The sequence below is a fragment of the Geodermatophilus sp. SYSU D01036 genome, from assembly GCF_054050435.1.
On sequence record NZ_JBJGZJ010000013.1, the window covers coordinates 55902 to 111516 of the forward strand.

The following is a 55615-nucleotide window of genomic DNA, read 5'->3' on the forward strand; positions in this document are numbered from 1 at the left end:
CTGGTCGGCGACCTCGGCGTCGACCGGCGCTCGGTGGCCTTCATGGGCTACTGGCGCGAGGGCCGCGCCGAGAACTGAGGAAGGACCACCCTTCCCCCCACGCCTCGCAGGCCCGGCGCGGGTCCCTGGAGGGTGGCCGTTCCATCAGCTCACCGGGGGAGGCGGCGGACCGGGACGACCATCGGGGTGCCGGCCACCGGGTCGGGCACCACGCGGGCCTCGAGGTCGAAGACGTCGGCGAGCAGCTGCTCGGTGAGCACCTCGTGCGGCGTGCCGGAGGCGACCAGGACGCCGTCGCGCATGGCCACCAGCCGCTGCGCGTAGCGGGCGGCGAGGTTGAGGTCGTGCAGCACGACGACGACCGTGCGGCCCCGCTCGGCGTGCAGCCGCGACACGAGCTCCAGGACGTCGATCTGGTGCGACAGGTCCAGGTACGTCGTCGGCTCGTCGAGCAGGATCAGGTCGGTGCCCTGCGCCAGTGCCATGGAGATCCACGCCCGCTGCCGCTGGCCGCCGGAGAGCTCGTCCACCGGGCGGTCGGCGAGGTCGCTCATGTCGGTCCACGTGAGCGCCTCGGCGACGACCGCCTCGTCCTCGGTCGACCACTGCCGCAGCCAGCTCTGGTGCGGGTGGCGGCCGCGGGCCACCAGGTCGGCGACGGTGAGCCCGGACGGCGCGACCGGCGTCTTCGCGATCGCCCGCCCGTCGAGCAGCACCTGTCCGGCCGCCGGGCGCAGCAGCCGGCCCAGCGCCCGCAGCAGGGTGGACTTGCCGCAGCCGTTGGGGCCGACGACCGCGGTGAACGAGCCGTCGGTGAGCGCGAGGTCCAGCCCGTCGACGACGACTCGGTCGTCGTAGGCCAGGCGCAGCCCCTCGGCCGCCAGGCGCACCCGCCCCTCGCCCGCGGGCACGGACAGCGGGGGCGCGTCGGTGGTGGGAGTCGTCATGCGATGGTCCGCCTCCCGCGGACGAGCAGCCAGAGCAGGTACGGGGCGCCGACGACGGCGGTGAGGATGCCCACCGGCAGGGCCTCGGGCAGGACGGTGCGCGTGAGCAGGTCGGCCAGCACCACCAGCGCCGCGCCGAGCAGGCCCGACGCCAGCACCGGCGGGCGCGAGCCGCCGGTCAGCCGCACGGCGATCTGCGGGACGACCAGCGCGACGAACGTGACCGGCCCGGCGGCCGAGACCGACGCGGCGACCAGCACGACGGCGATGAGCACCACGGCGGCCTGCGCCGCGGGCAGCCGCACGCCCAGCCCGCGCGCGGTGTCGTCGCCGAACTGCAGCACGCCGAGCACCCGCCCCGCCGCGAGGGCCAGCGGCAGCAGGACCGCGAGGGCGAGGGCCAGCGGCACGGCCTGGTCCCAGGTGCGGGCGTTGAGCGAGCCGACGATCCACACGTAGGCGGCCGCGGCGTCGTAGATGGCCGCCCGGGTGAGCAGCCAGTCGACCACCGCCAGCGAGATCGAGGACACCGCGACGCCGACGAGGACCAGCCGGTAGCCGTCGACGCCGGACCGGTACGCCAGCAGGAACAGCAGCAACCCGGCTCCCAGCGCCCCGGCGAGGGCCGCGAGCGGGACGCCGACGCCGCCGAGGACCGCGCCGGCCGACGAGGTCCCGGTGGCGACGATCGCCACCACGGCGCCCACCGAGGCGCCCGAGGTGATCCCGAGGATGTCCGGGGAGGCCAGGGGGTTGCGCGCGAAGGTCTGGAACAGGGCGCCGGCCACGCCGAGCGCCAGCCCGACCAGCGCGCCGACGGCGACCCGCGGCGCGCGCAGCTCCAGCACGACGAACCGCTGGCCCTGCTCGCCGGCGCCGGCCAGCGTGCGCAGCACGTCGGTGACCGCGATCGGGTAGTCGCCGCGGCCCAGCGCGACCGCCCCGAGCAGCACGACGACGGCCAGCGCGGCCAGCGGCACGACGACCGACCGCCAGCGGAACCGCACCGACACCGGCCCGTACCGCAGGACGACCGCACGGCCGCCCGCGCGCCCGCCGGGGTCGGGCGGGGTCGTCTCGCGGATGGTGTCGACGGTGGCGGTCACGCGGCGGCCCTCACAGCGTCGCGCTCCGGCGCCGGCGCACCAGCGCGACGAAGAACGGCCCGCCCAGCAGGGCGAGCACGATGCCGACCTGCACCTCGCCGGGCCGCGCGATCACCCGGCCGACGACGTCGGCGGTCAGCAGCAGGAACGCCCCGGCCAGCGCCGAGCAGGGGACCAGCCACCGGTGCGCCGGCCCGGTGAACACCCGGACGGCGTGCGGGACCACCAGCCCGACGAACGCGATCGGCCCGCAGGCCGCCGTCGCGGCGCCGGCGAGCAGCGTGATGGCCACCAGGCCGACGGCGCGGGCCGGCCACACCCGCTGGCCGAGGCCGCGGGCCACGTCCTCGCCCATGCCGAGCAGGTCCAGGGCGGGCGCGTTGAGCAGGGCGAGCACCAGGCCGGCGACGATGAACGGCAGCACCTGCCAGGCGATGTCGGCGCCGCGGCCGGCCAGCGCGCCGACCACCCAGAAGCGGAAGGCGTCCAGCGAGTCGGAGTCGCTGACCAGCACGGCGCGCACCAGGGCGTAGAGCAGCGCGGACAGCGTGGAGCCGGCCAGGGCGAGGGTGACCGGGGTGGCCCCGCCGTGGCCGGCCGCGCCCAGGACGTACACGGCGACCGTCCCCGCCAGCGCTCCCGCGAAGGCGAACCACACGTACCCCGACGGCGTGCTGACCCCCAGCAGCGCGATGGCGAGGACCACGGCGAAGGAGGCGCCGGCGGTGACGCCGAGCAGGCCGGGGTCGCCGAGCGGGTTGCGGGTGTGCCCCTGCATCAGGGCGCCGGCGACGCCGAGCGATGCCCCGACCATCAGGCCGAGCGCGGTGCGCGGGACCCGCAGGTCCCAGACGATGACCGCCTCCTCGGTCCGCAGCGAGCGGTCGGTGAGGGCCTCCCACACGGTGCCCAGCCCGAGCGGGCGGGTGCCGATCGCGATGCTGGCCGCGCAGGCGGCGACCACGAGGACGAGGAGCCCGGCCAGACCGAGCACGCGGCGCCGCGTCCGGGCGGCCCCCGCCGGGCGCGGCGGGGTCGCCCCGGTCGCCGCGGGAGCGCGGGTGACACTGGGGACGGGCACCGGGCAGCTCCGGACGGTCGAGATCAGGCAAGGCTCACCTTAGTACCCGCTCCGGTGCGGGTCACGCTCACCGCTTCGTGCGGCGGCTCCCGCCGTGCCAGTCCTCCTGTACCCCGGTCTCCCCGGGCGCCACGCCGAACGACGCCAGCTGGGGCCGCTCGCGCAGGCTGCGCTTGAGCTCCGCGAACCCGGGGAAGCGGGCCAGCCGGACGACGGCGTCCCACAGCTCGACCGCGTCGTCGTCGGCGGGCAGCCGGCTGACGACCGGGCCGAAGAAGGCGACGCCGCCGGGCGGCTCGAAGTGCAGGATCGGCGTCCCGACGTCCTTGCCGGTGAGCGCCAGCGCCTCGTCGGTCTCGGCCCGGATCGTGGCGTCCCAGCCGTCGTCGTCGAGGGCGTCGGCGAGGCCCGCCGGCAGCCCGGCGCGCTCCAGCACCGGCTCGAGGTAGGCCCGCGTGCCGCGCTCGCCGGCCGTGCCGGGCCGGTCGGGCTCGGTCTCGAAGACCCGCCGGCCGAGGGCCTCGTAGAGCGTGCCCACCGCTGCGCGGCCGTGCTCCTCGCGGGTGCGGGCGGCCACGCGCAGCAGCCGCAGCCCCGCGGTGTGGCCGGCCTCGTACTCGGGCGGGAAGTGGGCGTCGTAGTCGACGTGCGCGTTGAGCAGGCGCAGCGAGATGAACCGCCAGTCGACGTCGTACTCCCGCCGGGCCGCGACGGTGCGCACCCACCGGCTGGTCAGCCAGGCGAACGGGCACACCGGGTCGAAGTAGAAGTGCAGGTCGGCCATGGCCCGATGCTGCCCCGCCCGCGCGGGAGCCGCTCCTGGGGTGCTGTTCGTACGCCCCGGGCCTTGCAGCACCCCGGGCGGAGGAGGAACACCCCAGGAGGGCGCGGGTCAGCCGGCGAGCAGCGCCTCGATCGCCGTCCGGACCTCCGGCGCGCCGGGCTCGGTCATCGGGCGGAACCGCGCGACGACCGCGCCGTCGCCGTCGACCAGGAACTTCTCGAAGTTCCACTGGACCGGGCCGGCCTCGCCCGCGGCGTCGGGAGCCTCGGTGAGCCGCTGGTAGACCGGGTGCGCGCCCTCGCCGTCGACGTCGACCTTCCCCGTCATCGGGAAGGTGACGCCGTAGGTGGCCGAGCAGAAGGACCCGATCTCCTCGGCGGTGCCGGGCTCCTGCCCGGCGAACTGGTTGCACGGCACGCCGACGACGGTGAACCCGCGCGGGCCGTACTCCCGCTGCAGCTCCTCGAGCCCGGTGTACTGCGGGGTCAGGCCGCAGCGGCTGGCCACGTTGACCACCAGGGCCGGGCGGCGGCCGGTGAGCGCGCCGAGCGTGGTGTCCTCGCCCTGGAGGGTCGAGACGGGCAGGTCGAGCAGGTTGGTCACGGGCACTCCTCGCGGGCCGGACGGGTCGACGGCACCAGCGCGCGGGACGCCGGGCTCATTCCAGGTCGCTGATGTCGTCGGGGACGTCGACCGCGTGCTGCCGCAGCGCGGCCAGCGGCACGACCTCCAGCGACCGCGCGTTCGTGGCCGCGAGGACCACGCCGGCCGCGGCGCCGGCGCGGTAGGCCTGCAGCCAGCGGGCGGCGACGACGCACCAGCGGTCGCCGGGCCGCAGCCCGGGGAACCCGAACTCCGGCCGCGGGGTCGTGAGGTCGTTGCCGAGCTCGCGCTGCAGGGCGAGGAACTCGCGGGAGACGACGGCGCACACCGTGTGGCTGCCCAGGTCGTCCGGGCCGGTGCGGCACGCCCCGTCGCGGTAGAAGCCGGTCACCGGCTCGGTGCCGCAGGGCTCCAGGGGACCGCCCAGCACGTTGCGCTCGGTCCCCGGCTCCGGCTCGGTCACGACGGGATCGTGGCAGAGGTGCTCCCGGACGCGCCCGTCCGCGGACCCGGGCGGCGACGCTGCCGGCCGGGCCCGCGGAGCGGTCAGGCGGCGCCGGTCAGACGGCGTCCTCGCGACGGCGCCGGCCGGCGAGGGTCAGGCCGGTCCCCAGCGCGAGGGCCAGCAGGGCCGCGCCGAGGGCGGTCGCCGTCTCGGTGCCGGTGTAGGCCAGCTCCCCGGTGTCCGCGGAGCGGTCGGACGCCGTCCGGGAACCGGCCGACCAGGAGCCCGCCGCCCAGGAGCCGGCCGCCGAGGCCGCGCGGGTGGTCCCGGAGGCCCAGCCGGTCGCCGGGCCGTGACCGCGGTCGTGACCGGCGTGGTGACCCGAGCCGTGGCCCGGGCAGTCCTCGGGCGAGCCCGGGTGCTGCGGGTCGGTCGGGTCGGTCGGCGGCGCGCAGTCGCCGAGGGCGTCACCGAGCAGGCCGAGGCCCAGGCCGCAGACGGTCACCGGCACGTCGACGTCGATGCCGCCGTCGGAGCCGTCGCCCCCGGAGCCGGGACCACCGGGACCCTCCGTGCCCTCGGGGGAGCACCCGCCGAGCGCGTTCCCCAGCAGACCGATGCCGTTGCCGCAGACGGTGACGGGCAGGTCGACGTCGACGCCCTCGCCGGTCCCGGAGCCGTCAGTCGACCCGTCGCCCGAGCCGTCGCCGGGGGCCGCCGGCGAGCAGTCGCCGGCCGAGTCGCCCAGCAGCCCGAGGCCGTTGCCGCAGACGGTGACGGGCAGGTCGACGTCCAGCAGGCCGCCGTCGGCGTCGCCGGAGCCGCCCCCGGACGTGGCCGGCGTGCACTCGCCGGCGGCGTCGCCGAGAGCGCCCAGGCCGTTGCCGCAGACGGTGACCGGCAGGTCGACGTCGAGCGGGGAACCGTCGGACCCGGCGCCGGGCTCCCCGGTCGGGATCGCCGGGGTGCAGTCCCCGGCGGCGTCGCCGAGCACGCCGACGCCGTTGCCGCACGCGGTGACCGGGGCGTCGACGTCGAGCAGGTCGCCGAGCGGGCCGCCGTCGGCGGGGGCGGGGGCCGGCTCGGGGGCGGCGGTGCAGCCCCCGAGCGCGTCGCCCAGCAGGCCGACGCCGTTGCCGCAGACGGTGACCGGCACGGTCACCGCGCCCTCGGGGGTGGACGGGGCGGTGCCGCCGGCCGCGGCGTCGCCGAGCGCGCCGATCCCGTTGCCGACGACGGTCACCGGCACGACGACGTCGGCCGGGTCGTTGCTGCCCGGGGCCGGCGCGGCGGGCTCCTGGGTGGCGGTGCCCCCGGCGACCGAGGCGTCGTTGCCGCCGATCGTCACGGGCACCGAGACGTCGACCGGGCCCAGGTCGAGGGAGAGGTCCTGCGAGACGGCGGGCAGCTCGAGCCCGCCGACCGGGGTGCCGGTGTCGAGGACACCGAGCGCGTTGTCGGTGACGGTGACCGGCACCGTCACGTCGAGGTCGTCGGACGCGGCGGCGACACCGGTGCCGGTGGCCAGCAGGCCGCCGGTCATCAGTGCCACGCGCAGGGCGCGGGTGGCCCAGGGGTGCATGGAGGACTCCTGACTGAGGACGGGACCGCGTCCCGGACGGGACGGCGGGGACTGCGCTCGACCGGCTCGGGGGCCGGGAGGCGCGTCCTCAGTCGGGGGAGGTGGCGGGGTCGACCGGGTCGCCGGCGGCGGCGTCCCGGGCCTCGGCGGCGGCGGCCACGGCGGCCGCCCGCGGTGCGACGGGGACGGTCGCGCCGCGGTCGGAGGTGGGCTGGTCCGCACCGGCAGCGCCGGAGGCGGTGCCCGCGGGCGCCGGCACGGCCGGCGCGACGGGGACGGCAGGCGCGAGCGGCGGGACCGGCACGTCCGGCGACGGGACGGCGGCCGGTGCCGCGGCGGGCGCGGGACCGGTGACGTCCGCGGGCCGCTCGGCCGCGGCGGGGACCCGCGGGCCCGCGACGTCGGCACCGGGCCCGGCGGCCGGGGCGGCCACGACCGGCGCACCGGCGACGGCCGCGGGAGCGCCGGCCGGGGCGCCGGCCACGTCGGCGACAGGGGGTGCGGGGACGTCCACCAGGGGCGGCACGTGCGTCGGCGGGAGCGCACCGGCCACCGGCGCGAGGGCCTCGGTGACCGGGGACACCGCCTCGGTGACCGGCGCCAGGACCGGCCGCAGCGCCCCGGTGACCGGGGACAGCGCCTGCGTCACCGGCGCGACGACGTCGGTCACCGGCTCGAGGGCGCGGCCGACGGGCGCGACGACGTCCCGCAGCGGCACGGGGACCGGGGCGACCGCCTCGGCGACCGGCGCCAGGACGGGCGCGACCGCGTCCGCGACGGGCGCGACGACGGGCTGGGCGACGGACTCGACCACCTGGCCCACCGGCGCGGTGACCGCGCCCAGCAGGCCGCCGGGCGGCGGCTCCTCGGCCGAGGCGCCGGACGCGCCGGCCAGCCAGATCCCGGCGGCGGTCCCGGCGAGGACCGCCAGGCGGCCGCCCCACCGGCGCAGGCGGGTGCGACGGCACGGCAGCAGGGAACGCTCGTCCATCGCACCTCCCCCCGGTGTCGTCCGACACAGTGCTCACTCATTGGAACCGGTCCGTCACAGGAGTCGCCACGCGAGGACCGTCCCCTGATGGGGTGAAAACGAGACGGAACGGTCACGTCCAGTGAGGTCGACCCACCCGCCCCGGGGACACGGGAGGAGTGGCAGGGTGCCGCTGTGACCGCTGACGCCTCTCCCGCACCGGTGCTCTGGCAGCCCACCCGGGAGGTCCGGGAGGCGACGCGGCTGGCGGCCTTCGCCCGCGAGGTGGCCGCCCGCCGCGGGCTGGACCTGGACCCCACCGACTACGACGCGATCTGGCGCTGGTCGGTCGAGCACCTCGACCAGTTCTGGGCCGACGTCGCCGCGTGGTCCGGCGTGCTGCCCGGCGTCCCCGACGACCGGGTGCTCACCCGGCGGGAGATGCCCGGCGGCGAGTGGTTCCCGGACGCCACGGTGAACTACGCGGAGCAGGCGCTGCGGCACGCCACCGACGAGCACCCCGCGCTCATCGCCGTCGCGGAGGACGCCGAGCCGGTCGAGGTGTCCTGGGCCGACCTGCGCGCGCAGGTGGGCGCGTTCGCCGCGACCCTGCGCCGGCTGGGCGTGCGCCGCGGCGACCGGGTCGCCGGGTACCTGCCCAACGTCCCCGAGGCGGTCGTCGCGTTCCTCGGCGCGGCGTCGATCGGGGCGGTGTGGTCCTCCTGCGCGCCGGACTTCGGCACCCGCGCCGTGCTCGACCGGTTCGCCCAGATCGAGCCGACCGTGCTGGTCGCCGTCGACGGGTACCGCTTCAACGGGAGGCCCTACGACCGGCGCGGCGTCGTCGCCGAGCTCCGGGCCGCCCTGCCGACCGTGACGACGACGATCGCCGTCCCCCGGCTGTTCCCCGGCGAGCTGCCCGACGGCGCGCTGGCCTGGGCCGACGCCGTCGCCGACCGGCAGGAGCCCGGGTTCGAGGCGCTGCCGTTCGACCACCCGCTGTGGATCGTCTACTCGTCGGGCACCACCGGGCTGCCCAAGGGGATCGTGCACGGGCACGGCGGCGTGGTCCTCGAGGAGCACAAGCAGCTGGGCCTGCACGGCGACGTCGGCCCCGGCGACCGCTTCTACTGGTACGCCTCCACCGCCTGGATCATGTGGAACATCGCCACCTCGGCGCTGCTGCGCGGCGCCACCGTGGTCGTCCACGACGGCGCCCCGGCGTACCCCTCGGTCGACGCGCAGTTCGCCCTCGCCGCCCGGACCCGCCTCACCTACCTGGGCACCAGCGCCGGCTACCTCGTCGCCTGCGAGAAGGCCGGGATCCGGCCGGGGGAGACCCACGACCTGTCGGCGCTGCGGACGATCGGCTCCACCGGCTCGCCGCTGCCGGCCTCGGCGTTCGAGTGGGTCTACGACGCGGTCGGCCGCGACGTCTTCCTCGCCTCGGTCTCCGGCGGCACCGACGTCGCCACCGGCTTCATCGGCAGCACGCTGCTGCTCCCGGTGACCGCCGGCGAGCTGCAGCGTCCGATGCTCGGCGTCGCCGCCGCGGCGTGGGGCGAGGACGGCGAGCCGGTCACCGGGGAGCTCGGCGAGCTGGTCATCACCGAGCCGATGCCCTCGATGCCGCTGTACTTCTGGAACGACCCGGACGGCGCCCGCTACCGCGAGTCCTACTTCGAGCCGTGGCCGGGCGTGTGGCGGCACGGCGACTGGATGGAGGTCACCGAGCGGGGCACCTGCGTCATCACCGGCCGCTCGGACTCCACCCTCAACCGCGGCGGCGTGCGCATGGGCACCGCCGACATCTACGCCGCCGTCGAGAGCTTCCCGGAGGTCGCCGACTGCGTCGTCCTCGGCGTCGAGCAGCGCGACGGCGGCTACTGGATGCCGCTGTTCGTGCAGATGGCACCCGGCGCCGAGCTCACCGACGAGCTCGCCGGCCGCATCCGGGCCGCCATCCGCAGCTCGGCCAGCCCCCGGCACGTGCCCGACGAGATCCTCGTCGTCCCCGGCGTGCCGCACACCCGGACCGGCAAGCGGCTGGAGGTGCCGCTCAAGCGGCTGTTCCAGGGCGTGCCGCCGGAGAAGGCGGTCAACACCGGGGCCGTGGACGACGCGTCACTGGTCGAGCACTACGTCGCCCTCGCCCGGGAGCGCGGCGCCCGCTGAGAACGGCCCGTGCAGCGCCGCCCACTGCAGCAGCAGGACGGTCTTGGCGTCGGCGATCCGGCCGTCGCCGGCCATGGCCAGCGCGTCGTCGAACGGCAGCTCGAGCACCTCGATGTCCTCGCCCTCCTCGGCGAGCCCGCCCCCGGCCGACACCCGGTCGGCCGGGGTGCAGGGCCCGGCGAAGAAGGCCAGCCGCTCGGTCACCGAGCCCGGGCTCATGAACAGGTCGGGCAGCCGGGTGAGCGCCCCGACGGCGACGCCCAGCTCCTCCTCCGCCTCGCGCCGGACCGCGGCCTCGGCGTCCTGCTCGTCCAGGAGCCCGGCGGCGGTCTCGACGAGCATCCCGTCGGGCGAGCCGTTGACGTAGGCGGGGAAGCGGAACTGCCGGGTGAGCAGCACGGTGCGCCGGGCGGCGTCGTACAGCAGCACCGTGGCCCCGTTGCCGCGGTCGTGGGTCTCCCGCTGCTCGGTGCGCCAGGCGCCGTCGCGGCCGCGGCGGGCGAACGTCGTCCGCCGGTTGACGTACCAGGCACTGGAGAGCACCTCGACGTCCCGGACGACGACGTCGGGGTTGCCGGTGAGGTCTCGCCCCACCCGGTCCAGCCCGGTCCGGCCGCGCGCGTCGGGCACGTCGACGCCGGGGACACCGAGCACGCCGGTCACCGGGCCACCGCCGGCACCTCGTCGACGCTGGTGTAGACCGCCGCGCCGCGGGCGCGGGCCAGCTCCACCATCTCGTCGGACCCGGCCGAGGCGCCGGGCAGCCGCAGCACGGCGTCGACGCGGGCGACCAGCCGGCGGCCCATCGGGTGGAACACCTCGTCGAAGGCGGCGTCGCCCACCCGCGTCGACCCGGCGAGCCCGGCCAGCGGCAGGGCCAGGTCCTCCCCGTTGACGGCGAGGTGGCCGGCGCGGAACAGCTCCAGGCAGGCCCGCTGGATGGCCCGGTGGTTGGCCGCGATCTTCTCCGGGTCGTCGCCGGTGCCCCCGCGGTAGGGGCCGGCGACCAGGACGAACAGGGGCTGGCTCACGTGTAGTCGACCTCCACGCCGACGTCGTCGAGCGCGGCGAGGGTCTCCTGCGCCGCGGGGGTGAGCTGGGGGTCGCGGGCGCTGGCGTCCGTGACCAGGCGGCCGACCGCGTCCAGCGGGGCCACCGAGGCGAAGGCGCGGACGCCGAGCTTCGAGGCGTCGGCGACGACGAGGGAGCCGCGGGCCTGCTGCAGCCCGACCTGCTTGACCGCGGCGTCCTCGAGCGTGAACTCCGACCAGCCCGCCGCGGCGCTCACCGCCCCGATCGACATGACGAACAGGTCGAAGGTGAGCTGCCGCAGGACCGCGGCGGTCAGCGGGCCGGCCAGGCTCCGCTCGCCCGGCCGCGACTCCCCGCCGACGACGAGCAGGCGGATCCCCGGGCGGTCGGCCAGCGCGTCGGCGACCGGCAGGCTCACGACGGCGGTCGTGAACGGGCCCTCGCCCGCGGCCGCCCGGTCGGCCAGCGCGCGGGCCACGTGCACCGTCGTCGTCCCGGCGTCGAGCAGCACGGTCGCGCCCGGCTCGACGAGGGCGGCGGCCCGGCGGCCGATCCGGTCCTTGAGGCCGGCCTGCCAGCCGGCCCGCGCGGCGAAGCCCGCGGAGCTCTCCGCCCCGGCGACGGCGACCGCGCCGCCCCGGACCCGCTCGACCAGCCCGCGGGCCTGCAGCGCGTCGAGGTCGCGCCGCACGGTCATCTCGGAGACGCCCAGGCGGGCGGCGAGGTCGGCGAGCGAGGCCCGGCCGGCGTTGCGCACCAGCCGCAGCGTCACGTCGAGTCGGTCGGGGAGGGCCACGGCGGTAGTCCTACCAGCAGTGTGTGAGATCTGTGAAGTGCTTGTGCGATGCGGCTGGTGGGCGTGTGCTCGGTCACGCTCCCGCGGACGCGCCGTGCAGGTCAGGAGCCGGGCGCGCATGGTGAGCAGGGACCTGGACCGCGACCCCTGACCGCGACGGAGAGAGGCCCACGACGATGACGTCGACCCAGGAGCGCCCCGCCGACCTGCTCGAGCCGCAGCCGCCCGCGCTGCTGCCGCCGTGGCACACCCCCGAGCGCGAGGCGCTGCAGGAGCAGGCCCGCCGGTTCGCCCACGACGAGGTGCTGCCGGTCGCCGACGAGCTCGACCCGCAGAAGGGGCTGCTGCCGGAGGCGCTGCTGGCCCGGATGGCCGAGCTCGGCTACTTCGGCATCACGGTGCCGGCCGAGCACGGCGGCCTGGGCCTCGGCGTCTTCGAGTACTGCATGGTCTCCGAGGAGCTGGCCCGCGCCTGGATGAGCAGCGCGAGCATCCTCGCCCGCTCCCAGGGCCTGGGGACGGCGGTGGCCGACCCCGCGCGGCGCGGGGAGCTGCTGCGCCGCAGCGCGAAGGGCGAGTGGATCGGCGCCATCGCGCTGTCCGAGCCCGACGCCGGCTCCGACCTCGCCGGCGTCTCCACCCGGGCGGTCCTCGACGGTGACGAGTGGGTGGTCACCGGGCACAAGCGCTGGTGCGGCAACGCGGAGGCCGCGGACTTCATCCAGGTCCTCGTCCGCGAGCGCGACCCCGCGCCGGGGGAGTCCCGCTCCGCCGGGCTGGTCAACCTGCTGCTGGAGAAGGAGCGCGGCGCGTTCCCGCCCGGGCTCACCGGCACCCCGATCGACAAGATCGGCTACCACGGCTTCCTCACCTGGGACCTGGTCTTCGACGGCGTGCGCATCCCGCGGGAGAACGTGGTCGACCAGGCGGCCGCCAGCGACGAGCAGGGCGAGGCCGCCCGGCGGGCCGGGTTCGCCGAGGCGCAGAAGTTCCTGAACACCGCGCGGGTGCACACCGCCGCCCGCGCCGTCGGCCTGGCCCGCGCCGCGCTCGAGGACTCGATCGTCTACCTGCAGGAGCGCGAGCAGTTCGGCCACCCGATCGGCGACTTCCAGGCGCTGCGCTTCGCCGTCGCGGAGATGGCCGCCCAGATCGAGCAGGCGCGCGCCTTCTACCGCCAGGTCGCCCACCTCATCGACCTCGGGACGCGGTGCGAGAAGGAGGCCTCGATGGTCAAGCTCGAGGCCACCGAGATGGCGGTGCGGGTGACCAACCAGGCCATGCAGCTGCACGGCGGCAACGGCTACACCACCGAGCGGCAGGTCGAGCGGCACTGGCGCGACGCCCGGCTGACCACGATCTTCGAGGGCACCAGCGAGATCCAGAAGCGGATCATCAGCGACCGCCTGCTGCCCCGCTCACCGCTCACGTGACGAAGGACCCCCTCGCCCCCCGCCGCTCGCACGCTCGCGGCGGGCCCCTGCGAGGGGGCCGGAGGTCCCGCGCGAGGAGGGGCTGACGGGACGGCGTCCCTCCTCTACGGTCCCGCGCGGCCCGCAGCCGGACCGCCCGCCGGGCGGCCCCCGCGGGCCGGTCCCGGTCGTCCGCCCGGGGCCCGACGACGCCCGAGGAGAACCGTGTCCCGCACCCGTCCGACCGCCCGCCGTGCCCTCGCCGGGGCGCTGCTCGGCTCCGCCCTGCTGCTGTCCGCCTGCGGTGGCGGGGAGCTCGACGACCTCGCCGCCGCGGCCGAGGACGCCGGTGCGGCCGGGGACGCCGGCGCCGCGCCCGACGTGCCGGAGGAGTGCCTGGCGGCGTTCCCGCTGGCCGTCGCCGGCGGGGCGGACATCGCCGACGTCGAGTCCGTCCCGGCCGGCTTCCCGGAGCCGCCGGATGGGTCGACCCTGTGCGAGACCGGCGGCACGGCCGACGGCAGCCAGGAGTACGCGAACTACGCCTCCGACCTCGCCGCCGAGCACGTCCTGGCGCACTACGCGTCGGCCGCCCCCGCCGCCGAGCCGACCGAGACCGGCCTGGGCGAGCCCGCGGTGGCGGGTACCTCCGGGGACGTCTTCTGGCAGGTGGAGCCGGTCGACGGCGGCTTCCGGATCGTCTTCGCGCCCGGGGCCTGATGCCACGACGCTCGTGCCCTGCACACCGGTGGGTGCAGGGCACGAGCGTCACCCGGCCGCGGGAACCGCGGCGTCGGCGTGCGCGACGTGGGCCAGCTCGCGCCAGATCAGCGCCAGCAGCACCGCCGACCCGGCGAACGCGAACCAGAACGGGCCGGTCACCCCCCAGGCCCGGGCGACGACCCCGCCGACGGCCTGACCGGCCAGGATGCCGCCGAAGACGCCCATCGCGTAGAGGCTCCCGACCCGGCCCTGCAGCCCGGCCGGCACCGCACGCATCCGGACCGTGCGCGACGTCGTCCCCCAGATGAACGCGTGCGCGCCGAAGACGAACAGCACCGGGGCGGCCACCCACGGCGTGGTGGCCAGCGCCAGGACCAGGTGGGTGAGCGTCTCGAGTAGCAGACCGACCCGCATGAGCGCGGCGATGCCGACGCGCCGCTCCAGCCAGTCGTAGGACGCGGTCCCCACCATGCCGCCCAGCGCGCCGACCGTGGTGAGCAGGCCGTAGCCGGCCGCGCCCAGGCCCAGCCGCTGGTCGGCGTAGAGGACGAGCACCGACCAGGCGGCGCCGTAGGTGACGTTGAACAGGACGATCGTGACGGTCAGCGTCCGCACCGCGGGGTGGCCCCAGGTCCAGCGCAGCCCCTCGGCGACGTCCCGGCCGACCCGCCCCCGCCGCGCCGGCCGCTCAGGTGCCGGGACCCGCATCCGCGCGACGAGCACCGCGCCCAGCGCCACGAGCACCCCCTGGGCGAGGAACGGCCACGCGGCGCCGGCCACGAACAGCAGGCCCCCGACGGCCGGCCCGGCGAGCTGGTTCATCGTCAGCGTGCCCGCGGTCAGGCGCGCGTTGCCGATGCCCAGGTCGGCCCGGTCGACGACCATCGGGAGCAGGGTGCCGGCGGCGGTGTCGGCGAAGACCTCGGCGGTGCCCAGCACGAACAGCGCGACCAGCACGGGCACCAGCCCGACGTCGCCCGTGAACAGGGCGGCGGCCAGCACGGCGAGCACCCCGGCGCGGGCCAGGTCGACGGCGGCGACGAGCAGCCGCCGGTCCACCCGGTCGGCCAGGACGCCGGCGTGCAGGCCGAACAGCAGCCACGGCAGCTGCTGCAGCAGGGCGCCGAGCGCGACCAGCAGCGGGTCCTGGGTGCGGGCGGCCACCAGCAGCGGCCCGGCCGCCAGCGCCACGCCGTCGCCCAGGTTGCTCACCCACGACGACGCCACCAGCCAGCGGAACGACGTCCCCATCCGGGCGGGCAGCACCGCCTCGACCACCCGGCCCACGGGAACGGGACTGTAGCGCCGACCGTTCCTGCGCTCTCCCGGTAATCCGGCTGACTGCTGTCGGCCCCGTCGGCGAGCATGGGGCCGACGGCGCCGACGGGGCGCCGACCCCCGAGGAGGACCCGAGATGGCCGGCCTGCCGCGCGCGCTCGCGCCCCTGCGGCACCGCGACTACCGCCTGCTGGCCGCCTCGATGGGGCTCTCGCTGCTCGCCCAGGGGCTGTGGACGGTCGCGCTGGTCTGGCAGGTGGTCGACCTCGGCGGCGGGCCCGCCGCGCTCTCTTTCGCCACCGCCCTGTCCGCCGGCGGCATGCTGGCCAGCACGCTGCTCGGCGGCGCCCTGGCCGACCGCGTGCCGCAGCGGCAGATCCTGCTCGGCGTCGCGCTGCTGCAGACGGCGGCGGTCGGGCTGGTCGCCGTCCTGTCGCTGGCCGGGGCGCTGGCACTCGGGCCGCTGGCCGCGGCCGCGCTGGCCCAGGGCGTCGGGATGGGGCTGTACTACCCGGCCTACTCGGCGCTGGTGCCGAGCGTGGTCCCGGCCGGCGACCTGCTCGCCGCCAACGGCCTCGAGGGCGTCGTCCGCCCGGCGCTGGCGATGGCGATCGGGCCCGCCGCCGGCGGGGTGCTGGTCGGCGCGTTCTCGCCCGGCGCGGCGCTGTTCGCGACGGCGCTGACCTCGGCGGTCTCGGCCGCGTGCGTGGCGGCGCTGCCGACGCTGCCGGTGCGCCGTGACGAGGTCGGCTCGGGCCTGTTCGCCGACGTCCGCGAGGGCGTCGCCTACATGGTCCGGACGCCGTGGCTGCTGGCGACGCTGCTGTTCGCCTCGCTCATGGTGCTGGTGTTCATGGGCCCGTTCGAGGTGCTGGTCCCCTTCGCGATCCGCGACCAGACCGGCGGCGGGCCGACCGAGCACGCCTGGGTGCTGGCCGCGTTCGGCATCGGCGGCGCGCTGGGGTCGGCGGTCGTCGCCTCGCTGCGGCTGCCGCGGCGCTACCTCACGGTCATGAACCTGCTGTGGGGCTTCGGCTGCGTGCCGATGGTCGTCTTCGGCTGGACGTCGTCGCTGTGGCTGATGATCGCCGCGGCCGGGGTGCTGGGCGCGGCGTTCGAGTCGAGCACGGTCATCTGGGGGACGCTGCTGCAGCGGCGGGTGCCGCCGGCGCTGCTCGGGCGGGTGTCCAGCCTCGACTTCTTCGTCTCGCTGGCGTTCATGCCGCTGTCGATGGCGCTGGCCGGGCCGGTCAGCGAGGTGGTCGGGCTCACCGGCACGTTCCTGCTCACCGGGCTGGTGCCGCCGCTGCTCGCGGTCGCGGCGATCCTGTACTGGCGGCTGCCGGCCGACGAGATCGCCCACCCGCTCGACGTCCCCGCCGGGGAGCCGGCGGAGCCCGAGACGGTCAGCGAGCCGGAAGGCGCAACACCCGGGCCTCCCAGGGCCTGAGCACGGCGGGGTCGTCCTCGGGCAGGTTCCCGAGGACGACCTCCGCGCCGACCGCCTCGGGGAGCAGGCCGGCGAGGTCCTGCTCCTTGGCACCCATGTTGCAGACGACGAGCAGCGTGTCGCCGTCGAGGCTGCGGGTGAACGCGTACACCTCGTCGTGGTCGGGCAGCAGCATCGTGAAGTGCCCCAGCGCCACCACCGGGTCCTCGTGCCGCAGCGCGATCAGCCGCCGGTGGTGGGCGAACACCGAGGTGGGGTCGTCGCGCTGGGCGGCGGCGTTCCACTCGACGTGGTCGGGGTTGACCGCCAGCCACGGCGTCCCGGTGGTGAACCCGGCGCTCGGCGAGGCGTCCCACTGCACGGGCGTGCGGGCGTTGTCCCGGCTCATCCGGCGCAGTGCCGCGAACACCTCGTCGGGGTCGGCGCCGTGCGCCACGGCCTGCACCTGGTGGTTCAGCGACTCGACGTCGCGGAACTGCGCCAGGTCGGTGAACGGGAAGTTCGCCATCCCGATCTCCTCGCCCTGGTAGACGTAGGGCGTCCCGCGGTGCAGGTGCAGCAGGGTGGCCAGGCAGGTCGCGGAGTCCCGGCGGTACCGGGGCGAGTCGTCGCCGAAGCGGGACACCGCCCGCGGCTGGTCGTGGTTGTCCCAGTAGAGGGAGTTCCAGCCGACGTCGGCCAGGCCCGTCTGCCAGCGGCCGAAGGAGGCCTTGAGGTCGCGCAACCGCAGCGGCCGGGGAGAGAACTTCGAGCCCTCGAAGTCCAGGCCCACGTGCTCGAACTGGAAGACCATGTCCACCTCCCCGCGCGCCGGGTCGGTGAACAGCAGCGCGTCCTCCACCGTCGCGCCGGGCGTCTCCCCGACCAGCAGCAGCTGCTCCCGCCGGCCGGTGAACACCTCGCGGTGCATCTCCTGCAGGAACTCGTGGATGCGGGGGCCGCACACCACCGACGCGGTCGCGTCCCCCCAGGGCAGGCCGGGCAGCGGCGGGCCGTCGTGCAGCTCGCCGTCCGGGCCGACGTCCTTGCTGATCAGGTTGATGACGTCCATGCGGAACCCGTCGACCCCGCGGTCGAGCCACCACCGCATCATCGCGTAGACCGCGTGCCGGACCTCGGGGTTCTCCCAGTTCAGGTCGGGCTGCTTGCGGTCGAACAGGTGCAGGTAGTACTCGCCGCTGGCCTCGTCGAGCTCCCAGGTGGAGCCGGAGAAGAAGCCGTGCCAGTTGGTCGGCTCGGCGCCGGGGTCGCCGGGCGCCAGGCCCGCCCGCGGCGGCCGCCACCAGTACCAGTCCCGCTTGGGCGAGTCCGGCGACGACCGGCTCTCCACGAACCACGGGTGCTCGTCGCTGGTGTGGTTGACCACCAGGTCCATCACCAGCTTCATCCCGCGGGCGTGCAGCCCGGCGACCAGCTCGTCGAGCTGCTCCAGCGTGCCGAACAGCGGGTCGACGTCCTGGTAGTCGCTGATGTCGTAGCCGTTGTCGGCCTGCGGCGAGGGGTAGACCGGCGAGAGCCAGACGACGTCGACGCCGAGGTCGGCCAGGTGGTCCAGCCGCTGCAGGACCCCGCCGAGGTCGCCGATCCCGTCGCCGTCGGAGTCCTGGAACGAGCGCGGGTAGACCTGGTAGACGACGGCACGGGTCCACCACGGCGCGTCAGCGGGGGTCACCCGACCAGCCCAGCACGCCTCCGGCGGCCGCGCACCCCGTCAGCCGGGGAGGGTGTGGTGCACCGCCTCGACGTTGTTGCCGTCCGGGTCGCGGAAGAAGCCGCCGTAGTAGCCGGGGTGGTACTCCGGCCACAGCCGCGGCTCGTGCAGCACCTCCGCCCCCGACTCGCGGGCGAGCGCCACCACCTGGTCGACGGCGGCCCGCGACGGCGCCTGCAGGGCCAGGTGCACCGGCCGCTCGGAGCCCTCGGTCAGCGGCCCGAGCCACAGCCGCGGCTGCCCGTCCGGCCCGCAGAGCCCCACCACGGGACCGCCCGGGACGGCGATGCGCACGGCCTCCCGGACGCCGGCCGGCGCCAAGACCCGGGTGTAGAAGGCGGTCGCGGCGTCGACGTCGGCGACCTGCAGCGCGAGGTGGTCGATCACGCCGCCGGACCGTAGCCCGGCGGGGCGGGCAGGTGGAACCGCTGTTTGGATGGTCGGGACCCGTCGGGGACCCCCCGGCACCCCTGATCCGAGGAGGATCCGATGGCCGAGCCCCTGAGCCGACCCGACGTCGAGCCGCCCACCGGGCCCGCGCCCGACGACCTGGTGATCGAGGACCTCGTCGTCGGCGACGGCCCCGAGGCCACGGCCGGCGACCTGGTCAGCGCCCACTACGTCGGCGTCACCCACGACGGCGGCGAGCAGTTCGACGCCTCCTGGGACCGGGGCGACCCGCTCGAGTTCCGCCTCGGCGTCGGCATGGTCATCCAGGGCTGGGACGAGGGCATCCAGGGCATGCGCGTCGGCGGCCGCCGCCGGCTGACGATCCCCCCGCACAAGGCCTACGGCGACCGCGGCGCCGGCGGCGTCATCAAGCCGGGCGCGACGCTCGTCTTCGTCGTCGACCTCGTCGGCGTGCGCTGAGCCCCCCGCGTGCGGTCGTGCCCCGCCCCGCTCCCGATCGGGGCGGGGCACGACCCGCCGCTGACCGGCACGTGGTTGCGCCGGGCAACTGTGGGGCACCGGTGCGGCCATGAGCGAGCCGGTCCCCACCCGTGAGCACGTCCGCGCGAAGGAGGGCACCGGCGGGGAGAAGGGCGGGGAGTCCACCGGCACCGTCGTCGTCGCCGGCCTGGCCAACCTCGGCATCGCCGTCGCCAAGCTGGTCGGCGGGCTGGTCAGCCACTCCTCGGCGATGCTGTCCGAGGCCGCGCACTCGCTGGCCGACACGATCACCGAGGTGCTGCTGTTCGTCGCGCTCAAGCGCGGCACCAAGGCGCCCGACGCCCGCCACCCGGTCGGCTACGGCCGGGAGACCTACTTCTGGGCGCTGCTGGCCTGCCTCGCGACCTTCACCCTCGGCGCCGGCTTCTCCTTCTACCAGGGGATCGAGACCGTCCTCGAGGGCGAGGAGCAGGGCTCGCCGCTGATCGCCTACGTCGTCCTGGCCGTCTCGTTCGTCCTCGAGGGCGCCTCCTGGCTCAAGGCGGTGCGGCAGGTCCGCGGGGCCGCCCGCAGGTGGGGGACGACGCCCCGCCGCTACCTGGCCGAGACCACCGACACCACGGTCAAGGCCGTGACGTTCGAGGACAGCGCCGCGCTCGTCGGCCTCGTCCTCGCCGCGCTGGGCCTGTTCCTCGAGCAGGTGACCGGCGACCCGGTGTGGGACGGCGTCGCCGCGATCCTCATCGGCGTGCTGCTGCTCCTGGTGGCCGGGTCGCTGGCGCGGGCCAACGTCTCGCTGCTCATCGGGCAGTCGATCCCGCGCCGGCTGCAGGACCAGCTGCGCGAGGAGATCGCCGGGCTGCCCCAGGTCGACGACGTCCCGGTCCTGCTCACCACGGTCATCGGGCCCGGGCAGCTGGCCGTCATGGCCAAGGTCGACTTCGCCGACACCGCGACCGTGGCCGACATCGAGCGGGCCTCCGACGAGGCCGAGCGGCGGCTCGTCGCCCGCCACGAGGGCGTCCGCTTCGTCTTCCTCGACCCGACCCCCGGCGACGGCCGCGCCCGCGCGGAGGCCCACCGCGCGGAATGACGGCGGCCGGACCGTGGTTGGGGGATGCCGTGCGCATCGAGGTCTGGTCCGACGTCGTCTGTCCGTGGTGCTACATCGGCAAGCGCCGGTTGGAGACCGCGCTGGAGCGGTTCCCCCACCGCGACCGGGTCGAGGTGGTCTGGCGGTCCTTCCAGCTCGACCCCACCATCCCCGAGGGCGAGACCCACGCGACCCTCCCGGCGCTGGCCGCCAAGTACGGCCGCCCGGTCGAGGACATGCGCGCGATGATGCGGCACGTCGAGGAGACCGCCGCCGGTGAAGGCCTCGAGTACCACCTGGCCGACGGCGTCAGCGGCAACACGCTGCTCGCCCACGAGGTCATCCACCTGGCCGCCGAGCGCGGCCTGCAGGGCGCGGTGAAGGAGCGGCTGCTGCACGCCCACTTCGAGGAGGGCCGCTCGGTCTTCGACGTCGACTCGCTGGCCGCCCTGGCCGTCGAGGTGGGCCTGGACGAGGCCGAGGTGCGGGCGGCGCTCGCCGACCACCGGTTCCGTCCCGCGGTCCTCGCCGACGGCGCCACCGCCCAGGCGCTCGGCGCCACCGGGGTGCCGTTCTTCGTCGTCAACCGGAAGTACGGCGCCGCGGGCGCCCAGCCGGCCGAGCTGCTGCTGCAGGTGCTGGAGCGGGCCTGGGCCGACGCCCACCCGCTGGTCACCGTCCCCGCGGCCGAGGGCTGCGAGGACGGCTCCTGCGCGGTCTGAGACCCCGGACGGCGGAGGGCCCCTCCCCGGCGGCAGAAATGGCCATCTCTGCCGCCGGGGAGGGGCCCTCCTGCGTCGTGCGGTCAGCCCATCGCGGGGCCGCCCTGCTCGGTGCCCGACAGGGTCTTCAGGAACTCGTGGCAGCGCTTGGCGCGCGCCGAGTCCTGCTCCATCACCTCGCGGAAGAAGCCGGCGATGTCGTCCAGGCCCGCGTTCTCCGCGTCCCGGACGTACTGGCCGTAGTCGTGCCCGGCCTTCAGCGAGTGGTACTGCACCGAGATCAGGTCGTAGGCGACGTCCTCGAATCCGGTCTCACCCGTGGCCATGTCGGACCTCCTCGTCGTCGGAGAGGGACGTCGGCACGGGTTCCCCGCAGGCCAGCAGCGGAAACGGACCGGCCCGTCACGACGCGCCGGAGACCGCGCCTCCCGTGACGTCCCCGCCGCCGGCGTCGTCGGCGAGCGTCCGCCCGGCCGTCGTCCCCGCGTCGTCGGCCGCGAGCTCCTCCTCGCCGGTGGACGCCGGGTCGTCGTCGGTCGAGGCCAGGTCCGCCCCCTCGGCGTAGGCGCCGGGGTCGGCCTGCGTCGTCCGGGGGTCGTTGAGGGGGTCCGGGACGTCGGGGTCGGTGACGGTCATGGCCGGTCCCTGCCCGGGGCGGCGGGCTGGCAACCCCGCGCGGCGTGCGGCAGGGTCGGCGCGACGGGTCCCCCGACGGACGGAGACGCCCCGTGACCGACCCCGCGACCCCCGCCGACCCGCCGACCCACCGCACCGGCGCGGTCGCCGAGCTGCCCGACGGCCGCCTCCGGCTGGAGTTCCGCCGCTCCTGGGGCGACGGGCCCGACGCCGTCTGGGCCGCGCTCACCGAGCCCGACCGGCTGGCCCGCTGGTTCGGCACCTACGAGGGCGAGCGGGCCCCCGGCGGCCGGGGGACGCTGACGATGACCCACGAGACGGAACCGGCGGCGATGGAGGCCCGCATCGCCGAGTGCGACCCGCCGCGGAGGCTCGTCGTCGAGTGGCCGGACCAGGAGGACTGGCGGGTCGGGCTCGCCGTGGTCGTGGAGAGCGGCCGGACGACGCTGCACCTCAGCCAGGACTTCGCCGCCGGCACCGACGTCACCGACTACGCGCTCGGCTGGCACTGGTACCTGGACAAGCTCGACGCGGAGATGGGCGGGCACCCCGACCCGGGCGACTGGGACTCCTTCCTCGCCCGCGTCGGCCCCGACTACGGCCGGGCGCCGGGGGGCTGAGCGCCGAGCGCGGCCATGACGGCGGCGGTGACCAGCCCGGCGGCGACCACCGCGGTCTCGACGGGCTCGGCGCCGGCCGGGGTCAGCCGCCGCCGCACCAGCCGCTCGGCGAGGTAGCCGGGCACGAGGGCGGCGCCCGTGGCGGCGAGGACCCGCGGGGCGCGCCGGTCGTCGCCGGCGGCGAGGCGGGCCAGCGCCCGGCCGTGGACGGCCAGGGTCCACGCCGGCGGGCCGAGCGCGGTCCCGGCCCACCAGGCGTCGCGGCCGACCGTCGCCGCGCGCCCGGACAGCACCGGCGTGTCGAACGCGTGCCGCCGGCGCAGCGACAGCGCCGTCCCGGCCAGGCCCGCCGCCAGCTGGACGGCGGAGGCGGCGAGCAGCGCCCCGCGGCGGCGGGTCACCGGGCGCGCTCGGGCACCTGCACGGGTGCCGGCCCGGTCCACGGCCCCAGCGTGCCGAGGAGGGCGTTGCGCCGGCCCAGCCGCGGGCCGGCCTGCACCGGGTAGGCGTCGTAGGCGCCGGTGAGGTCCCGCGCGGCGTGGACGGCGAAGTTCGGGTCCTCCTGCGCCTCCCGCGCGACGGCGACCAGGTCGGCCAGGCCCCCGGCGACGACGGCCTCCGCCTGCCGCGCGTCGACGATCAGCCCCACCGCCATCGTGGCGACGTCCGCCCCCTCGCGGATGCCCGCGGCGAAGGGCACCTGGTAGCCGTAGCCGAGCGGGTGCTCCCAGCCGCCCAGGCCGCCGCCGGAGGCGTCGACGACGTCGACCCCGCGGGCGCGCAGCTCGCGGGCGAACGCGATCGTGTCGCCGAGGGTGATGCCGTCGGGCGTGCCGTCGACGGCGGAGACCCGCACGAACAGCGGCCGGTCCTCCGGCCACGCGGCGCGGACGGCCTCGACCACCTCCAGCGGGAACCGCCGGCGCGCCTCCCGCGAGCCGCCGTAGGCGTCGGTGCGCCGGTTGGACAGTGGCGAGAGGAACTGGTGCAGCAGGTAGCCGTGCGCGGCGTGCACCTCGACGACCTCGAACCCGGCCTCGACCGACCGCCGGGTGGCCGCGGCGAACGCCTCGCGCAGCTCCCCGAGCTCGGCGACGGTCAGCTCGTGGGGCACCGGCCCTCCGGGGACGGCGGGCACCGGGCTGGCCGAGACGGTCGGCCACGGCTGCTCGCCCGGGAGCGCGTCCTCCGGGGTGACCGGGGCCCCGCCCTCCCAGGGGCGGTGGCTGCTCGCCTTGGCGCCGGCGTGGGCGAGCTGGATGCCGGCGACCGCTCCCGAGGCGCGCAGGAAGCCGGCGACCCGGGCCAGCCCGGGCACGTGCGCGTCGGACCACAGGCCGACGTCGCCGTGGCTGATCCGCCCCTCCGGCGTCACCGCCGTCGCCTCGACGACGACCGTGCCGAAGCCGCCGAGCGCGAACCGGCCGAGGTGCACGAGGTGGTAGTCGCCGACCAGCCCGTCGGTCACCGAGTACTGGCACATCGGGGCGACGACGAGCCGGTTCGGCAGGGTCACCCCGCGCAGCGTCAGGGGGGTGAACAGGGCCGGGGAGGGCGCGGAGCCGTTCGTGAGACTGGTCACGCCCGAGAGCCAACACCGCTCCGACCTGCGGTGTTCCCGGTGCCCACCCTGCGCGGACGTAGACGTCCTAGACGTAACATCTCTCACCGTTACAGGCGGGTGTCCCCGCTTGTACGCTTCCCGAACCCGACGGCCGGACCCGTTCCGCCGGCCCCGGGGAGACAGCACGCACCGGCGCCGGTGTCCCCGACACCCGGCGTGCCCAGAGGATGGAGACGCCGTGACCTCCGTGACCACCCCCGGTCTCGACAACGCCCCCACCACGCACGCACGGCTGCTCGCCTGGGTGCGCGAGATGGCGGAGCTGACCACCCCGGACGAGGTCGTGTGGGTCGACGGCAGCGACGAGGAGTGGGAGCGGCTCACCCAGAAGCTGGTCGACGCCGGCACCTTCACCCGCCTGGCGAAGAAGCCCAACTCGTTCTGGGCCGCGTCCGACCCCACCGACGTCGCGCGCGTCGAGGACCGCACGTTCATCTGCTCGGTCGACGAGGCCGACGCGGGGCCGACCAACAACTGGATGGCCCCCGACGAGATGAAGTCGATCATGACGGAGCTGTACCGGGGCTCCATGCGCGGCCGGACGATGTACGTCATCCCGTTCTGCATGGGCCCGGTCGAGGCCGAGGACCCGATGTTCGGCGTCGAGCTCACCGACTCCGAGTACGTCGTCGTCTCGATGCGGGTCATGGCGCGCATCGGCTCGCGGATCCTCGAGGCGATGGGCACCGACCGGCCGTTCGTGCCGGCCATGCACTCCCTGGGCGCCCCGCTCGAGCCGGGCCAGGAGGACGTGCCCTGGCCGTGCAGCCAGACCAAGTACATCGTGCACTTCCCCGAGGAGCGGGCCATCTGGTCCTACGGCTCGGGCTACGGCGGCAACGCCCTGCTGGGCAAGAAGTGCTACTCGCTGCGGATCGCCTCGGCGATGGCCCGCGACGAGGGCTGGCTCGCCGAGCACATGCTGATCCTCAAGCTGACCAGCCCGCAGCAGAAGACGTACTACGTCGCGGCGGCCTTCCCGAGCGCCTGCGGCAAGACCAACCTGGCGATGCTCGAGCCGACCATCCCCGGCTGGAAGGTCGAGACCCTCGGCGACGACATCGCCTGGATGCGGTTCGGCGAGGACGGCCGGCTGTACGCGCTCAACCCCGAGTTCGGCCTGTTCGGCGTCGCGCCGGGCACCGGCTGGGACACCAACCCCAACGCGATGCGCACCATCGACAAGGGCAACTCGGTGTTCACCAACGTCGCGCTCACCGACGACGGCGACGTCTGGTGGGAGGGCATGACCGAGGAGCCGCCGGCGCACCTCACCAGCTGGAAGAAGCAGGACTGGACGCCGGACTCCGACGAGCCCTCCTCGCACCCGAACTCGCGGTTCTGCACCCCGATCGAGCAGTGCCCGATCCTCGCGCCCGAGTACGACGACCCGAAGGGCGTGCCGATCTCGGCGATCCTCTTCGGCGGCCGCCGCAAGACCACGATCCCGCTGGTCACCGAGGCGCGGGACTGGAACCACGGCGTCTTCATGGGCGCGACGCTGTCCTCGGAGACGACGGCCGCGGCCACCGGTGCGGTCGGCGTCGTCCGCCGCGACCCGTTCGCCATGCTGCCGTTCATCGGCTACAACGCCGGGGACTACTTCCGGCACTGGGTCGAGACCGGCAAGGCGCACGACTCCACCAAGCTGCCGCGGATCTTCTACGTGAACTGGTTCCGCCGCGACGAGGACGGCGGCTTCCTGTGGCCGGGCTTCGGCGAGAACAGCCGGGTGCTCAAGTGGGTCGTCGAGCGCATCGAGGGCACCGCGGCCGCCGAGGAGACCGCCGTCGGCCACGTGCCCACGCCCGACTCGCTCGACGTCTCCGGCCTGGACATGACCGAGGACCAGGTGCGCAAGGCGCTCGCCGTCGACAAGGACGAGTGGCGCGCGGAGCTCCCGCAGATCACCGAGTGGTTCGAGAAGTTCGGGGACAAGCTGCCCAGCACCCTGTGGGACGAGCTGGAGATCCTCAAGAGCCGGCTCGCCTAGGCGCAGCCACGCGGGCCCCGCACCGGACAGCGTCGTCCGGGGCGGGGCCCGTGCTCGTCGGTGCCCGTCCGTGCACGGACCGGAGCCGTCTGCCTGCCGAGCGTGCGGACGTCGGTTAGCGTGGCTGGCGGTCCCGCGTCCCCCTGACGACAGGTTCGCTCCCCGGTGCCCAATCCCTACCTGCACGTGCTGCGCACGCCGCACGCGCTGCCCATGGTGCTCGCCGCCTTCATCGGCCGGCTGCCCCTGTCGATGGTCGGCCTGGGGTGCGTCCTGCTGGTCGCCGACGAGACCGGCTCCTACGGCCTGGGCGGCACGGTCGCCGCCGCGGGCGCGGTCACCACCGCCCTGGCCGGCCCGGTCATCGGCCGGCTGGCGGACACCTTCGGCCAGCGCCGGACGCTGCTGCCCGTCGTCGCGGTCTTCGCGGCGGCCGGCGCGCTGTTCCTCACCGCGGTCAAGGACGACTGGCCGCGGTGGACCTTCTTCGTCACCGCGGGCATCGCGGGGGCGTGCATCCCGCCGGTCGCCTCGATGATCCGGGTGCGCTGGACCCACCTGCTGCGCGGCACCCACCGCCTCCACACGGCCCTGGCGATGGAGTCCGTCGTCGACGAGCTGGTGTTCATCGTGGGGCCGGTGCTCGTGACCTTCCTGTCCACCACCGGGCACTCGACCTCGGGCGTGGTCACCGCCTTCACCCTCGCCGTCGTCGGCGCGCTGCTGTTCGCCGCGCAGGGGCGCACCGAGCCGCCGCCGCACGGGCACGCGGCGCGCAAGGGGCCCTCGGCCATCCGCACGCCGGGGCTGCGGGTGCTGTTCGTCGTGGGCGCCGCCGTCGGGTCCATCCTCGGCACGCTGGAGATCGCGCTGGTCGCCTTCGCCGACGAGGTCGGCGCCATGGCCCTGTCCGGCGTGCTCATCGCGGGCCTCGCGCTCGGCTCGATGATCAGCGGCATCGGCTGGGGCGCGGTGCACTGGCGGCACCCGCTGCGGCACCGGCTGCTCGTCGTGCTGGCGACCCTCACCGTGCTCACCGTGCCGCTGGTCCTCATCGGCAACGTCTGGGTGATGATCCCGTTCGTCGTCGTGGCCGGGGTGGCCGTCTCGCCGTCGCTGATCAGCTCGTTCACCCTCGCCGAGCTCATCGTGCCGCGGGTGGCGGTGACCGAGGCGTTCACCTGGATCGGCACCGCGCTCGGCCTCGGCGTCGCCGTCGGCACCTCGATCGCCGGGAAGGTCGTCGACACCGTCGGCGCCAACGCCGCGTTCCTCGTCGCCACGGTCTCGGCCGGGATCGCCGCCGTCGTCGTGCTCGCCGCGCAGCGGCTGCTGCACGTGCCGGCCGAGCACGCCGCCGAGCCGGCGATGGCGCGCTGACCCGGCCGCGTCCCGCCGCGGGCGGCGGCCGGGTCCTCGGCGTCGCGCCCGAGCGGCTCGGCCGGTGGCTGGACGGCGTCGCCGCCCGCCACGGCGCCTTCGACACGGCCGTCGACGACGACGGCACCGTGCGGGTCACCTGCGCCGACGGCACGACCGTGACGCTGCGCGCGCCGTTCGGCTGGACCCCGGGCCCGCCGCTGCTCGCCACCTTCACCGCCGCCGCGCGTCGGCCGCGGCGGGCCGCCGTCCTGCTGGTGCGCCGCGGCCGCTGGGCCACCGGCGTCTTCGACGGCGCGGACCTCGTCGTCTCCAAGGTCGACAGCCGGCTGGTGCAGGGCCGCAGCGCGGCCGGCGGCTGGAGCCAGCAGCGCTTCGCCCGGCGCCGCGGCAACCAGGCCGACGCCGTGGTCGCCGCGGCCACCGACACCGCGGCCCGGGTGCTGCTGCCGCACGCCGGCGACGTGGACGCGCTGTTCACCGGCGGGGACCGCGGGATGGTCGACGCCGTGTTCGCCGACCCCCGGCTCGCCCCGCTGGCGGCGCTGCGCCGGGAGCCGGCGCTGGAGGTCGGCGAGCCGACGAAGGAGGTCCTGCTGGCCACCCCGGGCCGGTTCCGCGCCGTGCGGGTGCACGTCGTGGAACCCGGCGACCGTCCCTGAGCTCAGCCGTTCGGCAGCAGGACCAGCCGGATGGGGTCGCCCTCCTTGCGCTCGAGCATCTCGACGCCCCTGGCGGCGTCCTCGAGCGGCAGGGTGCCGGAGATGGAGCGGGAGAGGTCCAGCCGGCCGTGCCGGACGAGGCCGACCAGCTGCTCCACGTGCCCGGGCTCGGAGCCGTAGTGGCCGAGGATCCGCTGCGAGAAGTAGCTGAACTGCGTGCCGTTGCGGATGGTCAGCGGCTGGTCGGTGAGCCCGACGAGCACCAGCCCGCCCTCGCGCTCCAGGCAGCGCACCGCCTGCTCGCGCACCGCGGCCACGCCGGCGAAGTCGAACGCGTGGGACAGGCCCGCGCCGCCGGTGAGCTGCCGCACCCGGCCGGCGACGTCCTCGGACGGGTCCAGGGCGAGGTCGGCGCCGAACTCCAGGGCCCGCTGCCGGGCGGCCTCCACCGGGTCGACGGCGACGATCGGCGCCGCGCCGGCCAGCCGCAGCAGCTGCACCGCGTGCGCGCCGAGCCCGCCGATGCCCCACACGCCCACCGGCTCCCCGGCGCGCACCCCGGCGGTCTTCACGATCGAGGCCCACGGCGTCGACACCGCGTCGGGCACGATGCACGCCTGCTCGAAGGGCAGCTCGTCGGGGATGGGCACGAGGGTCCCCACGGTGGCCAGCGCGTACTGCGCCCACCCGCCGTCGTAGTCGACGCCGCGGGTGTGGATCCAGCCGTCGACCTCCTCGCCGGCCTGCAGGAGGACCCGCTGCCCCGGCTGCCAGCCGGTCACGCCCTCCCCGAGCTCGGCGACGACGCCGGCCACCTCGTGGCCGAGCGTGACCTCCTCGCCCTGCAGGAACAGCGGGTTGAGCGTGCCGTCGACGAGGTGGACGTCGGACAGGCAGATGCCGGCCGCGCGGACCTCGACCAGCACCTGTCCCGGTCCGGGCGCCGGGCGCGGCACCTCCTTGACCTCGAACTGCTTGGTGCGCACGTTGAGCCGGCCGGCGAGCATCGAGTCGGGCATGTCCCGCATCCTCCCCACCGGCCCGCGGGACCACGCCGCCGCCTCCGGTGCACGTCCGCGGAGTTGCCCCGTGCACTTCCGCGGAGTCGCGCGCTCCCGGGGCGGACGTGACGGACGGCACACGACGGCGTAACGTCCACCGGCCGTGTCAGCGACACCGACCGACACGACCGTGACCGAGCCCGTCCTCACCGCCGAGCGCGCCCACCTGGCCCTCGCCGAGGACTGCCTCGCCGGGATGCGCGCCGCCGCCTCCGCCGTCGCGGACGCCGGCGTCGACGCCTGGGCCTCCGAGCGTCTCGGCGCCGCCCGCGCCGAGCGGCTGCGCTCGCTGGCCGCCGACCCCGGCGTGCCGCCCTTCTTCGGCCGCACCGACGGCGCCGGGGAGACCTTCCACATCGGCCGGCGGCACGTCCGCGACGCCGCCGGCCGGCCGGTGGTCATCGACTGGCGGGCGCCGATGAGCCGACCGTTCTACCGGGCCAGCGCCGCCGATCCGCAGGGCCTGGTCCGCCGCCGCCGGTTCGGCTTCTCCGGCGGCGAGCTCACCAGCTACGAGGACGAGCTGCTCGGGCTCGGCGAGGAGGGCGACGGCGCCCTGCTGCGAGCCGAGATCGAGCGCCCGCGCAGCGGCCCGATGCGGGACATCGTCGCCACCATCCAGCCCGAGCAGGACGAGATCGTCCGCGCCCCGCTGGCCGAGTCGGTGTGCGTGCAGGGCGCGCCCGGCACCGGCAAGACCGCCGTCGGCCTGCACCGCGCCGCCTACCTGCTCTACACGCACGGCGGGCAGCTGGCCCGCACCGGCGTCCTCGTCGTCGGGCCCAACCGCGCGTTCCTGCGCTACATCGAGCAGGTGCTGCCCACCCTCGGCGAGGTCGACGTCGACCAGACGACGGTCGCCGAGCTCACCGGCCGGGTGCCGGTGCGGGCCCAGGACGCCCCGGAGGTCGCCGTCCTCAAGGGCGACGCCCGCATGGCGCGGGTGCTGGAGCGGGCGCTGTGGGGCGCGATCGCCAAACCCGCCGACGACGTCCTGGTGCCCCTGGCCGGCCGCCGCCACCGGGTGCCGGTGGAGCGGCTCAAGCGGTACGTCGACGACCTGCGGCGGCGCGGCCGGGTGCCCGACGACCAGCAGCGGCTGCACCACACCGCCGGGCGGGAGCGGCTGGCGCTGCTGCTCGCCGAGGACGCCCGCCGGCAGAACGAGGAGACCGGCGGCAGCCCGACCGACGCCGAGACCCGCCGGGCCGCGCGCAGCCCCGAGGTCCGCGCGTTCTGCGACGCCGTCTGGCCCGCCCGCGACCCGGCCGGCCTGGTGGCGGAGCTGCTCGGCGACCCCGCCGTCCTGGCCCGCGCCGCCCGCGGCGTGCTCACCGACGACGAGCAGGCGCTGCTGCACCGGCCGGCGCCGCGCTCGGTCCGCACCGCGCCGTGGACCGCCGCCGACGCCGTCCTGGTCGACGAGGTGGCCGGGCTGCTCGAGCGGACGGCGGGCTACGGGCACGTCGTCGTCGACGAGGCGCAGGACCTCTCGCCCATGCAGTGCCGCGCGGTGGCCCGCCGGCTGGCCGCCGGGTCGCTCACCGTGCTCGGTGACCTCGCCCAGGCCACCGGCCCGTGGTCGCCGGCCGACTGGGCGCCGACGCTCGCCGGCCTGGGCCGCCCGGACACCGCCGTCCGGCCGCTGACCCGCGGCTACCGCGTGCCGGGGGAGGTCCTCGACTACGCCAACCGGCTGCTGCCGGCGATCGCCCCCGGCCTGCCCGCGGCCACCGCCGTGCGCCGGGAACCCGGCGCGCTCGCCGTCCGCCCGGTCGCCGACCTCGCCGGGCCGCTGGCCGAGGTGGTCGCCGACCTCGCGGCCGGTCCCGGCTCGGTCGGCGTCGTCTGCGCCGACGCCGCGGTGCCCGAGGTGGCGCGGCTGCTGGCCGCCGCGGGCCTGCCTGCGGCGGTGCTCGCCGACGACGGCTCGGCGGCCGGGCGGATCGCCGTCGTGCCCGCCGCGCTGGCCAAGGGGCTGGAGTTCGACGCCGTCGTGGTGGCCGACCCGGCGGCGATCGTGGCCGCCGAGCCGCGCGGACTGTCCCGGCTCTACGTCGTGCTCACCCGGGCGGTCAGCACCCTGGTCGTGCTGCACCGCGACGACCTGCCCACGCTGCTGGAGGGCTGAGCGTCCCCCGACCGCGGGACCGCACGGCGCGGGTCGTTGTGGCCGGAGGTGATCTCTGTTGCAGTGTGCGCGCACGGGAGGGAGGCCCATGGACCGGCAGGACAGCCGGGCCGGCACGCTGCTCCGGTTGGCCGCGACCATCGTGGTCGCCGGGGCACTGGTGGCGGGCCTGCTCCTCCCGTGGATCGGGGGTCCCGCGATCGCCGCCCAGCAGTCCACCGGGCTGCTCGGCGACCTGCCCACCGAGTTCACGGACGCCGCGCCGCCGGGCAACACCGTGCTGCTCGCCGCCGACGGCGAGCCGATCACGTACTTCTACGACGAGAACCGCGACCCCGTGGAGCCCGCCGAGATCGCGGACGTCATGAAGGACGCGATGGTCGCCATCGAGGACGCCCGGTTCTACGGCCACCGCGGCCTGGACGTGCAGGGCACGCTGCGCGCGCTGGTCACCAACATCGCCGCGGGCGAGGTGGCCGAGGGCGGCTCGACGCTCACCCAGCAGCTGGTCAAGCAGACGCTGCTGCAGACCGCCGACACCCCCGAGGAGCGGACCGCCGCCACCGAGCAGACGGTGGGCCGCAAGCTGCGCGAGGCGCGCCTGGCCCTGGCGCTGGAGGACCTCTACAGCAAGGACGAGATCCTCACCCGCTACCTCAACATCGTCTACTTCGGCCAGAACGCCTACGGCGTGCAGCCGGCCGCCCGCGCCTACTTCGGCGTCGACGCCGCCGCGCTCACCCTGCCGCAGGCGGCCCTGCTGGCCGGCCTCGTGCAGAGCCCGGTGAACGACGACCCGTTCACCGACCCCGAGGCGGCCACCGCGCGGCGCAACGAGGTGCTGTCCCGGATGGCCGAGCAGGGCCTGGTGACCGCCGAGGAGGCGGCCGCGGCCGCGGCCGCGCCGCTCGGCCTGGCGCCCGGGCCCGCCCCGCCCCGGGGCTGCGTCCAGGCCAGCGTCGGCCCGTTCGTCTGCGACTTCGTGCAGCGGTACCTGATCCAGCAGCTGGGGCTCAGCCAGGAGCAGCTGGACAACGGCGGCTACACCGTCCAGACCACGCTGGACCCCGAGCTGCAGCGCTCCGGCGACGCCGCGGTGCTCGAGACGCTGCCGCGGGAGGACTCGCTGGCCGCGATGTTCACCGCCGTCGAGCCCGGCACCGGGCACCTGCTGGCGATGAGCGTCAACCGGACCTTCGGCTACGACCTCGCCGACCGCACCCAGGAGTCGTTCAACCTCAACGTGGCGCCCAGCCAGGGCTCGGGTTCCACGTACAAGGTCTTCGTCGCCGCAGCGGCCCTGGCCCGGGGCTACTCCTCCTACTACACGCTCACCGCGCCCGACCCCTACGTCTCCCGGGTCTACAGCGGCCCGTGCGAGGGCCGGGACACCGACGGCCGGTACTGCGTCCGCAACGCCGGGTCCGGCTACCGCCCGACGCTGGACCTGACGACGGCGCTGTACCAGTCCTCCAACACCTACTTCCTCGCGCTCGAGGACGCCCTCGGCAGCGTCGAGGAGCCGGTGCGGATGGCCGAGGCGGCGGGGCTGTTCCAGTTCAGCCCGCCGGGCCTGGCGCAGCAGATCATCGACGAGAACCGCGGGTCGTTCACCTTCGGCGCCGAGGCGACCAGCCCGCTGGCGCTGGCCAGCGCGTACTCGACGTTCGCCGCCGGCGGCACGCAGTGCGACGTCGTCCCGGTGACCGCCGTCCTCGACCGGAACGGGGAGCCGGCGGTCGGCGCCGACGGCGAGCCGCTCGCGGTCGGCGACCGGTGCACGCCCGAGGCTGTCCCGCCCGGCGTGGCGAACACGATGAACCAGATGCTGCGCAAGGACGTCGAGCCGGGGAACCCGGGGCAGACCGGGGCGCGCGCCTACGTCCGCGGCCACCAGATCGCGGGCAAGACCGGCACCTCGCAGGACAACTACTCGGTGGCGTTCGTGGGCTACACGCCCGAGATCACCGCGAGCGTCATGGTCCTCAACCCCAAGCGCAACGAGGACGTCGGCGGCTTCGGCGGCGGCAAGGGCGCCACCATCTGGCGCGACGCGATGGAGCCGATCCTCACCGCGCGCGGCAGCGGCGAGTTCGCGCCGGCCGACGAGACCGTGCAGAACGGCAACACCCGCCCGGTGCCCGGCTGCTCCACCGTCCGGGGTTGCGAGCGGACCCTCGCCGACGCCGGGTTCACCCCGCGGACGGTGCGCGTCGACAGCGACGAGCGGCCCGGCGCCCTCGTGGGCACCAGCCCGCCGCGCGGCGGCCGCGCCGTGCCCGGCCAGGTGGTGTCGATCCTGGTGAGCAACGGCAGCGACTACGTGGAGCCGGCGCCCGAGCCCGCGCCCCCGGCCGACCCCGCACCCCAGCCGGCGCCCGCGCCCGGCTCGCCGTCCTCGCCACCCCCGACGCCGTCGTCGCCCCCGCCCCCGCCGTCTCCGGAGCCGCCGCCACCGGCGACGGAGCCGCCGCCCGCGCCGGCGACCCCGGCACCCGAGCCGCCGCCCGCGCCGGCGACCCCGGCACCCGAGCCGCCGCCCGCGCCTGCCGCGCCCGCCCCGGAGACCCCGCCGCCCGGCTCCCCCTGGCGGCCGGGCGGCTGACGCCGGCCCAGCCGCTCGTCGAGGGACTGGGTGAGCAGCCACCCGGCCAGCAGGACCAGGTGCAGCAGGAACAGCCACAGGCCGATGGCGACCACCGCGCCGACGACGACCAGGCCGCCGAAGGGCGCGCCCAGGTCCAGCGGCAGGGACAGGAACAGCACGAAGCCCTGCAGGAAGCCGGACAGGCAGGCGGCGGTGAACAGCGCGCCGCTGACCAGCGCGCCCCACCGGTGCCGGCCGCCGGCCACCACGCCGTAGCCCCACAGGATGGGCACGGTGAGCACGAACAGCACCGAGTAGTAGCCGACGGCGAACCGCCCGATCAGAGGCCCGGCGCCGTCCTCGCGGGCCAGGTCGGCCATGACCGTGGCGGCCAGCAGCAGCGGGTACAGCAGCAGGGGCGTGACCACGACCAGGGGCAGCGTGAGCAGCCGCCCCCGCCAGCCGGTGAGGTTCTCCCGCCGCCGGCTGAACCGCATCAGCGCCCGCCGCAGCCCCTCGCCGTACAGCGACAGCGGCAGCAGCGCCAGCGCGAAGCCCAGCAGGTCCAGCCGGACGCCGGCGTCGACCAGCCGGTCCACCGCGCCCGGCGCGCCCAGCGACTCCGGCAGCAGCTCGGTCAGCCGCTCGCTGCGCGCGCGGACCTCCTCGGCCGAGGTGGCCAGCGCGGTCAGCCGGACGGAGACCAGCACCAGCGGCACCACCGCGATGCCGGCGTAGAAGGTGAGCCCCGCGCCGATCAGCGCGAGGTCACGGCCGTGCAGCAGACGGCGGGCGCCGGCCAGCAGCGTCCGTGCCTCGGCCCGCACCCGGGCCGCCGTCCACCTGCGTGCCGGGCTCACCCGCTCATGCCACCAGACCGGGCGGCCGGCCGGGGACCCGGCGACGCTCAGTCGTCGGTGCTCGCGTCGTCGGTGGTCGGGGCGTCGTTACCGGGGTTCTGGCCGGTCTCCTGGCAGCTGGCGTCGTTCTCGTTGCTGGCGTTGCCGCCGGCGGCGTCGCAGTTGGTCGGGCCGCGCGAGAAGTCGGTGTTGTCACCGCAGGCGACCAGGGAGCCGAACAGGGCGAGCGCGACGAGCGGCCGGGCGATCCGTGTCCGGGTGGCGCGCATCCGCGTGGAGGAGGACATGCAGCAATCGGTACACGCCCCCAGGGGCGCGCAAACCGGCGGGGGTCGGCAACCTCCCGGAGTCGTCCGGTCACCCGGTGTGAGCGATGTAATTACACGGGGGTGATTGTCACACGCCGGTCACGGACCTTACGCTCTGTGTGTCCAACGGGGCGTTCCGTCACCAGTCCGGGTGACACCCCACGGACGCCGTCGAGCCGGTCCCCTCCCGTGGGACCGGGCCGGGGACCCATGGCAGTCCTGGGGTGTAGCGCGTGTCCGCACGCGCCGGGCGACTCCACGCCCGAACCCGTCAGCTAACCCGGTAGGCGGCCTGGGAGAAGGAGTGACCGCCGCGTGGCGTCCCTGCGCACGTCCGTCCCCGGCATGCCCGCGACCGGCCGCGGCCGCCGCGCCGCCCTCGCCCTCGCCGGCGCCCTCGGGATCGGCCTCGGGCTGGGTGCCGTCCCGGCGCCGGCCGGGGCGGAGGAGCCGGTCACGGCCGCCGAGGCCGCGCAGCTGGTCGCCGCCCGGGGACACGACCTCGAGGTCGTCACCGAGCAGTTCAACGAGGCGCGCGAGGTGCTCGCCGCCCAGCAGGCCACCGCCGACGCGGCCGCCGCGCAGCTGGCCACCGCCCAGGCCGCCGTGGACACCGCCCGTCAGCAGGTCATCGGCATCGCCCGGTCGGCCTACACCGGCGACAGCATGGGCTCCCTGCAGGCGCTCATGACCAGCGAGGACGCCGACGAGTTCGTCAACCGCGTCACGCTGCTGCAGGGCGTCGCCGGCTACCAGGGCGAGCTGCTCGGTCAGGCCGTGGCCGCCACGGACACCGCCACCGCCGCGCAGACCGCGGCCGCCGAGGCCGCCGCCGAGGCGCAGCGCCAGTACGACGCCGTCGCCGCCCAGCAGGCCGACCTCGAGGCCCAGATCGCCGCCTACCAGGCCGACTACGCCCAGCTGAGCGCCGAGGAGCGGCGCGCCGCCCTCGACGCCGCCGCCGCGGCGCACGCCTCCGAGGGCTCCCGCGCCAGCCGCGACGAGGACCGCGAGGAGCCCGCGACCCCCGCGGAGGAGCCCGCCGCGGCCGCCGCGCCGGCCAGCGGCGTCGCCGGCACCGTCGTCTCCACCGCCATGGCCCAGCGCGGGGACCCCTACGTCTGGGCCGCTGCCGGCCCGGACGCCTTCGACTGCTCCGGCCTCACCCAGTACGCGTTCAAGGCCGCGGGGATCAGCCTCCCGCACTCCAGCAGGATGCAGTCGACGATGGGCACCGCGGTCTCCCGCGCCGACCTGCAGCCCGGGGACCTGGTCTTCTTCTACAGCCCGGTGAGCCACGTCGGCATCTACGTCGGCAACGGCCAGATGGTGCACGCGCCGACGTCGGGCGACGTCGTCAAGGTCGCCAGCATCGACGCGATGGGCGGCTACGCCGGCGCCCGCCGCATCGGGTAAGGACCTCCCTGCAGGGGCCCACCGCTCGCAAGCTCGCGGTGGGCCCCTGCAGGGAGGCCGTTCCAGCACGTCACCAGGTGCCGGGACGGGTCACGTCCGGACCTGCTGCAGCAGGCCCCGGACGAAGGCAGCCGTGGCGCCGGAGGGCAGCCGCACCTCCCCGCGGGTGACCACCCGCGGGTCCACCTCCCGGGCCCCGGGCAGGCCGCTCACGTCGGCCACCACGTGCTCCCGGACCCGCGGCCGCCCGTCGACCGCCGGCGGGACCGGGGAGGCCGGGCGCGCACCAGGTGCTCGTGCAGCACGCTGCCGCCGGGGGCGGAGAGCACCTCCCGGCGCAGGTGCGGCCACATCGGCAGCGGCCAGCGCCGGACCTCGAGGTGCAGGTCGCCGAACCGGCGGTCCTCCACCTGCTCGGCCGGCCCGTGGCCCCGTCCGGAGGCTCGCGCCGAGCTCGCGAGGCGTGAGAGGGACGGGGTCCTTCCAGCAGCGGGTGTGCGCCGCGTGCGCCTCGGCGCGGGTCGCGCCCAGCCGGGGCAGGGCCGCGGCCACCGGGTCCGGCCGCAGGCCGGCCATCCGGCGCAGCAGGACCAGGCAGAACTCCCGCCGCGCCAGCCCCGCACGGCCCGACCTGCCACGCACGTCACACCCGCGACCGGGACGTCGGCGTCCGCTGCCGCGTTGACCCTCCGGAACAGCCCCCGACCCGAGGACCGCGCACCGATGAACCCCCGCACCGTCGCCCTGGCCTTCCGCGCCGTCGCCGTCGCCGAGGCCCTGTCCTGGATCGGCCTGCTGGCCGGGATGTACGTCAAGTACGTGCCGGAGACCTCCGAGGTCGGCGTCCAGGTGTTCGGGCCGGTCCACGGTGCGGTGTTCGTCGCCTACGTGGTCGTGGCCCTGGTCGCCGCACGGGTGCTCGGCTGGTCCCGGTGGACGACGCTGCTCGCGCTGGCCGCCTCGGTCCCGCCGCTGGTCACCGTCGTGTTCGAGCGCTGGGCCGGGCGCACCGGGCGGCTGGCGGCGCCCGTCCGCGCCTGACCTACCGTTCCGGTCATGCCGGAGCCCGTGCTGCCCTCGACCGCCCGCACCCTGCTGGCCCGCACCGCCCGGGTGCAGCGCGAGGGCCGGGCACCCAGCCTGGTCGCCGGGGTGGTCCGGGACGGCGGGCTGGCCTGGTCGGCCGGCCGGGGCGACGTCGTCGAGCCGCACACCGACGTGCAGTACCGGCTGGGGTCGATCAGCAAGACCGTCACCGCCGTCGCGGTCATGCGGCTGCGCGACGAGGGCCGGCTGGCGCTGGACGACCCGCTGGACCGGCACGTGCCCGGCACGCCGTTCGGGAACCGGTCGGTCGGCCAGCTGCTCTCGCACCTCGCCGGCGCCGCCGCGGAGAGCCCGGGCGGCTGGTGGGAGCGGGTGCCCGGCGGCCCGCTGGCCGACCTGCGGCTGTCCGGGGAGCACGTCGTCCTGGGCGAGGCCCGGCGCTTCCACTACTCGAACCTCGGCTTCGGCCTGCTCGGCGAGCTCGTGGCCCGGCTGCACGGGCGGTCGTGGGAGGACGTCGTCACCGCCGAGGTGCTCGCGCCGCTGGGCATGACCCGGACGACGCCGCGCCCCTCCGGCCGCGCCGCGCAGGGGTACGCCGTCCACCCGTGGGCCGACGTCGTCCTGCCCGAGCCCGAGCACGACGCCGGCGTGATGGCCGCCGCCGGGCAGCTGTGGGCGACGCTGGCCGACCTCGCCCGCTTCGCCGCCTTCCTGCTCGGCGACACCGGCGACGTGCTGTCCCCGGCGACGCTCGAGGAGATGGCCGTGCCGGCCGGCGTCGACGGCTCCTCTCCGGCCTGGTCTGCCTACGGGCTGGGCCTGCAGGTGCTGCGGGTCGACGGCCGCACGCTCACCGGCCACGGCGGCTCGATGCCCGGCTTCCTGGCCGGCGTGTTCGTCGACCGCGAGGAGGGGACCGGCGGCGTCTCGCTGGCCAACACCACCAGCGGCCTGGACGTGCTCGTCCCCGGCCTGCTCGCCGACCTGCGCGCCGCCGAGCCGCGGGTGGCCGAGCCGTGGCGCCCGGCGCAGCCGCCGGTGCCGCTGGAGCAGCTCGGCATCTGGTACTGGGGCCCGGCGCCGCACGCGCTGCGCGCCGTGGACAGCGGACTGCTGCACCTCGGTCCGCTGCCCGGCCGCTCGGGGCGGGCCAGCCGCTTCCGCTGCGACGCCGACGGCACCTGGGTGGGCCTGGACGGCTACTACGCCGGCGAGCCGCTGCGGATCGCCGAGGACCACCTGGACCTGGGCACGTTCGTCTTCACCCGCACGCCCTACGACCCCGCCGCCCCCGTCCCCGGCGACGTCGACCCCCGCGGCTGGTCGGCCGGCTGAGTGCGCACTTCCGCGGATGTGCCCGGTGCACTTCCGTGGATGTGCACCGCCGTCACGGCCTGTCGAAGGCGTCCATCGTGGTCTTGACGACGGCGCCGTAGGCCAGGTGCGGCACGATGTCGCTCACCCAGTCGGTGGCCGACCAGCTGCGCGGGTCGGTGATCCCCAGCGCCGTCATCGGGCCGTTGGCCGCGACCAGGACGCCGAGCGTGGTGAGCAGCGTCCCGACCAGCGGCTGCGAGCGGAAGCCCGAGGCGCGGACCAGCCCGACGACGACGCCCACGCCGATGCCCGCGACCAGGCCGGTCAGCGGCCCGAGCCCCTGGACCCGGTTCTGCCGGTGCTCCTCGTCGCCGGGGATCGGCACGTGCGCCTTCTCGGCGAGCTTCTCCACGGTCTGCTCGGGCGTGGAGCTGGTGCCGCGGCCGCGGACGGTCATGTCGAGATAGGTGACGGCGTTGAGCGCGGTGGTGCCCGCCGCGCCGGCCGCGGCGCCCCGCACCGCCCAGCCCAGCGTGCTGATGCCCCGCCTGCCCTTGCCGAACGTCCCCACGGGGGTGCGTCTCGCCATGCCGTCCGCGGTACCCGCCGCGCTCACCAGGGCAAACGGGCGCATCCTGGGGGAGTGGACGACGCGGGCGCGGCCCTGGAGCGGGCGATCGACGCGCTGCTCGACGCCCGCGCCCCCGGTGCCACGATCTGCCCGTCGGAGGCGGCCCGCGCGGTCGACCCCGAGGGCTGGCGCGACCTCATGGCGCAGGCCCGCGCCGCCGCCGGACGGCTCGCGCGGCGGGGCGCGGTCGAGGTGACCCAGCGCGGCGCGGTGGTGGACGTCGCCACCGCCCGCGGCCCGGTGCGCGTCCGCCGGGTCAGCTGACCGGCAGCGGGCGGGCGAGGAAGGCGGCGAGCAGCCGGGCGGTCCGGTCGACGGTGCCGGTGTGCAGCACCTCGTACCCGTGCGTGCTGAGCGTGGGCAGGCTGATCAGCGCCGCCCGCGCCGTCTGGCCCGAGGCCTTCGCCTGCGAGGCGTCGGAGTCGAAGGACTGCCACACCGCCGTCTGCGGGTCCACGCCGAGCTCGCGGCCGGTGTCCACCAGCGCGTCGGCGACCACCCGGTCGTAGACGACGGCGTCGTCGGCGTAGGCGACCACGGGGCCGCCGTCGACGGTGACCTGGTACTCGGCCTCGGCCGGGCCGACGTCGAGGGCGACGGTGAGGTCGCCGGGCAGGGTCCGGGCGGCGTAGGAGGCGCCGATGCCGCCCATCTCCTCGCTGGTGCTGGCCACGAGGTACACGTCGCCGTGCGGGCGCCCGCGCAGCAGCCGCGCGGCGCCGACGAGGGCGGCCAGCGCGGCGCGGTCGTCGAGGAAGTAGCCGCCGACGAAGTCGCCGAAGCGGGTGAGCCCCCGCCGGTCGGCGTGCACGCACACCCGGGTGCCGGGGTGCACGCCGGCCGCGGCCAGCTCGTCGGCCGGGCGCCCGGTGAAGACGTGGACGTGCGACCAGTCCATGGCCTTGTCGCCCTGGTCCGGCTTGGTCTCCCAGATGCGCGGGCTGTCGGTGGTCGTGTGCTCCGAGCCCAGGGTGAGCACGCCGGTGAGCTCCTCCCGCCGGCCGAGGACGGCGACCGGGCCGAGGCCGAAGTTGCCCGGGTACATGACGCCCAGCGAGCTGACCCGCAGCGTGCCGTCGGGCTCGACCCGCTTGACCATCATCGACAGCTCGTCGAGGTGCGCCATCACGCGGACGGCCGGGGCCGACCGGTCCCGCCCGTGCAGGAGGGCGACCAGGTTGCCGGCGGCGTCCACCGTCACCTCGTCGGCCAGCGGCTCGAGCTCCCGGCGGACGACGTCGCGCACCGCCTGCTCCTCCCCGCAGGGGCCGTAGGTGCGCAGCAGTTCGTCGAGCAGGTCGGGCAGCGGGGTGGCCACGGGGCTCCTCGGGTCGGCGACGGCGTCCGGACCCGTCCTACCCGCCCGGTGCCGGGTCCGCCCCCGCGGCCCGCTCCAGCAGTGGGGCGACCCGGTGGTCGACGTAGCGGCGCAGCGCCAGCGCGGTGTCGGTGCGCTCCACGCCGGGGACGGCGAGCACCTGCTCGGTGAGCCGCCACAGGTCGTCGGCGTCGACCGCGACCACGCGCACGAGCAGGTCGGCGGCCCCGGACAGCGCCGTCACCTCGAGCACCTCGGGCAGCGCGGCGAGCGCGGCCGCCACCTCCTCCAGGCTGCGCTGCACGACCTGCACGGTCACGTAGGCGCCGAGCCGGTAGCCGAGCGCCTCGGGCCGCACCCGGGCGTCGAACGGCGCGAGGAGGCCGCCGGACTCCAGCCGGGCCAGCCGCGCCTGCACGGTGTTGCGCGCCAGCCCCAGCCGCTGGGACAGGGCCATGACCGTGGCGCGGGGGTCGTCGGTCAGCGCCTGCACCAGGCGGGCGTCGGTGGCGTCCAGACGGTCCGGGCCGGGCGGCATCTGCTCAGTCTGACACGTTCGGACGTCCTACCAGTTGTCATCCTGCGCAGTCCGCCGTCGTGACCTTGCGCAATCCGGGAGGGGGGTGATGTGCTCCACAGGGGGTCGGTCGTGCCACGATGTGTGAGTGCCGCCACACCCCGGCGCACACAGGACGTCCAGCACCGCGACCGGCCGGCGACCCCGGCGGCGCGGCCGACGGCGAGGAGGAGCGCGTGAGCGTGCCGAGCGGAACGACGGAGGCGGTGGACCCCGTACCCGGTGCGGCGGCGCCCCACCTGCCGCAGCAACCGGACCTGGTGCAGCTGCTGACCCCGGAGGGCGAGCGGGTCGAGCACCCCGAGTACTCCCTCGACATCGGCGACGAGGAACTGTGCGGGCTGTACCGCGACCTCGTGCTGGTCCGCCGCTGGGACGTCGAGGCCACCGCCCTGCAGCGCCAGGGCGAGCTCGGCATCTGGGCCTCGCTGCTGGGCCAGGAGGCCGCCCAGATCGGCGCCGGCCGCGCGATGGCCGCCGACGACATGGCCTTCCCCACCTACCGCGAGCACGGGGTCGCCTGGGTGCGCGGCGTCGACCCGCTGCACGTCATCAGCCTGTTCCGCGGCGTCGACAACGGCGGCTGGGACCCGGTGGCGACGGGGTTCAACCTCTACACCGTCGTCATCGGCGCGCAGACCCTGCACGCCACCGGCTACGCGATGGGGCTGCAGCGCGACGGTGCGGAGAGCGCGACGCTGGCCTTCCTCGGCGACGGCGCCACCAGCCAGGGCGAGGTCAACGAGGCGATGATCTGGGCGGCGAGCTTCTCGGCGCCGGTCGTCTTCTTCTGCCAGAACAACCAGTACGCGATCAGCGTGCCGCTCGAGCGGCAGTCGCGGGTGCCGCTGTACCAGCGCGCGGCCGGCTTCGGCTTCCCCGGCGTGCGGGTCGACGGCAACGACGTCCTCGCCGTCCTCGCCGTCACCCGGGCGGCGCTGGCCGCCGCCCGCGAGGGCCAGGGCCCGACGTTCGTCGAGGCGTTCACCTACCGGATGGGCGCGCACACCACCTCCGACGACCCCACCCGCTACCGGCTGGCCAGCGAGCTGGAGGAGTGGAAGCTGCGCGACCCGATCGCGCGGGTGAAGGCACACCTGTCCCGCAGCGGCATCGCCGACCAGGCGTTCTTCGACGCCGTCGAGGCCGAGGCCGACGAGCTGGCCGCGCGGATCCGCAAGGGCACGCTGGAGATGCCCGACCCTCCGGGCACGGCGATGTTCGACCGGGTGTACGCGGAGCAGACGCCGCACCTGGCGGCGCAGCAGGCGGCCTTCGAGGCCTACCAGGCGAGCTTCGAGGGGGCGGGTCACTGATGGGCACCGAGACGCTCACCATCGGCAAGGCCCTCAACCTCGGCCTGCGCCGCGCCATGGAGGACGACGCCAAGGTCGTGCTCATGGGGGAGGACATCGGCCGCCTCGGCGGCGTCTTCCGCATCACCGACGGCCTGCAGAAGGACTTCGGCGAGGACCGCGTCGTCGACACCCCGCTGGCCGAGGCCGGCATCCTCGGCACCGCCGTCGGCCTGGCCATGCGCGGCTACCGGCCGGTCTGCGAGATCCAGTTCGACGGGTTCGTCTTCCCCGCCTACAACCAGATCGTCACCCAGGTCGCGAAGATCCACGCCCGCTCCCGCGGGAAGCTGGCCATGCCGATCGTCATCCGCATCCCGTTCGGCGGCGGCATCGGCGCGGTCGAGCACCACAGCGAGAGCCCCGAGGCGTACTTCGCGCACACCCCCGGGCTCAAGGTGGTCGCGGTCAGCAACCCGGTCGACGCCTACTGGGGCATCCAGCAGGCGATCGCGCACCCCGACCCGATCGTCTTCCTCGAGCCCAAGCGGCGGTACTGGGAGAAGGCCGAGGTGGACACCGACGCCACGCCCGACCCGCTGTTCGCCTCCCGGGTGGTCCGCGGCGGCGACGACGTCACGGTGCTGGCCTACGGCCCGATGGTGAAGACGGCGCTGCAGGCCGCCGACGCCGCCGCCGAGGAGGGCCGCTCGCTGGAGGTCGTCGACCTGCGCACCCTCTCGCCGCTGGACCTGGACCCGGTGGTCGAGTCGGTGCGCCGCACCGGCCGCTGCGTCGTCGTCCACGAGGCGCCGGTGACCCTCGGCCTCGGCGCGGAGATCGCCGCGCGGATCACCGAGGAGTGCTTCTTCTCGCTGGAGGCGCCGGTGCTGCGGGTCGGCGGCTACGACACCCCCTACCCGCCGTCGAAGCTGGAGGAGGAGTACCTCCCCGACCTCGACCGCGTGCTCGACGCCGTCGACCGGGTGGTGGCGTCCTGATGGGCCGGTTGCGCCAGTTCAAGCTCCCCGACGTCGGGGAGGGGCTGACCGACGGCGAGATCCTGCAGTGGCTGGTGGCGGTGGGCGACACCGTCACGGTCAACCAGCCGCTGTGCGAGGTGGAGACCGCGAAGGCCGCCGTCGAGCTGCCCTCGCCGTACGCCGGCACGGTCACCGAGCTGCTGCACGAGGCGGGCACGACCGTCGACGTCGGCACGCCGATCATCACGATCGACGTCGGCGGCGAGGACGCCCCCGCCCCGGCCGCTCCCGCCGCTCCCGCGGACGGCGGGGAGGCCGGGGCCGGGCTGATCGGCGGGGCGGCCCCGGGCGGTCGGACGGCGGTGCTCGTCGGCTACGGGCCGCGGAACACCGAGGCCCGCCGGCGCCCCCGCCGGTCGGCGCCTCCCGTGCACGCTGCCGCGCCCGCGCCCGCCGGCGCCGACTACGGGTCGGGCGGCTCCGAGCGGCCGCCGCTGCTGGCCACCGCCCCCGACGCCACGGTCAAGCCGGTGCGGCACGGCGGCCTCGAGGTGGGTCGGCAGGCCGAGGCGCACGCCCGCGCCGAGGCGGCCGCCCCCTCCCGGCCGGCCGCGCCCGGCCGGGGGACGGTGCGCCCGCTGGCCAAGCCGCCGGTGCGCAAGCTCGCCCGCGACCTCGGCGTCGACCTCACCGCGCTCACCGGCAGCGGCGCCGGCGGGGTCATCACCCGCGAGGACGTCACCGCGGCTGCGAGCGCGCCGTCGGCTCCCGCTCCCGCCGCGGCGCCCGCGCCCGTGGCCCCCGCCGCCGGCGACCAGCGGATCCCCGTCAAGGGCGTGCGGAAGGCCACGGCGGCGGCGATGGTGGCCAGCGCGTTCACCGCGCCGCACGTGACCGAGTTCCTGACCGTCGACGTCACCCGGATGATGAAGCTGCGCGCGCGGGTCGCGGCGCGGCCGGAGTTCGCCGGCGTCAAGGTCAGCCCGCTGCTGTTCGTGGCGAAGGCGCTGCTGCTCGCGGCGCAGCGGCACCCGGTGGTGAACAGCTCGTGGGACGAGGCGGCGCAGGAGATCGTCGTCCACGGGCAGGTCAACCTCGGCATCGCCGCGGCCACCCCGCGCGGGCTGGTGGTGCCCAACGTCAAGGACGCCGGGCGGCTGTCGCTGGCCGAGCTCGCCGGGGCGCTCACCGAGCTCACCGAGACGGCGCGCGCGGGGCGGACGGCGCCGGCGGACATGACCGGCGGGACGATCACCATCACCAACGTCGGGGTGTTCGGCGTCGACACCGGGACGCCGATCCTCAACCCCGGCGAGTCGGCGATCCTGGCCTTCGGCGCGGTCCGCGAGATGCCCTGGGTGCACAAGGGGCGGATCGCCGTCCGGCAGGTGACGCAGCTGGCGCTGTCGTTCGACCACCGGATCATCGACGGCGAGCTCGGCAGCCGGTTCCTCGCCGACGTCGGGGCGCTCCTGGCCGACCCGGGCCTGGCGCTCGCATTCTGACGCGCGGCGGCCCCGGCCCCAGGATCAGCGCTCCTCGGGGTCGGGGCCGTACGCGGCCCGTCCTCCGTCGACGGGGACAACGGCACCGGTGACGAAACCCGCCGCGTCGGACAGCAGCCAGGCCACCACGTCCGCGACCTCCTCGGCCCGGCCCACCCGTCCGAGCGGGTGCAGGGCGGCCATCCGCCGGCGTGTGCGCTCGGCCGCCCGCGCGTCCTGCGCGGCGAGCGCGGCGTCGTAGCGCTCGGTCCGGATGGAGCCGAGCGCCACGGCGTTGACCCGGATGCCGTCCGGGCCGTGGTCGACGGCGGCCGCCCGGGTCAGCCCCTCGACGGCGGCCTTGGCCGTCGCGTAGGGCAGCGCGCCCCGCACCGGACGCTGCGCCTGGTGGCTGGAGACGTTGACGATCGACCCGCCGGTGCCGGCGGCGCGGAACCGGCGCACCGCGACCGCGCAACCGACCACCGCGGGCGCCAGGTTGGCGGTCACCAGGTCCAGGACCTCGCCCGCCGGCGCGGTGCCGAGGCCGGCGTCGCGGAAGACCGCCGCGTTGTTCACCCACCCGGTCAGCCGCCCGAGCTCCTGCGCCCGGTCCGCGGCGCGCCCGGCCACCTCCTCGTCGGCGGCGCTGCCGACGACCGCGGCCACCCGTCCCGCGGCGGCATGGTCCGCCACCCAGCCGACGGCGTCCGGGTCGAGGTCGACGACCACCACGGCCCCGCCGGCGACGAGCCGCTCGGCCACCGCCCGCCCGACACCCCGCCCACCGCCGGTCACCACGTACGCGTCCACTGCTCCTCCTCCGGTCCGCTCGTCTGCGATCACGGCGCCGTGACCACCGATCCGGCCCGCCGGGTGGTCACGGCGCCATGATCGCGGGCAGGCTGGCGGAGTGACCGACCTCGACCGGCTGCTCGCCGCCGCCGCCCGCGCCCGGGTGCCCGAGGGCGGGTTCGGCTACCTCGGCGCCGACGGCGCCCTCGTGCCCGGCCGCCCGCAGCAGACCTGGATCGTCGCGCGGATGACCCACGTCTTCGCGCTGGCGCACCTGATCGGCCGGCCGGGCGCGGAGGAACTGGTCCGTCACGGCCTCGCGGCGCTGCGCGGAGGGCCGCTGCACGACGGCACGAACGGCGGCTGGCGGGCGGCGGAGGACGACGACACGAAGAGCGCGTACGTGCACGCCTTCGCCGTCCTGGCGGGGGCGACCTCCACCGCCGCCGGCGTCGACGGGGGCCCGGCGCTGCTCGACGAGGCGCTGGCCGTGTGGGACCGGCACTTCTGGGACGACGACGCGGGCCTCGCCGTCGAGGAGTGGACCGCGGACTGGTCCCGGCTGTCGGACTACCGCGGCGCCAACGCGAACATGCACGGCGTCGAGGCGACCCTCGCCGCGGCCGACGCGCTCGGCGGGCCGCACGCCCCCCGGCTGCGGCAGCACGCGCTGCGCAGCACGGAGCGGATCGTGCACGGCTGGGCCCGCGAGCGGGACTGGCGGCTGCCCGAGCACTACGACGCCGCCTGGACGCCGCTGCCCGAGCACAACCGGGACCGGCCGGCCGACCCGTTCCGGCCCTACGGCGTCACCGTCGGGCACCAGTTCGAGTGGTCGCGGCTGTGCCTGCACCTGCGCGCGGCGCTGGGCGACGGCGCACCCGCCTGGCTGCTCGACGACGCGGTCGGGCTGTTCGACGCCGCCGCCGGCCGGGGCTGGGCCGCCGACGGGGAGCCGGGCTTCCCCTACACGCTGGACTGGGACGACCGGCCGGTGGTGACCGCGCGGATGCACTGGGTGCTGTGCGAGGCGGTGGCGGCGGCCGCCGTGCTCGGCGCGGTCACCGGCGAGGACCGCTACGCCGATCTGGCCGCGGCCTGGCGGGCGCACGGCGAGGAGCGCTTCGCCGACCCCGCCACCGGCAACTGGCACCACGAGCTCACGCCGTCGGGCGAGGTGGCCACCGGCACCTGGGCGGGGCAGCCGGACGCCTACCACCTGGCGCAGATGCTGCTGCTCGAGGGCGCCCCGGTGCGGGGGAGCGTGGCCGCGGCGCTGCGCTGACCAGGCCGGTCGGTGTGTCCGCTCCGGCGACCGTGGGTAGGGGTCGGTCGTCCGCAACGAATCCCGAGCAACGAGGAGCGTTCCCGTGGCCAGCGTGCAGGAATCCGTCGACGTCGACGTCCCCATCCGGGTCGCCTACGACCAGTGGACGCAGTTCGAGTCCTTCCCGCAGTTCATGGGCGGCGTCGAGCGCATCACCCAGGTGAACGACACGCTCACCCACTGGGTCACCAACATCGACGGCGTCAAGCGCGAGTTCGACGCCGAGATCACCGAGCAGCACCCCGAGGAGCGGGTGGCCTGGGCGAGCACCGGCGGCGAGGCCAAGCACGCCGGCGTCGTGACCTTCCACCGCCTCGACGACCACAAGACCCGCGTGATGATCCAGATCGACTGGGAGCCGCAGGGCATCGTGGAGAAGGCCGGCGCCGCGCTCGGCTTCGACGACCGTCAGGTCAAGGCCGACGCCCAGCGGTTCAAGGAGTTCATCGAGAGCCGCGGCACCGAGACCGGTGCCTGGCGGGGCGACGTCCCGCGCCCGGACCAGCAGTAGGGACGAACGACGGCGCCCGTCCCCTCCGGCCGGAGGGGACGGGCGCCGTCGTGCGTGCCGGTCGGCTACTCGGCGTCGAGGTCCTGGGCCACCAGGTCGGCGATGTGCTCGACCACCGAGGCGTCGTCGCTGGTGACGGTGACCTCGGCGCCCTTCTGGGCACCGAGCGTCATGATCATCAGCGGCGAGCCGGCGTCGACCGGGTTGCCTCCGGGGGTGGCCAGGGTGACCGGGACGCCGGCCTTGCCCACGGCCTCCGCGATGAGCGCGGCGGGGCGGGCGTGCAGGCCGACCCGGGAGCCGACGGTGACGGTCTGACTGGGCATGGGGTGGGTGTCCTCGCTGCTCGGAGTGGGTGGTGGGGTCGAGCCTGCCGTGTCAGACGCGTGCGGGCGCGCTGACGGTCGTCGCGGTGTGCGCGTGGGCCAGGTCGACGGCGTCCTCGGGGACCGCCTCGACCTTCGGCCGGCCGATGCTCTTGGCGATCGTGACCGCCAGGGCGCCGACCACGGTGCCGACCACCAGGGCGAGCAGGAACACCAGCACGCCGCTCATCGCGAAGAACACGAAGATGCCGCCGTGCGGGGCGCGCAGCTCGACGCCGGCGGCCGCGACGATCGCGCCGGTGGTGGCGCCGCCGAGCATCATCGACGGGATGACCCGCAGCGGGTCGGCCGCGGCGAACGGGATGGCGCCCTCGGAGATGAAGGACAGGCCCAGCAGCCAGGCCGCCTTGCCGTTGTCGCGCTCGGCGGGGGTGTAGAGCTTCGGCCGGATGACGGTGCTCAGCGCCATCGCCAGCGGCGGGACCATGCCGGCGGCCATGACGGTCGCCATGATGACCAGCTCCTGCTGCCCGCCCTCGCCGGAGATCGCGGCGGTGAGGCCGGTGGTGGCGAAGACGTAGGCCGCCTTGTTCACCGGGCCGCCCAGGTCGAAGCACATCATCAGGCCGAGGATGATCCCGAGCAGGATCGCCGCGCTGCCGGTCAGGCCGTTGAGCCAGTCGCCCAGGCCGTCCAGCGCGAGCGCCAGCGGCCGGCCGAGGACGACGGCCATGAGGCCGCTGGAGATCAGCGTGGCCAGCAGCGGGATGATCACGACCGGCTGCAGGCCGCGGACGCCGGCGGGCAGCCGCCACGAGGCGATCCACTTCGCCGCGAAGCCCGCGATGATGCCGCCGACCAGGCCGCCGATGAAGCCGGCGCCCACGGTCACCGACACGGCGCCGACGACGAAGCCGGGGACGATGCCCGGGCGGTCGGCGATGGCGAACGCGATGAACCCGGCCAGCGCGGGCACGAGGAAGCCGAACGCGGCCTGGCCCAGCACGGTGCAGACCGCGCCGAGGTAACCCCAGAAGCCGTCGTTGAGGCCCTCGACGCCGGAGGCGCTGGGCAGGTCGAAGAACGAGTTGTTGAGCACCCAGTTCAGGGCGTAGCTGCTGCCCTCTTCCACGGGCGCGCTCGTGACGGTGGAGGGGTCGGTGCTGACGATCTGGTAGCCGCCGAACAGGAAGCCCAGCGCGATGAGCAGACCGCCGGCCGCGACGAACGGGATCATGTAGCTGACGCCGGTGAGCAGCCAGCGGCGGATCTCGGCGCCGGTGCTCGGCCGGCCGGCCGGGGCGGCCGCGGCGGCCTCGCCGCCGGTGCCGCCGGGCACGCGGCGGGCGTTCGGGTCGTCGGCGGCGGCCAGCGCCTCGCGGATCATGCCGTCGGGGTCGTTGATGGCGCGCTTGGTGCCGGCCTGGACGACCGGCTTGCCGGCGAACCGGTCGCGGTCCCGCACGCCGACGTCGACGGCGAACACGACCGCCTCGGCGTCGCGGATGACCGCCGGGTCCAGCGGGGTGGCGCCCGAGGAGCCCTGGGTCTCGACCACCAGGTCGACGCCGGCGGCCTGCGCCGCGGCGGTGAGCTTGTCGGCGGCCATGTAGGTGTGCGCGATCCCGGTCGGGCAGGCGCTGACCGCGACCAGCTTGCGCCGCGCGGCCGGGGCGGCGGCAGGAGCGTCGGCGGGGGCGGCCGACGGCGCCGCGGCGGCCGGGGCGGTGGCGGGGGCCGGGACCGAGGGCGCCGCGGTCGCGCCGGCCGCCGGCTGCGGGGAGACGACCTCCTCGACCAGCCGGACGACGTCCTCCGCCGAGCCCGCGGCCCGCAGCGAGGCCACGAAGTCCGGCCGGACCAGCGCGCGGGCCAGCGCGGACAGCAGGGTGAGGTGGTCGGCGTCGCCGGCGGCGGGCGCGGCGATGAGGAAGACCAGGTCGGCGGGGCCGTCCGCGGCGCCGAAGTCGACCCCGGGGGCCAGCCGGGCGAACGCCAACGACGCCTGGGTGACCGCGGCCGACCGGCAGTGCGGGATGGCGATGCCGCCGGGCAGGCCCGTGGCGGCCTGTGCCTCGCGGGCGAGCGCGTCACCGGCGAGCGCCTCGGCGCCGGTCGCCCGGCCGGCGTCGGCCACCAGGCCGGCCAGCCTGCGGACGACCGCGGCCTTGTCGGAGCCGAGGTCGGCGTCGAGGACGACCAGCTCGGGCGTGATGAGTGCGGACATGACGGACCTTCCGGGGCGTCAGGGGACGTCGCGGCCGGCGGCCGGGACGGGCTCGGGGAGGGGAGGGGTGCCGGGCAGGCCGGGGGACACCTCGACGGCGTCCGGGTGGACCTGCTGCGGCGTGGGGACGGCGGAGCCCGGCAGCGCGGCGGCGGCCGAGCCGGTGGCGACCGCGCGGCGCAGCCGCTCGGCGGGCGGGGCGCCGGCCAGGTCGGCCAGCAGGTGGCCGGCCAGGCTGGAGTCGCCGGCGCCGACGGTGCTGCGGACCGCGATCCGCGGCGCGCGCGCCGACCACACGCCGTCGGCCGTGGACAGCACCGCACCGGCGCCGCCCAGGGTCAGCAGCACCTCGCCGACGCCGCCGGCGTGCAGCGCCCGCACCGCCGCGAGGAGGACGGCGGGGTCGGCGAGCAGTGCGGCCTCGGTCGTGCCGGCGACCTGGGCCAGCTCCTCGGCGTTGGGCTTGAGCAGGTCCGGCGCGGACGCGGGGCCCGCGGCGAGCAGCGCCCGCAGCGGCGCCTCGGAGGTGTCGACGGCGACCCGGGCGCCGGTGCCGCGGACGGCGCGCACCAGCTCGGCGTACCAGTCCTCGGGCGTGCCGGGCGGCAGCGAGCCGGACAGCACCACCCACTCGGCGCCCGCGGCGGCCGCGGCCACGGCGGCGGCGAGCGCGGCGCGCAGGCCGGCGTCGAGCGGGGTGCCGGGCTCGTTGAGCTTGGTGGTGGTGCCGTCCGGCTCGGTGAGCGAGTAGTTGGTGCGCACCGGGGCGCCCGTGGGGACGGTGGCCAGCGGCAGGTGCAGCCCGTGCAACGCGGTGACCAGCGGGTCGGTGGGGTCGGCGGGCACGACGGCGAGGACGTCGGCGCCGGCGGCGGCCAGCGCCCGGGCGACGTTGACGCCCTTGCCGCCGGGCTCGGTGGAGCTCGCGCCCAGGCGGGCGACCTCGCCGCGGGCCAGCGGGCCGGGGAGGGCCAGCGTCCGGTCCAGGCTGGGGTTCGCCGTCAGCGTGACGACCCGTCCCCCGCTCACGCGACCACGACCTCGACGCCCGCGGCGTCCAGTTCGTCGAGGGCCGCGGGGTCGGCGCCGTCGTCGGTGACCACGACGTCGACGTCGGCGAGGGAGGCGAAGCGGACCAGGTGCTCGCGGCCGAGCTTGCTGCTGTCGGCGAGCACGACCACCCGCTGCCCGGCCCGCACCATCGCCCGCTTCACCGAGGCCTCGGCCTCGTCCGGGGTGGTCAGGCCGTGGCCGGAAGTGATGCCGTTGGTGCCGAGGAAGGCGACGTCGACCCGCAGCTCGGCCAGCGCCCGCACCGGTGTCTCGCCGACCGCGCACTGGGTGAGCCCGCGGACGCGGCCGCCGAGCAGGTGCAGCGTCACGCCCGGCGCGTTGGCCAGCCGGGCGGCGATCGGCACCGCGTTCGTGGCCACGAACAGCGACCGGTCCAGCGGCAGCGCCTCGGCCAGCGCGGCGGTGGTGCTGCCGCCGTCGAGCAGCAGGCTGCCGCCCCGGCCGGGCAGCAGGTCCAGCGCCGCCGACGCGATCTTCCGCTTGGCCTCGGCGCGGGTGGCGTTGCGCTCGGCCAGCGCCGTCTCCATGAGCGTCAGCGACCCGGCGGGGACGGCGCCACCGTGCACGCGCCGCAGGACCCCGCCCCGCTCGAGGACGGCGAGGTCCCGGCGCACCGTCTCGGTGGTGACCCCGAACTGCTCGGCCACCGCGGTGACCGCGATCCGCCCCTGCTCGGCGACCAGCGTGGCGATGGCCCGCTGGCGCTCCTCGGCGTACACCCGTCGACCCCCTCGGTCGTCGTCCCCGGCATCCTCGGGAGGCCGGCGGCGGTGCCCGAACGTGTGGGAACGGGCTTGTGTCTCTGTGGTTGTACGTTGGTTACGTTGACAAGTCAACACGTTTTCGTGATTGTGGTCACCGACGGACGACGAGGTCCCCCAACCGACATCCCTCAAACCGACGCGAGGTCCGCATGTCCACCACCGCCGCCGCCAGCACCGTGCTCACCGGGACGCCGGTCGTCCCCGGCGTGGTCCTCGGTCCCGTCGTCCGCCCCTCCGGCGCCGTCCGCCTGCCCGTGGAGGCGTTCGACGAGCTGCCGGAGCCCGCGCGGGAGGAGGAGCGGGCGCGGTTCGCCGCGGCGGCCGAGACCGTCGCCGGCCGCCTGGCCGACCGCGCCGCCGCGGCCACCGGCATGACCGCCGAGGTGCTGTCGGCGACCGCCGGCATGGCCCGCGACCGCGGGCTGCTCGGTGCGGTGGAGCAGCGGATCGGCGCCGGCGTCCCCGCCGCGGTGGCGACGGTGCAGGCGGCGCAGCAGTTCGTCGACGTCTTCACCTCGCTGGGCGGCGTCATGGCCGAGCGGGTGACCGACGTGCGCGACGTCCGCGACCGCGTCGTCGCCGAGCTGACCGGCCAGGGCGAGCCCGGCGTCCCCGCGCCCGAGCGGCCCTCGATCCTGCTCGCCGACGACCTCGCGCCCGCCGACACCGCCGGCCTCGACCCCGCCCGCATCGTCGGGCTGGCCACCCGGCTGGGCGGGACCACCAGCCACACCGCGATCATCGCCCGGCAGCTGGGCCTGCCCCTCGTCGTCGCGGTGGAGGGGCTGGACGCCGTCCCCGCCGGCGCGACCGTGCTGCTCGACGCCGAGGAGGGCACCGTCACCGTCGACCCCGACCCGGCGGTGGCCGCCGGCCAGCTCGACGCCGCCCGCCGCGCGGCCGAGGCGCTGGCCGGCTACCAGGGGCCGGCCGCCACGCGCGACGGCGTCGCGGTCCCCGTCCTGGCCAACGTGCAGGACGGCGACGGCACCCGGGCGGCGCTGGCCGCGCACGCCGAGGGGGTCGGCCTGTTCCGCACCGAGCTCGCCTTCCTCGGCCGGGCCGCCGAGCCGACCGTCGAGGAGCAGGCGCGCGGCTACGCCGACGTCCTCGAGGCCGTGGCCGGCCGCCGGGTGGTGCTGCGCACCCTCGACGCCGGCTCGGACAAGCCGCTGGAGTTCGCGACGCCGCCCGAGGAGGCCAACCCCGCGCTCGGCGTCCGCGGCCTGCGGGTGGCCCGCCGTGACCCCGGCCTGCTCGACCGCCAGCTCGACGCCGTCGCCGAGGCCGCCCGCCGCACCGGCGCCACGCCCTGGGTGATGGCGCCGATGGTCGCCACCGAGGCCGAGGCCGCGGACTTCGCCGCCCGGGTGCGCGAGCGCGGGCTGGTGCCCGGGGTGATGGTCGAGGTGCCCTCGGCGGCGCTGCTGGCCGACCGGCTGCTCCGGCACGTCGACTTCCTGTCCATCGGCACCAACGACCTGTCGCAGTACGCCCTGGCCGCCGACCGGCTCTCCGCCGACCTGGCCGACCTCACCGACCCGTGGCAGCCGGCGCTGTTGGCGCTGGTGGAGCTGACCGCGGCCGCGGGCCGGCGGGCCGGCAAGCCGGTCGGCGTCTGCGGCGAGGCGGCGGCCGATCCGCTGCTCGCCTGCGTCCTCGTCGGCCTGGGCATCACGTCGCTGTCCTGCGCCGGCTCCGCCGTCGCCGGGGTCGGGGCGCGGTTGGCCACGGTCGACCTCGCCGCCTGCCGGGAGGCCGCGGCCGCCGCGCTGGCCGCCGACGACCCGCGGGCCGGCCGGGCCGCCGCGCGGGCGGTCCTCGCCCGCGCCTGACGCGACCCCTGCCGGCGTGCCCGCTACGCCGTCGGATCGTGACCGATCCCACCCTCCCGGGTGAACGATCGTCGGACATCCCGTGACACGCCCTGTGATCCTTCGGAATACTCGGGTCGCCACCTGCTTTACTACAGGTGCACGACGACGAGAGCATCGAAGAGGAGACACGGACATGTCCATCGGGACCACCTGGCGGCAGCGTCGGCAGGCGGCTCGCACGCGGCGGGCCATCGACCGGGCCCTCGCCCGCAGCAGCAGCCCCGCGATGCGCGACGAGCTGCTCACCATGGCCAACAGCAACTCGTTCCACACGCGCGGGTTCTGACGGCGGGCCGCCTCCTGGGCGACGTACCTGCACGGCCCCGGTCTGCCTCTGCAGCCCGGGGCCGACTGCTGTCCGGGGCCGGTCCCCCGCACGGGGGAGTGGCGCCCCGGACCGCGTCGCCCCGCTCAACCCGGCGGCTCCGCCTGCCGATCGTCCCCGAGTGAGCGCAGCAGGGCCCGCGGACGGGGCCGTCCCCCCGGTGGAGGCCCGTGAGACGTCGGGTGCCACCACCGGGCTGGTCCTCGCCTCCGTCCGCCAGCACGGCGGCGACGAGGCGGTCGAGGCGGTGCTGCGCCGCGCGGGCGTGCCGTTCACGGCCGCCGAGCTGTCCCGGCCCGCGACGTGGACCAGCTACGACACCCGGATCCGCCTGTTCACCGCGGCCACCGAGGTGCTCGGCGACCCCGGCGCCATGTACCGCATCGGCGCGGAGTCCCTGCGGACCGGGATGAACCCCAGCCTGGTCGTCCTCGTGCGGGCCATGGGCTCACCGCGGCAGGTGTTCGCCCGGCTGCCGCGCGCGGTCGCCAACTTCACCACCACCTCCACGATGGAGGTGCTGCGGTCCGACGCCACGTCCGCCACCCTGCGCTACCGGCTGCACGCGGGCTACGTGCACTCGCGACTGGACTGCGACTACGCGCGCGGGCTCATCAGCATGGTGCCCACCATCTTCGGCCTGGCCCCGGCCACCGTCGTCCACGAGGAGTGCGAGTCCTCGGGGGCCGCGGCCTGCGTCTACCACCTGACCTGGGAGCGCCGCGGCCGGTGGCCGCGCCGCCGCCGCGGCACGAACGGGACCGACCCCGAGCTCGTGGCGCTGCGCCAGCAGGTCCGCAGCCTGCAGTCGGCGGCCACCGACCTGGTCGAGGGCGGGGACCTCGAGACCGTCCTGCGGCGGATCGTGGACCGCGCGGCCGCCGCCGTCCTCGCCCCCGCCTACCTGCTCGCCGTCTCCTCCCCGCGCGGCGGCGCCCCGCTCGTGCACAGCTCGGGCCTGGTCCCCGACGAGGTGCCACCGCTGGTCGCGCGGCTGCTCGCCGGCGACGACCTGGGCCCGGGCGCGGTGACCGTCGACGTCGCCTCCGCCCGCCGGACCCACGGCCGGCTGGCCGCCCTGCACCGCGCCGGCGACGGCGGGCTCGGCGACGAGCGGGCCATGCTCGCCGCCTACGCCGGCCACGCCGCGGCCGCCCTCGACCTCGTGCTGGCCCTCGAGGACAGCCGGCTGGAGGCCCGCCGCGCCGGCGCCCTCCTGGAGCTGGCGCACGGCCTGGCCCAGGCGGGCGGGGCGGCGGAGGTCTGCGCCGTCGTCGCCCGGGCGCTGCCCGGCATCGTCGGCTGCGGCAGCTCCGGCGTCCTGCTCTGGGACCCGGCCGGCGGCGTGCTGCGGGCGGAGTCCTGCGCCGGGCTGTCCCCGGGGCAGGAGGAGGTCCTGCGGTCGGCGGCCCTGCGGGCCGGGGACGTGCCCGAGGTCTTCGGCATCCTCACCGACCGCGAGCCCCGGGTGGTCAGCGCGACCGGCGCCAGCGCCCCGATGCGCGACCTGCTCGCCGCCCTGCACCTCACCGACGTCGTCGCCGTGCCCCTGCTCGCGGGCACCACGTTCCTCGGCGTGGTCACTGCCAGCTGGGCCGACGGCGAGGTCAGCCAGGCCCTCAGCGCCGACGTCCTCGCCCGGCTGCGCGGTGTCG

Annotated in this window: 56 protein-coding genes, 1 pseudogene and 1 riboswitch (2 of these 58 only partly in view); of the genes and pseudogenes, 26 read left to right on the forward strand and 31 right to left on the reverse strand. The window is 76.3% G+C overall.

The genetic code is table 11. The features are described 5' to 3' along the window. Positions 1-78, forward strand: the final stretch of a protein-coding gene (locus ACI8AR_RS14315; RefSeq protein WP_457051622.1) for a siderophore-interacting protein. 864 nt of this gene lie to the left of the window's left edge; only the last 78 of its 942 coding nucleotides appear in the window; its start codon lies beyond the left edge, outside the window; it ends in the stop codon at positions 76-78. Between the two features lie 71 nt (positions 79-149). On the opposite strand, the gene ACI8AR_RS14320 is transcribed toward ACI8AR_RS14315, so the two are convergent. From ACI8AR_RS14320 to ACI8AR_RS14355, 8 genes are all read right to left on the reverse strand, one after another. Next, positions 150-947 carry an ABC transporter ATP-binding protein gene (locus tag ACI8AR_RS14320; protein ID WP_457051623.1) on the reverse strand — a complete coding sequence of 266 codons (798 nt, stop codon included), beginning with the start codon at positions 945-947 and terminating at the stop codon, positions 150-152. Beyond that, on the reverse strand, positions 944-2053 hold the full coding sequence (locus tag ACI8AR_RS14325; protein ID WP_457051624.1) for a FecCD family ABC transporter permease: 1110 nt from the start codon (positions 2051-2053) through the stop codon (positions 944-946). The genes ACI8AR_RS14320 and ACI8AR_RS14325 overlap by 4 nt, the downstream gene beginning before the upstream one ends. A 10-nt stretch (positions 2054-2063) precedes the next feature. Beyond that, positions 2064-3134, reverse strand: coding sequence for a FecCD family ABC transporter permease (locus ACI8AR_RS14330; protein WP_457051625.1), 1071 nt, complete (start codon positions 3132-3134; stop codon positions 2064-2066). Between the two features lie 67 nt (positions 3135-3201). Next, positions 3202-3918, reverse strand: coding sequence for a mycothiol-dependent nitroreductase Rv2466c family protein (locus ACI8AR_RS14335; protein ID WP_457051626.1), 717 nt, complete (start codon positions 3916-3918; stop codon positions 3202-3204). A 108-nt stretch (positions 3919-4026) separates the two neighbouring features. Next, the gene (locus ACI8AR_RS14340) at positions 4027-4521 is read right to left on the reverse strand and encodes a glutathione peroxidase (protein ID WP_457051627.1); all 495 of its coding nucleotides are present in this window, start codon (positions 4519-4521) and stop codon (positions 4027-4029) included. Positions 4522-4576: 55 nt separating this feature from the next. Next, the gene (locus ACI8AR_RS14345; RefSeq protein ID WP_457051628.1) at positions 4577-4984 is read right to left on the reverse strand and encodes a DUF2237 family protein; all 408 of its coding nucleotides are present in this window, start codon (positions 4982-4984) and stop codon (positions 4577-4579) included. Between the two features lie 97 nt (positions 4985-5081). After that, positions 5082-6548 carry a hypothetical protein gene (locus tag ACI8AR_RS14350; protein WP_457051629.1) on the reverse strand — a complete coding sequence of 489 codons (1467 nt, stop codon included), beginning with the start codon at positions 6546-6548 and terminating at the stop codon, positions 5082-5084. A gap of 88 nt (positions 6549-6636) precedes the next feature. Further along, positions 6637-7539, reverse strand: coding sequence for a hypothetical protein (locus tag ACI8AR_RS14355; RefSeq protein WP_457051630.1), 903 nt, complete (start codon positions 7537-7539; stop codon positions 6637-6639). Between the two features lie 174 nt (positions 7540-7713). On the opposite strand from ACI8AR_RS14355, the gene ACI8AR_RS14360 reads away from it, so the two are divergent. Then, positions 7714-9693 (forward strand): acetoacetate--CoA ligase, encoded by a 1980-nt coding sequence (locus ACI8AR_RS14360; protein ID WP_457051631.1) that lies wholly within the window; start codon positions 7714-7716, stop codon positions 9691-9693. Here ACI8AR_RS14360 and ACI8AR_RS14365 read toward each other — a convergent pair. The 3 genes from ACI8AR_RS14365 to ACI8AR_RS14375 are packed head-to-tail and all read right to left on the reverse strand — an operon-like array spanning position 9643 to position 11521. Further along, complete coding sequence (locus tag ACI8AR_RS14365) at positions 9643-10356, reverse strand: NUDIX domain-containing protein (RefSeq protein ID WP_457051632.1); 714 nt, start codon at positions 10354-10356, stop codon at positions 9643-9645. The genes ACI8AR_RS14360 and ACI8AR_RS14365 overlap by 51 nt on opposite strands. Further along, positions 10353-10724, reverse strand: a complete 372-nt coding sequence (locus ACI8AR_RS14370) for a DUF4406 domain-containing protein (RefSeq protein ID WP_457051633.1) — start codon at positions 10722-10724, stop codon at positions 10353-10355. Before ACI8AR_RS14370 ends, ACI8AR_RS14365 begins: the two co-directional genes overlap by 4 nt. Continuing rightward, positions 10721-11521: a DeoR/GlpR family DNA-binding transcription regulator gene (locus tag ACI8AR_RS14375; protein WP_457051634.1), complete on the reverse strand. Its 801-nt coding sequence runs from the start codon at positions 11519-11521 to the stop codon at positions 10721-10723. The genes ACI8AR_RS14370 and ACI8AR_RS14375 overlap by 4 nt, the downstream gene beginning before the upstream one ends. Before the next feature lie 176 nt (positions 11522-11697). Here ACI8AR_RS14375 and ACI8AR_RS14380 point away from each other — a divergent pair, with 176 nt between their 5' ends. Then, positions 11698-12954 (forward strand): acyl-CoA dehydrogenase family protein, encoded by a 1257-nt coding sequence (locus ACI8AR_RS14380; protein ID WP_457051635.1) that lies wholly within the window; start codon positions 11698-11700, stop codon positions 12952-12954. Between the two features lie 204 nt (positions 12955-13158). Then, positions 13159-13653 carry a hypothetical protein gene (locus ACI8AR_RS14385; RefSeq protein ID WP_457051636.1) on the forward strand — a complete coding sequence of 165 codons (495 nt, stop codon included), beginning with the start codon at positions 13159-13161 and terminating at the stop codon, positions 13651-13653. Between the two features lie 48 nt (positions 13654-13701). Here ACI8AR_RS14385 and ACI8AR_RS14390 read toward each other — a convergent pair whose 3' ends face one another. Further along, positions 13702-14943, reverse strand: coding sequence for an MFS transporter (locus tag ACI8AR_RS14390; protein WP_457051637.1), 1242 nt, complete (start codon positions 14941-14943; stop codon positions 13702-13704). Positions 14944-15070: 127 nt separating this feature from the next. Here ACI8AR_RS14390 and ACI8AR_RS14395 point away from each other — a divergent pair, with 127 nt between their 5' ends. Next, the gene (locus tag ACI8AR_RS14395; RefSeq protein ID WP_457051638.1) at positions 15071-16384 is read left to right on the forward strand and encodes an MFS transporter; all 1314 of its coding nucleotides are present in this window, start codon (positions 15071-15073) and stop codon (positions 16382-16384) included. Here the strand turns inward: ACI8AR_RS14395 and ACI8AR_RS14400 are convergent. Next, positions 16341-18056, reverse strand: a complete 1716-nt coding sequence (locus tag ACI8AR_RS14400) for a glycoside hydrolase family 13 protein (RefSeq protein WP_457051639.1) — start codon at positions 18054-18056, stop codon at positions 16341-16343. The two genes, ACI8AR_RS14395 and ACI8AR_RS14400, sit on opposite strands and share 44 nt — an antisense overlap. A gap of 39 nt (positions 18057-18095) precedes the next feature. Further along, a complete protein-coding gene (locus ACI8AR_RS14405; protein ID WP_457051640.1) occupies positions 18096-18482 on the reverse strand; it encodes a VOC family protein in 387 nt (128 codons plus the stop codon). A 102-nt stretch (positions 18483-18584) separates the two neighbouring features. On the opposite strand from ACI8AR_RS14405, the gene ACI8AR_RS14410 reads away from it, so the two are divergent. From ACI8AR_RS14410 to ACI8AR_RS14420, 3 genes are all read left to right on the forward strand, one after another. Then, the gene (locus ACI8AR_RS14410) at positions 18585-18965 is read left to right on the forward strand and encodes an FKBP-type peptidyl-prolyl cis-trans isomerase (RefSeq protein WP_456929985.1); all 381 of its coding nucleotides are present in this window, start codon (positions 18585-18587) and stop codon (positions 18963-18965) included. A gap of 109 nt (positions 18966-19074) precedes the next feature. After that, positions 19075-20079 (forward strand): cation diffusion facilitator family transporter, encoded by a 1005-nt coding sequence (locus ACI8AR_RS14415; RefSeq protein ID WP_457051641.1) that lies wholly within the window; start codon positions 19075-19077, stop codon positions 20077-20079. Between the two features lie 29 nt (positions 20080-20108). Beyond that, positions 20109-20801: a DsbA family oxidoreductase gene (locus tag ACI8AR_RS14420; protein ID WP_457051642.1), complete on the forward strand. Its 693-nt coding sequence runs from the start codon at positions 20109-20111 to the stop codon at positions 20799-20801. Between the two features lie 83 nt (positions 20802-20884). On the opposite strand, the gene ACI8AR_RS14425 is transcribed toward ACI8AR_RS14420, so the two are convergent. Both ACI8AR_RS14425 and ACI8AR_RS14430 read right to left on the reverse strand, forming a co-directional pair. Beyond that, positions 20885-21127 carry an acyl carrier protein gene (locus ACI8AR_RS14425; RefSeq protein ID WP_456935217.1) on the reverse strand — a complete coding sequence of 81 codons (243 nt, stop codon included), beginning with the start codon at positions 21125-21127 and terminating at the stop codon, positions 20885-20887. Between the two features lie 76 nt (positions 21128-21203). Then, entirely contained in the window at positions 21204-21437 is a 234-nt protein-coding gene (locus tag ACI8AR_RS14430; protein ID WP_457051643.1) for a hypothetical protein, read from the reverse strand. A gap of 92 nt (positions 21438-21529) precedes the next feature. Between ACI8AR_RS14430 and ACI8AR_RS14435 the strand changes: the two genes are divergently transcribed. Then, complete coding sequence (locus ACI8AR_RS14435) at positions 21530-22057, forward strand: SRPBCC domain-containing protein (protein ID WP_456935219.1); 528 nt, start codon at positions 21530-21532, stop codon at positions 22055-22057. On the opposite strand, the gene ACI8AR_RS14440 is transcribed toward ACI8AR_RS14435, so the two are convergent. Together ACI8AR_RS14440 and ACI8AR_RS14445 are read right to left on the reverse strand one after the other, a co-directional pair. After that, positions 22033-22458, reverse strand: a complete 426-nt coding sequence (locus tag ACI8AR_RS14440) for a hypothetical protein (protein ID WP_457051644.1) — start codon at positions 22456-22458, stop codon at positions 22033-22035. The genes ACI8AR_RS14435 and ACI8AR_RS14440 overlap by 25 nt on opposite strands. Continuing rightward, positions 22455-23639: an NADH:flavin oxidoreductase/NADH oxidase gene (locus ACI8AR_RS14445; RefSeq protein WP_457051645.1), complete on the reverse strand. Its 1185-nt coding sequence runs from the start codon at positions 23637-23639 to the stop codon at positions 22455-22457. The genes ACI8AR_RS14440 and ACI8AR_RS14445 overlap by 4 nt, the downstream gene beginning before the upstream one ends. 220 nt (positions 23640-23859) lie before the next feature. Between ACI8AR_RS14445 and ACI8AR_RS14450 the strand changes: the two genes are divergently transcribed. The 3 genes from ACI8AR_RS14450 (at position 23860) to ACI8AR_RS14460 (ending at position 27716) form a co-directional block, all read left to right on the forward strand. Then, on the forward strand, positions 23860-25674 hold the full coding sequence (locus ACI8AR_RS14450; RefSeq protein WP_457051646.1) for a phosphoenolpyruvate carboxykinase (GTP): 1815 nt from the start codon (positions 23860-23862) through the stop codon (positions 25672-25674). A 165-nt stretch (positions 25675-25839) separates the two neighbouring features. Then, complete coding sequence (locus tag ACI8AR_RS14455) at positions 25840-27054, forward strand: MFS transporter (RefSeq protein WP_457051647.1); 1215 nt, start codon at positions 25840-25842, stop codon at positions 27052-27054. After that, the gene (locus tag ACI8AR_RS14460; protein WP_457051681.1) at positions 27051-27716 is read left to right on the forward strand and encodes an acVLRF1 family peptidyl-tRNA hydrolase; all 666 of its coding nucleotides are present in this window, start codon (positions 27051-27053) and stop codon (positions 27714-27716) included. The genes ACI8AR_RS14455 and ACI8AR_RS14460 overlap by 4 nt, the downstream gene beginning before the upstream one ends. A gap of 2 nt (positions 27717-27718) precedes the next feature. Here the strand turns inward: ACI8AR_RS14460 and ACI8AR_RS14465 are convergent, their stop codons facing one another. Further along, positions 27719-28735: a zinc-binding dehydrogenase gene (locus ACI8AR_RS14465; RefSeq protein WP_457051648.1), complete on the reverse strand. Its 1017-nt coding sequence runs from the start codon at positions 28733-28735 to the stop codon at positions 27719-27721. A 172-nt stretch (positions 28736-28907) separates the two neighbouring features. Between ACI8AR_RS14465 and ACI8AR_RS14470 the strand changes: the two genes are divergently transcribed. Next, on the forward strand, positions 28908-30908 hold the full coding sequence (locus ACI8AR_RS14470; protein WP_457051649.1) for a HelD family protein: 2001 nt from the start codon (positions 28908-28910) through the stop codon (positions 30906-30908). A gap of 88 nt (positions 30909-30996) precedes the next feature. After that, positions 30997-33513 (forward strand): transglycosylase domain-containing protein, encoded by a 2517-nt coding sequence (locus ACI8AR_RS14475; RefSeq protein ID WP_457051650.1) that lies wholly within the window; start codon positions 30997-30999, stop codon positions 33511-33513. A 23-nt stretch (positions 33514-33536) separates the two neighbouring features. Here ACI8AR_RS14475 and ACI8AR_RS14480 read toward each other — a convergent pair. Together ACI8AR_RS14480 and ACI8AR_RS14485 are read right to left on the reverse strand one after the other, a co-directional pair. Beyond that, a pseudogene (locus ACI8AR_RS14480) lies at positions 33537-34355 on the reverse strand (YhjD/YihY/BrkB family envelope integrity protein); the annotation flags it as partial. A 47-nt stretch (positions 34356-34402) separates the two neighbouring features. Continuing rightward, complete coding sequence (locus tag ACI8AR_RS14485) at positions 34403-34642, reverse strand: hypothetical protein (protein ID WP_456935227.1); 240 nt, start codon at positions 34640-34642, stop codon at positions 34403-34405. A gap of 191 nt (positions 34643-34833) precedes the next feature. Further along, a riboswitch (cyclic di-AMP (ydaO/yuaA leader) is annotated at positions 34834-34967 on the forward strand. 11 nt (positions 34968-34978) lie between these two features. On the opposite strand from ACI8AR_RS14485, the gene ACI8AR_RS14490 reads away from it, so the two are divergent. After that, entirely contained in the window at positions 34979-36079 is a 1101-nt protein-coding gene (locus ACI8AR_RS14490) for a C40 family peptidase (RefSeq protein ID WP_457051651.1), read from the forward strand. Positions 36080-36169: 90 nt separating this feature from the next. Here the strand turns inward: ACI8AR_RS14490 and ACI8AR_RS14495 are convergent, their stop codons facing one another. Beyond that, positions 36170-36301 (reverse strand): hypothetical protein, encoded by a 132-nt coding sequence (locus ACI8AR_RS14495; protein ID WP_457051652.1) that lies wholly within the window; start codon positions 36299-36301, stop codon positions 36170-36172. Further along, the gene (locus tag ACI8AR_RS14500; RefSeq protein WP_457051653.1) at positions 36289-36489 is read right to left on the reverse strand and encodes a hypothetical protein; all 201 of its coding nucleotides are present in this window, start codon (positions 36487-36489) and stop codon (positions 36289-36291) included. Before ACI8AR_RS14500 ends, ACI8AR_RS14495 begins: the two co-directional genes overlap by 13 nt. Before the next feature lie 313 nt (positions 36490-36802). Here ACI8AR_RS14500 and ACI8AR_RS14505 point away from each other — a divergent pair, with 313 nt between their 5' ends. Then, positions 36803-37120 (forward strand): DUF3817 domain-containing protein, encoded by a 318-nt coding sequence (locus tag ACI8AR_RS14505; RefSeq protein WP_456927382.1) that lies wholly within the window; start codon positions 36803-36805, stop codon positions 37118-37120. Positions 37121-37135: 15 nt separating this feature from the next. Beyond that, positions 37136-38464 (forward strand): serine hydrolase domain-containing protein, encoded by a 1329-nt coding sequence (locus ACI8AR_RS14510; protein ID WP_457051654.1) that lies wholly within the window; start codon positions 37136-37138, stop codon positions 38462-38464. 52 nt (positions 38465-38516) lie between these two features. Here the strand turns inward: ACI8AR_RS14510 and ACI8AR_RS14515 are convergent, their stop codons facing one another. Continuing rightward, a complete protein-coding gene (locus ACI8AR_RS14515; RefSeq protein ID WP_457051655.1) occupies positions 38517-39035 on the reverse strand; it encodes a hypothetical protein in 519 nt (172 codons plus the stop codon). Between the two features lie 54 nt (positions 39036-39089). On the opposite strand from ACI8AR_RS14515, the gene ACI8AR_RS14520 reads away from it, so the two are divergent. Next, the gene (locus tag ACI8AR_RS14520) at positions 39090-39341 is read left to right on the forward strand and encodes a DUF3253 domain-containing protein (protein ID WP_457051656.1); all 252 of its coding nucleotides are present in this window, start codon (positions 39090-39092) and stop codon (positions 39339-39341) included. On the opposite strand, the gene ACI8AR_RS14525 is transcribed toward ACI8AR_RS14520, so the two are convergent. Together ACI8AR_RS14525 and ACI8AR_RS14530 are read right to left on the reverse strand one after the other, a co-directional pair. After that, positions 39334-40395, reverse strand: coding sequence for a M42 family metallopeptidase (locus tag ACI8AR_RS14525; RefSeq protein ID WP_457051657.1), 1062 nt, complete (start codon positions 40393-40395; stop codon positions 39334-39336). The genes ACI8AR_RS14520 and ACI8AR_RS14525 overlap by 8 nt on opposite strands. Before the next feature lie 37 nt (positions 40396-40432). Next, positions 40433-40933, reverse strand: a complete 501-nt coding sequence (locus tag ACI8AR_RS14530) for an Lrp/AsnC family transcriptional regulator (RefSeq protein ID WP_456927387.1) — start codon at positions 40931-40933, stop codon at positions 40433-40435. Between the two features lie 215 nt (positions 40934-41148). On the opposite strand from ACI8AR_RS14530, the gene pdhA reads away from it, so the two are divergent. The 3 genes from pdhA to ACI8AR_RS14545 are packed head-to-tail and all read left to right on the forward strand — an operon-like array spanning position 41149 to position 44755. Beyond that, positions 41149-42288 carry a pyruvate dehydrogenase (acetyl-transferring) E1 component subunit alpha gene (gene pdhA / locus ACI8AR_RS14535; protein WP_457051658.1) on the forward strand — a complete coding sequence of 380 codons (1140 nt, stop codon included), beginning with the start codon at positions 41149-41151 and terminating at the stop codon, positions 42286-42288. Continuing rightward, positions 42288-43268: an alpha-ketoacid dehydrogenase subunit beta gene (locus tag ACI8AR_RS14540; protein ID WP_456927389.1), complete on the forward strand. Its 981-nt coding sequence runs from the start codon at positions 42288-42290 to the stop codon at positions 43266-43268. Before pdhA ends, ACI8AR_RS14540 begins: the two co-directional genes overlap by 1 nt. Then, positions 43268-44755 (forward strand): dihydrolipoamide acetyltransferase family protein, encoded by a 1488-nt coding sequence (locus tag ACI8AR_RS14545; RefSeq protein WP_457051659.1) that lies wholly within the window; start codon positions 43268-43270, stop codon positions 44753-44755. Before ACI8AR_RS14540 ends, ACI8AR_RS14545 begins: the two co-directional genes overlap by 1 nt. A gap of 24 nt (positions 44756-44779) precedes the next feature. Here the strand turns inward: ACI8AR_RS14545 and ACI8AR_RS14550 are convergent, their stop codons facing one another. Next, positions 44780-45547, reverse strand: a complete 768-nt coding sequence (locus ACI8AR_RS14550; RefSeq protein ID WP_457051660.1) for an SDR family NAD(P)-dependent oxidoreductase — start codon at positions 45545-45547, stop codon at positions 44780-44782. A gap of 100 nt (positions 45548-45647) precedes the next feature. Between ACI8AR_RS14550 and ACI8AR_RS14555 the strand changes: the two genes are divergently transcribed. Together ACI8AR_RS14555 and ACI8AR_RS14560 are read left to right on the forward strand one after the other, a co-directional pair. Beyond that, positions 45648-46814, forward strand: a complete 1167-nt coding sequence (locus tag ACI8AR_RS14555; RefSeq protein ID WP_457051661.1) for an AGE family epimerase/isomerase — start codon at positions 45648-45650, stop codon at positions 46812-46814. A gap of 85 nt (positions 46815-46899) precedes the next feature. Then, positions 46900-47367, forward strand: a complete 468-nt coding sequence (locus ACI8AR_RS14560; RefSeq protein WP_457051662.1) for an SRPBCC family protein — start codon at positions 46900-46902, stop codon at positions 47365-47367. A gap of 65 nt (positions 47368-47432) precedes the next feature. Here ACI8AR_RS14560 and ACI8AR_RS14565 read toward each other — a convergent pair whose 3' ends face one another. From ACI8AR_RS14565 to ACI8AR_RS14580, 4 genes are read right to left on the reverse strand one after another with little or no spacing between them, the layout of a single operon-like run. Beyond that, complete coding sequence (locus ACI8AR_RS14565; RefSeq protein WP_456935241.1) at positions 47433-47693, reverse strand: HPr family phosphocarrier protein; 261 nt, start codon at positions 47691-47693, stop codon at positions 47433-47435. A 52-nt stretch (positions 47694-47745) separates the two neighbouring features. Continuing rightward, positions 47746-49920, reverse strand: a complete 2175-nt coding sequence (locus ACI8AR_RS14570) for a PTS fructose transporter subunit IIABC (protein WP_457051663.1) — start codon at positions 49918-49920, stop codon at positions 47746-47748. Between the two features lie 18 nt (positions 49921-49938). Next, positions 49939-50949 (reverse strand): 1-phosphofructokinase family hexose kinase, encoded by a 1011-nt coding sequence (locus ACI8AR_RS14575; RefSeq protein ID WP_457051664.1) that lies wholly within the window; start codon positions 50947-50949, stop codon positions 49939-49941. Beyond that, the gene (locus ACI8AR_RS14580; protein ID WP_457051665.1) at positions 50946-51713 is read right to left on the reverse strand and encodes a DeoR/GlpR family DNA-binding transcription regulator; all 768 of its coding nucleotides are present in this window, start codon (positions 51711-51713) and stop codon (positions 50946-50948) included. Before ACI8AR_RS14580 ends, ACI8AR_RS14575 begins: the two co-directional genes overlap by 4 nt. A gap of 194 nt (positions 51714-51907) precedes the next feature. Between ACI8AR_RS14580 and ACI8AR_RS14585 the strand changes: the two genes are divergently transcribed. The 3 genes from ACI8AR_RS14585 to ACI8AR_RS14595 all read left to right on the forward strand — a co-directional run. Further along, complete coding sequence (locus ACI8AR_RS14585) at positions 51908-53593, forward strand: putative PEP-binding protein (RefSeq protein ID WP_457051666.1); 1686 nt, start codon at positions 51908-51910, stop codon at positions 53591-53593. A 175-nt stretch (positions 53594-53768) separates the two neighbouring features. After that, positions 53769-53921, forward strand: a complete 153-nt coding sequence (locus ACI8AR_RS14590; protein WP_456935246.1) for a hypothetical protein — start codon at positions 53769-53771, stop codon at positions 53919-53921. A gap of 160 nt (positions 53922-54081) precedes the next feature. Beyond that, on the forward strand, positions 54082-55615 hold the 5' portion of the coding sequence (locus ACI8AR_RS14595; protein ID WP_457051667.1) for a diguanylate cyclase domain-containing protein. Its footprint extends 557 nt past the window's final position; only the first 1534 of its 2091 coding nucleotides appear in the window; it begins with the start codon at positions 54082-54084; the stop codon falls past the right edge of the window.

Excerpts from the sequence above, each read along its gene's own strand:
- ACI8AR_RS14320 (WP_457051623.1), bottom strand. The coding sequence starts at position 947 with ATGACGACTCCCACCACCGACGCGCCCCCGCTGTCCGTGCCCGCGGGC.
- ACI8AR_RS14430 (WP_457051643.1), bottom strand. The coding sequence starts at position 21,437 with ATGACCGTCACCGACCCCGACGTCCCGGACCCCCTCAACGACCCCCGG.
- ACI8AR_RS14530 (WP_456927387.1), bottom strand. The coding sequence starts at position 40,933 with ATGCCGCCCGGCCCGGACCGTCTGGACGCCACCGACGCCCGCCTGGTG.
- ACI8AR_RS14395 (WP_457051638.1), top strand. The coding sequence starts at position 15,071 with ATGGCCGGCCTGCCGCGCGCGCTCGCGCCCCTGCGGCACCGCGACTAC.
- ACI8AR_RS14355 (WP_457051630.1), bottom strand. The coding sequence starts at position 7,539 with ATGGACGAGCGTTCCCTGCTGCCGTGCCGTCGCACCCGCCTGCGCCGG.
- ACI8AR_RS14485 (WP_456935227.1), bottom strand. The coding sequence starts at position 34,642 with ATGTCCTCCTCCACGCGGATGCGCGCCACCCGGACACGGATCGCCCGG.
- ACI8AR_RS14335 (WP_457051626.1), bottom strand. The coding sequence starts at position 3,918 with ATGGCCGACCTGCACTTCTACTTCGACCCGGTGTGCCCGTTCGCCTGG.
- ACI8AR_RS14475 (WP_457051650.1), top strand. The coding sequence starts at position 30,997 with ATGGACCGGCAGGACAGCCGGGCCGGCACGCTGCTCCGGTTGGCCGCG.
- ACI8AR_RS14590 (WP_456935246.1), top strand. The coding sequence starts at position 53,769 with ATGTCCATCGGGACCACCTGGCGGCAGCGTCGGCAGGCGGCTCGCACG.
- ACI8AR_RS14410 (WP_456929985.1), top strand. The coding sequence starts at position 18,585 with ATGGCCGAGCCCCTGAGCCGACCCGACGTCGAGCCGCCCACCGGGCCC.
- ACI8AR_RS14565 (WP_456935241.1), bottom strand. The coding sequence starts at position 47,693 with ATGCCCAGTCAGACCGTCACCGTCGGCTCCCGGGTCGGCCTGCACGCC.
- ACI8AR_RS14545 (WP_457051659.1), top strand. The coding sequence starts at position 43,268 with ATGGGCCGGTTGCGCCAGTTCAAGCTCCCCGACGTCGGGGAGGGGCTG.
- ACI8AR_RS14510 (WP_457051654.1), top strand. The coding sequence starts at position 37,136 with ATGCCGGAGCCCGTGCTGCCCTCGACCGCCCGCACCCTGCTGGCCCGC.
- ACI8AR_RS14515 (WP_457051655.1), bottom strand. The coding sequence starts at position 39,035 with ATGGCGAGACGCACCCCCGTGGGGACGTTCGGCAAGGGCAGGCGGGGC.
- ACI8AR_RS14415 (WP_457051641.1), top strand. The coding sequence starts at position 19,075 with ATGAGCGAGCCGGTCCCCACCCGTGAGCACGTCCGCGCGAAGGAGGGC.
- ACI8AR_RS14570 (WP_457051663.1), bottom strand. The coding sequence starts at position 49,920 with ATGTCCGCACTCATCACGCCCGAGCTGGTCGTCCTCGACGCCGACCTC.
- ACI8AR_RS14425 (WP_456935217.1), bottom strand. The coding sequence starts at position 21,127 with ATGGCCACGGGTGAGACCGGATTCGAGGACGTCGCCTACGACCTGATC.
- ACI8AR_RS14505 (WP_456927382.1), top strand. The coding sequence starts at position 36,803 with ATGAACCCCCGCACCGTCGCCCTGGCCTTCCGCGCCGTCGCCGTCGCC.
- ACI8AR_RS14465 (WP_457051648.1), bottom strand. The coding sequence starts at position 28,735 with ATGCCCGACTCGATGCTCGCCGGCCGGCTCAACGTGCGCACCAAGCAG.
- ACI8AR_RS14540 (WP_456927389.1), top strand. The coding sequence starts at position 42,288 with ATGGGCACCGAGACGCTCACCATCGGCAAGGCCCTCAACCTCGGCCTG.
- ACI8AR_RS14350 (WP_457051629.1), bottom strand. The coding sequence starts at position 6,548 with ATGCACCCCTGGGCCACCCGCGCCCTGCGCGTGGCACTGATGACCGGC.
- ACI8AR_RS14380 (WP_457051635.1), top strand. The coding sequence starts at position 11,698 with ATGACGTCGACCCAGGAGCGCCCCGCCGACCTGCTCGAGCCGCAGCCG.
- ACI8AR_RS14585 (WP_457051666.1), top strand. The coding sequence starts at position 51,908 with ATGTCCACCACCGCCGCCGCCAGCACCGTGCTCACCGGGACGCCGGTC.